Here is a 57,671-nt window from a genome sequence, read left to right on the forward strand (position 1 = left end):
ATGGTTTAAAAGTGTCTTTTACGTCTTTAATTAATAATCCACAGCCTGATACGAAAGTGGTTTTACGAAACGATGTTCAAGTATTATCAGAAGACAATGGGAGATATAAAGTGTATCCTTCTTTTCCTTTTCAAGATGATAGGAACTTTGAAATCTATACGGTTGAAATTGAAACGGAAGGAAAATTAAGTTCGGAAGGCCATAAAGAAGGGACCGAAGAATTTATAACGGTGTTTGAGGGAGAATTGACAATTGAAATAAATAATTGTCAATATACATTAAATAGCGGAGATTCAATTCGCTTTAAGGCGGATAGACCGCACTCTTATCATAATTCCGGACGAACGCTAACTCGGTTAAGTATGACCATTTATTATCCAGCTTCATAAACTTGCTATTTTATTTAGAATATAAAGAGATATGTTTTGATAAAACCATCTATAAGAGATGGTTTTATTTATTACAATTTTAAAAAAAAGACACTCATTTGAGTGTCAACACAGTATTGCTCTCGCGTATAGGATTGGAGAATATTTCTCAAATACGTATTGAGATGGTTCGTAAAGGAGAAACTGTCTTCATAAATAACTTAACATTGATAGCGTATAGAGTAAATTGATAATGTTTATCCGGAATATTTAGTATAGATAGTTTCTACTATCTATATAGGGGAATGGCATTTAAAGCTAAGAAGAAAAAATGAATCATTTATTAATCAACTCGTATAATTGTTAGAGAGGCGCCAGTTGATCCACCACCGATTAAATTGACAATTGATAAGAGACCGAATAATTGAAGAGAAATAGTATTACCTGCATTTAATATTGTAATTAAATTATTATTATAACTTGAAGTAGATAGGGCAGGAGATAGAATTGAGCTCAGAAGTGATGTAGATCCGTTTAAAAGTAGTCTTGAACCCGCAAGAAGTGCAATTGTAGTATTAATTTGATAAGAAAGATAATAACGTCCCGTTACAGGGACTGTAAATAAATCATTTGCACTATTGACTGCAAAGCTATCAAGGCTTTGATTGTTTGAGAGTAGTATGTTAGTACCACCCTAGTACAACTGAAACTGTTCCATCCACTGTATTATTTGCAAACATAGAATTTGTTGTAACGTTTATGCCGGTACTACCCGTGGGTCCGGTATTACTCATGGGTCCAGTACTACCAGTAGGACTAGTTAGTCTATAAGGAAGGATAATTGTATGTCATTATTTTGGGGATTTTCTCTATCTTTATTTTTAATTAAAATCACCTCATTTTTATGATAAAGGAGATACTTTTCATATATTCTATTAATAATATTTTTTATAGTAACGGCATGCTGTTTAAAATACATTCATTTTTAGTAAATTACATTAAATTTGATTTTGTACAAAGATTTTAATCGAGAGATTAATAGTATTTTTTTAGATAATTCTTTTAACATTTCGGAACATCTAACATTTAATAAATACTATAGAAGGGAGATGCAAATTTGAATCGATATGACAAATTACCAATGTCTAAGGAAGTTATGGATTCTAAAAATATTGGTCCTACATTTCCACCTCTTCCGTCTATTAATTTTCCAACCGGAGCGACAGGAGCAACAGGAGCAACCGGAGCAACCGGAGCAACCGGAGCAACCGGAGCAACCGGAGCAACCGGAGCAACCGGAGCAACCGGAGCAACCGGAGCAACCGGAGCAACCGGAGAAACAGGAGAAACAGGAGCAACCGGAGAAACAGGAGAAACAGGAGCAACCGGAGAAACAGGAGAAACAGGAGAAACAGGAGAAACAGGAGAAACAGGAGAAACAGGAGAAACAGGAGAAACAGGGGCAACAGGAGAAACCGGAGCAACCGGAGAAACAGGGGCAACCGGAGAAACAGGAATAACAGGAGAAACAGGAATAACGGGAGTAGCAGGAGCAACCGGAGCAACCGGAGAAACAGGAGAAACAGGGGCAACCGGAGAAACAGGAGAAACAGGAGAAACAGGGGCAACAGGAGAAACAGGAGCAACCGGAGAAACAGGAGAAACAGGGGCAACCGGAGAAACAGGAATAACAGGAGAAACAGGAATAACGGGAGTAGCAGGAGCAACCGGAGAAACAGGGGCAGCAGGAGAAACAGGCCCAACCGGAGCAACAGGAGCAATAGGAGCAACCGGAGAAACGGGAGAAACAGGAATAACAGGAGTAACCGGCCCAACAGGAGAAACAGGGGCAACCGGAGAAACAGGGGCAGCAGGAGAAACAGGAATAACCGGCCCAACGGGAATACCGGGAATAATCCCAACAACAAACCTATTATATTTTACTTTTTCAGATGGGGAAAAACTTATATATACTAATGCAGATGGTATAGCACAATACGGTACAACACAAATCTTATCACCAAGTGAAGTTTCTTATATTAATCTATTTATAAATGGAATTCTTCAACCACAACCTTTTTATGAAGTTACAGCTGGTCAGTTAACTTTATTAGATGATGAACCACCCTCACAAGGATCTTCAATTATCCTACAATTTATTATTATTAATTAAAAAAGACAGATTCTTAATGGAAAAAGGAATCTGTCTTTTTTTGTTCTAAATTACATTAGTTAAAATTAAGTGACGATAAATTCAATTGTTATTGGGATTCCACCGTCTAATACATCTCCGCCAGGAATTGTAATAGCACCAGTAGGACCTGTGGTGACACTGGAGTTCACGCTAGGTTGAATTATCCCGTTTACATAGAGGTTGTAATACGTAAAAGTCGGAAAGGCAGTTGCAGTAGTACCGGCATCGTTTAAACAAGCTGTTGCAGCAATTGCAAAAGCTGCACCTGTTCCTGTTCCAGCTCCTAGTGTAGATGTAAATCTTCTAGAAGCGATAAATGGTTGAATAATTGGCAATTAAATTTCACTCCTTTAATTATTTTTTGAACGAAGTATAGAATAACTTGTCCACTATATTGTATGAAAGTTTTTTATAATAGAAACGGCTTCATGATTATAGAAGGAACACAATATTAGTAAAGGTATCATTTTTAATTAGTTGAAAGAATGATGTTGTTACTTGTAGAATATATGCTAATGATTTATTTATGTTTTAATTTTTAAATGAAAATGTGCTTTTGGACCTAATAGATAAACGTGGAAAAATAAAATAAACTCTTAAGTTTAGGTGTTTAATCTAAGCAGTCAATTATTAAAAACATATAATTAATATGTGAGTCATGAACATAATTAAATTACGTTTTCAAGTTTGATTATAATTCATGTTTCCTATTTTAAGAGAAACATATAACTCAACTACTTTTTACAATCGCATCTTTTATAGTTCTTAGAATAGGAAAACACTCAACTATAAGAAAAGTAAGGAGGAAATAAATGTCAAATAATAATTGTTTTGGTCATAATAACTGCAATCCAATTGTTTTTTCAGCAGATTGTTGTAAAAATCCACAGTCAGTTCCTATTACTAGGGAACAATTAAGTCAATTAATTACTTTACTAAACTCATTAGTATCAGCTATTTCAGCATTTTTTGCAAATCCAAGTAATGCAAACAGATTAGCGTTACTCGATTTATTTAATCAATTTTTAATTTTCTTAAATTCCTTATTACCTTCTCCAGAAGTTAATTTTTTGAAACAATTAACTCAAAGTATTATAGTTTTATTACAATCTCCAGCACCTAATTTAGGACAATTGTCAACATTATTGCAACAATTTTATAGCGCCCTTGCACAATTCTTCTTCGCTTTAGATCTTATCCCTATATCCTGCAACTCAAATGTTGATTCTGCAACTTTACAACTTCTTTTTAATTTATTAATTCAATTAATCAATGCTACTCCAGGGGCGACAGGTCCAACAGGTCCAACAGGTCCAACAGGTCCAACAGGAGGCGGAGCGACAGGAGCAACAGGAGCAACAGGAGCAACAGGAGCAACAGGAGCGACAGGAGCGACAGGAGCAACAGGAGCAACAGGAGCGACAGGAGCGACAGGAGCAACAGGAGCAACAGGAGCAACAGGAGCAACAGGAGCGACAGGAGCAACAGGAGCGACAGGAGCGACAGGAGCAACAGGAGCGACAGGAGCGACAGGAGCAACAGGAGCGACAGGAGCAACAGGAGCAACAGGAGCAACAGGAGCGACAGGAGCAACTGGTGGCGGAGCTATTATTCCGTTTGCTTCAGGTACAACACCATCTGCGTTAGTTAACGCGATAATAGCTAATACAGGAACTCTTCTTGGATTTGGATTTAGTCAGCCTGGAGTTGCTTTAACGGGTGGAACAAGTATCACATTAGCGTTAGGGATAGGTGATTATGCATTTGTAGCACCACGCGCAGGGGTTATTACGTCATTAGCAGGTTTCTTTAGTGCAACAGCTGCATTAGCTCCATTAACACCTGTTCAAGTGCAGATACAAATATTAACTGCACCAGCAGCAAGTAATACGTTTACAGTACAAGGCGCACCTCTTTTATTAACACCAGCATTTGCCGCAATAGCGATTGGTTCTACAGCATCAGGAATCATAGCTGAAGCTATTCCAGTAGCGGCTGGGGATAAAGTATTATTATATGTTTCATTAACAGCAGCAAGTCCAATAGCTGCAGTTGCTGGATTTGTAAGTGCAGGTATTAATATCGTCTAACTTGTTACAATGTTTGTTTGAAATTTAAACAGGCATTTGTATATAGCCCCACCTAATTTTATTAGGTGGGGCTATATTTTTTGTGGGAAATTAGAAATAAATCAATTGAAAAGTTACTCTTTGTTAAGTTGGTATATAAGAAAAATCAAAATTTATGATTTACACTTTATTGTTTATGGAATAAGTTATATGGTTTGAAAAATTACATATAAACAAAAAAGATGAATTCTATTAAAAACAGAATTCATCCATTAAATAAACTATATACTAGTGGGTTAAATTGTTAATCATGAGCGGTGAAATGTCATTGCTCAAATTAGTAATAAACTATTTATTTTTATTACAGTTACATCCTTTTTTCTTTACATAGCCTTGCTCGGCTAAATCTCTTTGTGACTGGGAATCGGAAGATTGAGAGTTCGAAGATTGAGAGGATGCTGAAGAGCTACTATTTTTATTATTAGAGTAGTTTTTTCGATAGTTATAATTACTCATAGTACTATCACCTCCAACTTAAATATATAAATATTATATGTATGTACTCTATTAATTGTTACGATAAAAAATCTCCTCGATATTTTCCGAGGAGATAAATGGTGGTTCTATTAAAATGATACTAATTAATACCCCCAGTATAGAGGGAAGTAATAAGAATCTTGGTAATATAGATTTTGTTGTTGAGTAGGGGGCTGAGTTGACTGATTTATCATGTCGCGGTTTTGATTACAGTTTCCGGGAGGACCAATTACCGTAGTGGATTGAATTGGGGATACGGCTTGTTTCCATTGTTGTTCATTGAGGCAATAAGTATGAGCCATCATATTAGCGGGAGTTAATCTTAAAATATCAGAACCAAAAATAACTTCTGGGGTTGGGGCGTCGAATATAGCTAATAAATGAGTATTATCTGCTGAAGCAATTTCATAATGCCACCACGCTTGTGGAATGTTGGCAACTTGCCCTGGCTTTATCGGTAAGTTTAATATTTGATTCGTAAATGGATTAAGTAAAGAAACAACAGCAGATCCTGAAATACAGTAAACGAGTTCAGCTGCATTTTGATGGATATGTGGTTCTACAACATTACCTGTACTTAAATATATATCTAATAAAGAAGTGTTTTCTAATGTGTTTAATTGTTTAATGCAAGTACGTTTATATAATTTTTGGCATCTTTCTTAAAAAAATTACTTTTATTTAAATCATGGGTGAAATTGGTTGAGGGGGAAGTGTAGTCGATATTAGAAGTCAATTGTATTACCCGCCTTTCCTATGTTTTAATGCAATCTGAAATTAGGGTATGAGTCTAGTTATTGAAATGTGAAAGTGAGGATGGTTTTAGTTCGTTAAATAATAAAGTTGCAAGTACATATGCAGTATGATTGAATTTCGATGAAATAGTATAAAATAAGTTTGGTTGCGAGAAAAAGCTCCTTTAATTACAATTAATGTAATTAAAGGAGCTTTTTTATTAGTTAATAAAAAGGGAGTGTGGGAAATGAATAATCTAATTATAAAAGAGTTAGAAGTTGAATTGAAAAATCACTTTAAACCATTTTTGAATGCACCTGCAACAATAGAAGAAATTCAATATGTCGAAAGCGAAATGGGAATTTCGTTTCCAGATGAATTACGTATGCTTTATCTCACGCATAACGGTGAAGTTAAATCGGGACCAGGATTGTTTTTTGGTTTGCCATTTCTCTCTTTAGATGAAGTTTTGAATGAGTGGAGAGTATGGAAAAGAATTGAAGAAGAGGAGTTTTTAAATTTTGATGCATTTTCAATACCAGCAAAATGTATTAAGGAAACATATGTGAATTACAAATGGATACCTATTAGTAAGGATTATGGCGGTAACAATATAGGAATAGATGTTGATCCGGATGAAAAGGGGGAAATGGGACAAGTTATTAATTTTGGACGAGATGAAGAAGTAAAATATGTAATGGCAAATAGAATTTCAGATTTTTTACTATTTATTTTACAAACGCTAAAAGATAAAAATTTCACCATTCACCAAGAGGAAGACTATTTATATTGGAGTTATGGTGCTAACAACAATATACATTTTTTAGACGCATTATTTAATATTGAATTACCTGTTTTACATCCTCAATTTATATTTCAGTCTGAAAATAATGTTAAAGATTGGTACGATAGTTTAGATGGAGAATGGAAAAACATTGTGGGTTCTTCTGAACGTGCGGATAAATTTATTAGAGAGAAGAGACTATATTTAGGTGGAAAGGGATTAGTAGATATTAGTCCATTACATATATGTACGGAAGTAAGGGAACTAATTTTATCTGGGAATGAAATTAAAGATTTAACAGGATTAGAACGAATGAATTCTTTAAAGAAGTTATATTTAGTTAATAATCCGGTGCAAGATTTAACGCCAATCATACATTTACAGCACTTACAAGAAATGAATATAAAGAATACGAGGATAAATAATCTATCGGCACTTGTAGAAATATCATCATTAAAAAAATTAGATTTTTCACAGACTAATATTCAAGATTTTTCGTTACTATCGCAGTTTCAAAAGTTAGAATCGCTTACTGTACATATTTCAAATCGCGAGCAGCTCTATGCAATTTCAAAAGTAGATACTTTAAAGCATTTGTATATTTTAGGTTTAGAGAATGTTAGTGGATTGGATTTACTTGTTTTACAAAATTTAAATGACTTAATAACAATTGAATTTGAAAATAGTACCATTGATAATTTAAATTGCTTTCAACATAATACGTCAATTCAAAATATAAAGTTGAAAGATACAAAGGTAAAGGATGGATCGGCATTAGGTAGAATGAGAGGACTAAAGGAATTAGAATTAGATGGAGCAACAATTGAAAATATTGAAATGGTTTGTTGTTCTAAGTCATTAGAAACATTTACAGGCTCGTTTGAACAATTTCATATGTTAAAAGACTCATTTGATAGAAAAATAGATTTTTCAAAAATAATAGGAGAAATGAGTGAAGAAGAAAGTGAAGTTTGGTACCAGCATTTAAGTGATTAGAAAATAATATTATTATGTAAACAAGATTGTTTGTAGAAGTTGTCACTGTTACTATTTTGAAAATGTTCACCAACACTTTCTGGAATATAAATTAGTTTTAAGCCACTGTTTGACAGTTGATTCTGCAATGGAGTGGTTAGGAGAAATAAATTATGTGTAACTGAATGTCACATCCCTCCTAATTCGTTCGTCTTGTATGTAGAACGATAAGGAGGGATTTTATTATGAAAAAGTTTGATGTAGCAATTGTTGGCGGGGGGCTTGCAGGGTTAACAGCATCTATATATTTAGCGAAAGAAGGAAGGAAAGTTGTTGTATTAGAAAAATCAAGCCGTTTTGGTGGCAGAGCGATGACAATAAATAAAAATGGCATATATATGAACCTTGGAGCACACGCTTTATACCGCGGAGGAGAAGCGTTCTTAACATTTAACGAGCTTGGTATGAATCTTACGGGAGGAATGCCGTCCACGAAAGCACACGGAATATGGAAAGATGACGTATATACTATCCCAACGGATTTTCGCTCCATTTTATCAACGCCGTTACTTTCATGGTCAGCTAAAATACAATTTTCTCGCCTTATGATTCATTTAGGGAAATTGGATATAAATATGATTCCAAAAATGAGTCTTTCTGTATGGGCAGAAAAAGAAATACAGGATCCTATGGTACGAAATATGTTTTATGCGTTATGCCGAACAACGACATACACATATGCTCCTACAATGCAATTAGCATCATCAGTACTAAAGCAAATTCAGCTTTCTATGAAAGAAGGAGTATTTTATGTAGATGGTGGCTGGGAGACGATAATAACAAAATTAAGAGATATAGCTAATAATGTTGGTGTGCAATTTCTGGCTAGTAAGCATGTTTTGGAAGTAGAATATTGTGAAGGTGTACAAAAAATTCGATGTTTGGATGATGAAGTATTTGAAGTTGATGCAGTCGTCGTGACGATTCCACCTAAAGAAGCTTGTAAAATAATAAAAGGTGCAGAAGGAACAAGTTTGTATAGATGGAGTGAACAATCGGTACCGGTTACCGTCGCTGCATTAGATATTGGTTTAAGACGCTTAACCAACCCTACACATCAATTTGCATTAGGGTTAGATCAACCTATATTTTTCACGAATCAATCAAGAGCAGCCAAATTAAGTGAAGATGGAGCAATTGTAGTGAGTTTAATTAAGTACCATAATCCTATGCTAGAGATAAATCATTTTCATGATGATCAAGAACAGTTAGAAAATACGATGGAGTTGCTACATCCTAATTGGAAAAGAGAAGTTGTTGCAAAGCAATATTTACCGAAAATAACGGTAGTACATGATTTTCCTCATATTGACCGTGTTGAAAAACCGGGCCCTAATATACCTGAAATGCCAGGTGTTTACGTTGCAGGAGATTGGGCTGGGCATGATGAAATATTAGCTGATGCTGCGGTAGCAAGCGGGAAACGTGCAGCGTTACACATTTTAAAGCAATTAGAAAGTGAGGCAGTTCATCATGGAAACGGAGCAGTTATATGAAGCGTATCAACCATTATTATTTTCGTTAGCATATAGAATCCTTGGGAGTGTTATGGATGCTGAAGATATCGTCCATGACGTATTTATATCGTTTAATAATATGGAGGACGTTCAATCTATAGAAAATATGAGAGCCTATTTATGTAAAATGGTAACAAATCGCTCAATTGACAAATTACGTTCGGCAGCACATAAACGTAACGTATATGTCGGAATGTGGTTGCCAGAGCCATTTGTGGAAGAGATTGATGATCCATCAGAGTCATTTGTAATGAAAGAATCAATTTCTACGGCATATTTATTACTTTTACAACAACTGACTGAGGTAGAGAGGGTTGTTTTCATATTAAGAGAGGTTTTTAGTTATGACTACGAAGAAATCGCTTCGATTGTAGAAAAGAGTAGTGTGAACTGCCGAAAAATCTTTCAACGTGCACGAAAAAGTATTTTGGATAAGCCGAAGCAGTCAACATTAAGTACGAAGAAGATGGCTGCTTACGTGGAGAAATTTGTATCATCATTGCAGTGTGGGGATGCGCAAGGCATGTTAGAAGTATTAAAAACAGATGCGATATTGAAAGCTGATGGTGGTGGTAAAGTTACAACTGCAATTCATCCAATTTATTCTGCAGATAGAATTATAAGTTTATTCTTTGGAATTGGGAAGAAGTCCCCGGTAGAATACGTTGTTGATTTTAAGATGGTAAATGGTGCCCCAGGCGTTATTGTTAATGTAAATAATAAAGTGACTTATGTACTTTCATTTACATTTGAGAATGAGAAAATCTCAAACATTTATATGATGGTTAATCCTGAAAAACTTATGCACTTAAATGTAACAGTATAAAAAAAGACGCATTTCTTTAGAAGTGCGTCTTTTTTTTATTTTTCTAACATTTCAAGAGGTACATCTTTTTCGCCGGCTACCTCGAATTTAATTTCCCCGTCTTCTTCATAAATGCGTTTAATAATCGGTATAGTTATCATTAGTTTTTTATGCTGTTTACGTCTTCTAGCAGCATCTAAGTTAATCACGTTCATGTGTAAGCATCCTTTCTTACAGAAATATATAAACAAAAGAAAATGCGTCCGAAAAGGGCGCTTAGTTGAATTAGAAATACCGATTCATTTAAATGGGGTTTAGATTATCTTATAATTGAAAACTGATTGTAAAATAATGTGAATTAAATGATTGCACGTAGAAATTAACTTTACCAAAAAACGAAACAATATGCTATAAAAAATTTTAATTCTTTGTCGTATAACAGGAAAAAGGTGTGCATTTCGCATATAATGAAAAGTAGACGGGCATCATGTACTTTTTCATCATATTGCTTGGAAAGGCGATGGAGAAAATGAATACTCTAGATTCATTATTATTGCAACTTGAACAATATGGAGAAGAGCATGATCGACATAAAGAAAAAAGAGAAGAAAAATTAAGAAATATTTCTCGTGAAATGGGGCAGTTTTTATCAGTATTAGTAAAGGGGTGCAATGCGAAAAAAATTTTAGAAATTGGAACTTCAAATGGCTATTCTACATTGTGGCTAGCAAATGCGGTAGAAGAAACAAATGGAAATGTTATAACTGTAGAACTTTCTTCAGAACGGGTTGGAGAGGCACTTGGAAATTTTGAAAGGGCAAATCTTACACAGAGAATCGATATTCATAATCAAGAGGCTGGGGCATTTTTAGATTCGCAAGTAGATCGTTCATTTGATTTTATTTTCCTAGATTCAGAGCGCACGCAATACATGTGGTGGTGGGAACATATAAAACGTATTTTAGAGCCAAAAGGTTTTCTGGTAATTGATAATGCAACTTCTCATGCGGGGGAATTAGCTGGATTTATAAAGATGATTGAAGAAGACGTTACGTTTGAAACCGTGTTATTAGCTTTTCAAAAGGGAGCATTTGTTGCGCGGAAGAATAATTAGAAGTGGACCTAATATAATTATCACATTGAAAGATAGTATATGTCAAAAGATAGAGCATTGTATGAATTTAAGAAGGTAACTAAATGGAATTTCAAATTAATAGTCAGTGGTGATAAGTAAGGTAAGCTGTGAAGAATCCGTCTTCAGCATGTTGTTCTCTAGGTCTTAAGTCTGAGGAAAATAATGACGAGAACAGGTATACTTATACTATGAAACAGGGAATGACTGCATAAGCAGGTATTTCTTGAAAAATCGATTTCAAGCAAGCAAAAATGTATATGAAATACGATATATTAGATGAAATATAGTGCACATAAATTCGCACATATAAATAAAGGAGCGATTTTGTTGACTGAACTCGAGAAAAAAGAACCTGTATCGATTGTGAAAGATAATAATGTAGAAGTAGTAGTGGATACAGTAATAAAAGATGCAGAGCTTGAAGAACTGAATAAAGAAGCAGATCTTTATGTACAAAAGTTAAATAGCGAGCAAAATACAGATTTATCAAAAGTATTGTCGCAGCTAGGAGACTTAGGGGATAAAGAGCAGCAAGCGGCAGGACAAACGCTATCAGCTTTAAAACGTCCTGTGACAGCGATGATGAATGGAAAGAATGAAGAAATTCCAAATACATTGTTAGAATTACGAAAAGTGGTATCAGAACTTGATCCAAACTCATTAAAAGCAACTGGTATGAAGAAACTTATGTTTAAAGTGTTTAAGAAAAATCCGCTTGAAAATTACGTGCATAAATATCAATCTATAGATAAGCAAATCGAGGAGATTATAAGATCACTTCTCATTGGCCGTGATAACTTGCAAGAGGATACGGTTGGTCTTGAAATGTTAAAAGAGCAATCACACGATAAAATTCACGCTCTTGATAAACAAGTATACTTAGGAAGAAAACTTGCTGGTATGCTTGAAGCTGAGAAACAAAATCCAGAACGTCAAAGGGATATTCCGTTAATAAATGATGCATTAGAAAAGATACTTGTGCGTACTCGTAATATGCAACAAGCAAAAAGTGTATTATTACAATCTATCGCATCTGTAGACATCATTAAGAAAAATAATGAAAAGCTATCAGAGGCAATTCGTAATGCAATTACGATGACGCAAAACGTTATAACGGTTTCAGCTGCAATTCAGCTCGCATTAACAAATCAACGTAAAACAATTGATGCTGTTAATGCAACAAATGAAGCGATTGAATCAATGGTATTAAGCAATTCACAAGCATTAAAACAAAATACAGAAGAAACAACAAAACTCCTTGAAAATCCTGCAATTAGCATGGATAAATTACGTGAATCATTCCAAAATGTATTTGCCGCTATTGAAGCATCTGAGAAATCGTCAGAACGTATTATTGAGTCTAGTAAGAAATTTGTAATTGAACTAGATACATTTAATGATGAGATGAAGCAGAAACTCATTCAGCGTCCAAGGAAATAACAGACTTTTAGAGGAGGTGAAAAAATGAGTTTCATTCAAGGAGTATTATTACTATTAGGATCATTACTTTTAATCGCATTTACTGTCGTTGTTTTAGTTGTATACTTCGGACGTAAACTTTATTTTTCATGGACGAAACCATATAAGAGAGCACAAGATTCCATTGAGAAATTATCAAACAAATCGACACCGTTTTTACAAGAGTTTACGCAACATCCACTCTTTTATCGCTGGATTCGTACGGAAGGAAAGAAAGAACAACATACATTGAATACTCTTTTCTGTACATCAGGTCAACGTACGAGAGAACAAGTATTTTCAATGTTACCGAAAGAAAAACAGAAAAAAGTGCATGTAATGGCAAAAACAACGAAAAAGCTTACAAATGAAGATATCGATGTGGCCGCGATGAAAGTGAAAGATTTCTTAAGACAAGAAACGCAGAAAACTGTAAAACCGACAGACTTATCGTTTTATAAATTGTATTTCTATGATCGATATCCAGATGCATTAAATACAATTCAAGCATATAAACGCTCGATTAATCCTTCACTACAAAGAACGGTTGATGACATTACAATTTCAGTATTAAATGCATTGCCGTACTATCAAGAACAACGCATGTTTGAACAACAACATAAACTTGAAACGTTTTTAATGAAAGATTTAACTGCGATGTTATCTTTAGTGGTGCAATTACCTCCATCACAACGACCAGAAAAAGAAGAAGAGTTAAAAGTCTACTTGCAAAATTTCCAAAAAGAAATGGAAGTAGTAGAGCGTGATATTCGCGACTCCATTGATCACGATTTGAATGTGAAGATGAGAGCAGCGACAGAGAAGTTTAAGAATAAATAAAAAAGGCGCCTTAAAAGCTAAGTATTTCTCAGCTTTAAGGCGTTTTTTTTTTTTTTGAGATTTTATTTTGCCTTAACGGTAGTAAAACTAGAAGGAATGCTTTCATTATGCAATCGATCAACTGCAGTTACTACATACGTATACGTTTCTCCAGAAATAGCCGTTTTATCTACGTAAATTTCTCCAAGTTTTGTTTTTCTTACAGTAGTAAGTAAATGTTTTGGGTTTTGTATATCCACTTCATTTTTTCCATTCACACGGTAAATGGCGTAATAAGAAGAGTCATTATCTCTATTATCAATTATTCCCACGGCAATACCTTCATCTCTTGGAATGGCACCTTTTAAAGTAGGTTGTTTTGGTGGATCATGATCAAGCCAAGGCATAGGTGGAATTAATGCAGGGTGTTTATATATGTCTTTTGAGAGTCTATCTTTAATTCCAAGTGGATTGTTATTTATATCTTTTAAACTGAAATGCATACTACCTTTTATTTCAGGATATTGACGATTTAATGCGATTTGTTTTGGATATTCTTCTGGCTCAGACCAAGCAGGCACAGAGTTGTTATTTATTTTATAAGCCGCTTGACCGATGTATAGGTGAATCGGTTTGTTATTTGTTTCTTTTACCCACCATTCTACTAATATATCATATGCAGCAGGTGTGAAACCTATATTCCAATATATTTGAGGTGTAATGTAGTCAATGTACCCTTTTTGTATCCACTCACGTGTGTCAGCATAAAGGTCATCGTAGTTTCTTTGACCTGCGGTTGTGTTAGAGCCAGTTGGATCGTCAGCTATATTTCGCCATACGCCAAATGGACTAATGCCAAATTTTACGTATGATTTTTCTTGTTTTATAGCAGTATTTAAACCTTTTACGAGTTCATTTACATTATTGCGACGCCAATCTTCGATAGTTGAAAAATTCTCATTATTATATGATTCAAATGTTTTTTGATCAGGAAATTCTTCGCCAACTACTTTATAAGGATAAAAATAATCGTCCATATGAATTGCATCAACATCATAATTTTTTACGATTTCTAAAGCGCCTTCCGTTATAAAGTTTTTCACATCTGGAATACCAGGGTTGTAATATAGCTTCCCGCCGTAAGGTACAACCCAATCGGGATGTTGTCTTGCAGGGTGATTATTTGATAATCGATTTATATCAGTGTGATTCATCGTTATTCGGTATGGATTAATCCATGCGTGGAATTCTATATTTCTTTTATGTGCTTCTTCAATCATAAATGCGAGCGGGTCGTATCCAGGGTCTTTTCCTTGTGTACCCGTAATGTATTCAGACCAAGGACCGTAATTTGAAGGATAGAAAGCATCAGCAGTCGGTTTAATTTGTACAACGACTGCATTCATACCAGTGTTTTTTACATCGTCTAATAGTCTTATAAATTCTTGTTTCTGCTTTTCAATAGGTAAGCCAGTTTTTGAAGGCCAATCAATATTGAGAACAGATGCTAGCCATACAGCGCGTAATTCATGTTTTTTGTAAGTAGTATTTACTTCAGCATAAGTAGAGTGAGGGGAAATGAAAGAGAAAGGAGTAAACAATATGACGATACAGCACATCATTACTAAACGTTTCATAATCATTTATACGCCTCCCTATTATACGATTATTTAAAATAATATATGATGTTAGGTTGGCCCTGCAATTGAGAAAAATAAATATTGAAACATTAATTTAATAGGAAAAATATTTTTAGTGAAATTTACTTTCAGTATAACTAAATCGTTTCATTTCTTCATATGCTTGTTAGTAAAGTGAAACTTTCTTTCATTTGAAAGAAACAATTTATAAGTATAGGGGGATTCAATAATGAAAGTTTTATTCGTTTGTTCTGGAGGAATGTCCAGCGCAATTGTTGTAAACGCTTTAAAAAAAGAAGCAGAGAAAAAAGGTATGAACATGGAAGTGCATGCTATTGGAACAAGTGAGGTGGAGGAAGAAGTAAAGAATGGTTGGGATGTTGTAATGGTTGCACCTCAAGTTAGACATCGATTTGACGCTGTAAAAAAACTTACAGAACAAGAATCTATTCCGTGCGGTATTATTCCGCCGCAAGCATACACGCCGCTTGGTGGACCGACTTTATTAAAAACTGTAAATGAATTAATTAGTTAGGGGGAAGCGTTATGAATAAGTTTGTCACGTTTCTTGATAAAAACTTATCTGGACCGATGGCAAGGCTTTCTGAACAGAGGCATTTACAAGCAATCCGTGATGGAGTTATTTCGGCGTTACCATTTATTATCGTAGGGAGTTTCTTTTTAATAGTAGCATTTCCACCATTACCGAAAGATAGTTTCATATCAGTTTGGGCATTGAAAAATCAAACAAGTATATTAATACCATATCGTTTAACGATGTTTATTATGTCTTTATATATAGCATTTGGTATAGGATACAATTTAGCGAAAAGTTATAAGTTAGATGCTTTATCAGGGGCACAGTTAGCAGTATGCTCACTACTTTTAACATTGACGCCCGAATTAATCGATAAAAAAGGATTTATGCTTCCGATGACAAATCTCGGGGGGCATGGATTATTCGTAACGATGATCGTATCTATTTTATCAGTAGAGATTTTAAGATTTTGTAAGACGAAAAATGTAATGATTAAAATGCCAGAACAAGTACCGCCGTCTGTTTCACGTTCGTTTGAAGCACTTATACCTGCTGCATTCGTAATTATTTTAATGAGTTTAGTAACTGTCGTTTTTAGTATTGATTTACACCATGTTGTTGATAAATTAGCAGCACCGTTAGTAAAAGCTGGTGATAGTTATTTCGGTGTAATCATTCCAGTGTTTTTAATTACATTTTTTTGGTCATTCGGAATCCATGGTGTGTCGGTTGTTGGAACTGTTGCTCGGCCATTATGGGAAGTATACTTAGGGAAAAATGGTGAAGCAGTTGCTAGTGGAGCAGATCAGTTGCCATTCATATCACCAGAGCCGTTATACCAATGGTTTATATGGATTGGCGGTTCTGGTGCGACGTTAGGGCTTGTATTAGCTATGATTGTATTTGGTCGATCAAAATATTCGAAAGCATTATCAAGAACTTGTATTGTTCCTGGTATTTTTAATATTAATGAACCTGTTATTTTCGGATTACCGATTGTACTAAATCCAATTTTAATTATCCCGTTTATCATTACACCACTCGTAACAGCAACTGTTGCATATTCAGCAACTGCGATGGGATTTGTAACGCCAACACATATTATGCCGCCGTGGACATTACCAGCTCCAATTGGCGCGTATTTAGCCACAGGTGGAGATTGGCGTGCAGTAGTATTAGTTTTTATAAATATAGCAATATCATTCCTTATTTACCTACCATTCTTTAAAATGTACGACAAAAACATGCTTGAAATTGAGAAAAATGGTGATGGGGAATCTGTTAATCCGTAAGTTTTATATTTTATTTTTGAGTGATAGGCATTTTGTCTATCACTTCTTTCACATTAAGTCCAGAGAGGGTGAAATAGAATGAATATAAAATTTAGCTATAAAGGTGTATTTTTATTGTTATTTGGAGTGATATGTGCAAATTTACTTTTCGTACCTTTATTAAGAATGCTAAATCTATCACAAATGCATAGTATATGGCTCGTTACAAGCTTTGCGGCAAGTATTTTGCTTACGGTAGTTGTTTCTTTCATTGATGGATCGTTTGCATCGAAAGCACAGTTGTTTTTTAGATTTATATTGTTTTCTGTAGGTTGTACGTTGTTTACTTACATAATTGTTTTTTAGTGAATAGGGGGCATGCATATTATGTATATTGCAGGGATAATGTCCGGTACATCGTTAGAAGGAATAGATGTAGCGCTCGTTCATATAGAAGGAAACGGTGTAGATTCTAAAGTCGAACTCATTCATTTTACTACTGTTCCATTTTGCAATGATATAAAAAATGAGATACTGCAGGCTTTATCAATTGATACATCTAATGTTCAATTGATATGCAGTTTGAACTTTAAGCTTGGTTTATGTTTTGCCAATGCTGTGGAGGAAGTTTGTAAAAAGGCTGATTTGTCATTGGAACAATTAGATTTAATAGGTTCTCACGGACAAACGATTTATCATCAGCCAAAGCAAGAAGGCAATAGTATTTCTTCGACATTGCAAATTGGAGAACCAGCAGTTATTGCGTATGAAACGAATACAACGGTTATCTCTAACTTTCGAACGATGGATATGGCAGCAGGGGGACAAGGTGCACCACTTGTACCATATTCAGAGATCATTTTGTATCGCCATCAAACTAAAAATAGATTACTACAAAATATTGGCGGGATTGGTAATGTTACAGTGATTCCAAGTAAACGAAGTAATAAGAGTGTAATTGCTCTTGATACCGGCCCAGGGAACATGGTAATCGATGGTGTATGTCAAAGATTATTTCAGTTGCCATATGATCAAAATGGTAGGATTGCAAAACAAGGAGTAGTTGTAGATGAAATTTTGACATATTGTATGAATCATCCATTTTTGAAAATGAATCCACCGAAATCAACTGGTAGAGAACAGTTTGGAGAAGAGTTTGTAAGTGAATTATTGAAGCGGTTTGAAAAGCATGGTAAAGAAAATCTTTTGACGACTGTCACGATGTTTACAGCAAGTTCAATTGTTCATCATTATAAGGAGTTTATTCTGCCGTATTATGAAATCGATGAAGTAATTTTAGGTGGTGGGGGCAGTTATAATCGTACACTTGTTGAAATGATACGAAATGGATTGAAGGAAGAAAAGTGCGCGATATTCATTCAAGAAGATATAGGCTATTCTTCAGAGGCGAAAGAAGCAATTGCCTTTGCGATATTAGCAAACGAAACGCATCATCGTAATCCGAGTAATGTGCCAAGCGCAACAGGTGCAAAGCGATCTGTAGTTTTAGGGAATATAACATTCCCTCCAATAAGATGATGAAAATGAGGCGAACATATGAAGTATATGATTGGAGTAGATGGTGGGGGCACGAAGACAGAAGCAATTGCATTTGATCAAGACGGAAACGAAGTTGTAAGAGGTACGAGTGGGTTTGGAAATATATTAATAGATTATGAAAAAGCAGTTTCGCATATTATGGAGGCGATCGATCAATGCAAGAAAGCTTTAATAGATGGGCACTGCGTTTGTATTTGTTTAGGATTAGCGGGTATAAGTGGAGCGAATACAAATGAATTAACATTACGATTAATAAAGAAATATGAAACGAAAATTGAAGTTTTTAATGACGCAATGATTGCACATGCAGCTGCTTTAAAAGGTAAGAATGGAATATTAACTATAGGTGGTACAGGTGCAATTTGTATAGGAAAGAAAGACGAAGTGTACGAGTATAGCGGTGGATGGGGACATATTTTAGGGGATGAGGGAAGCGGTTATTGGATTGCGTTACAAGGTTTAAAGAGAATGGCAAATCAATTTGATCAAGGAGTTAGACTTTGTCCATTAAGCTTAAGGATTCAAGACGAGTTTCGACTTTTAACATCATCTCATATAAAAAGACTAGTATATAGTTCTTCAAAAGATAAAGTTGCAGCAATTGCACCATTAATTATAGAGGAAGCGAGGAATGGGAATGATGATGCACATAAAATTATTCTGCAAGCGGCTAAGGAATTAACGATAATTACGGTGAATATTTACAACAAGATGCAGTTTGATTTATCACCTTTAATTGCAGTTAGTGGTAGTATATTGTGTTCAGTACCTGAAATATATGCTGAATTTAAGAAATGCTGTGAGAAAAGTATGGGAGAAGTTATATTCGTATCACCATCAAAAATGGCAGTGAAAGGAACATATCATTTAATGAAGGGTGTATTTTTTATAAAATAGAAGTATGAGAATTTTTGTATGATTTGTAAAAATATGATGTTAAAATATACAAAGGGATGTAAAGCAAGAAAACGTACAATATACATAGTCATTGAATATTGTATAAGTACTCCCATGTAGAAAGTGAATGATTACATGATTAATAGTATGCAATTTTTGTATTTGGTGGCTTCTTATTTATTTGGAAACATATTGACCGCTTATATAGTAACGAAATGGAAACATAATGTTGATATTCGTGAAGAAGGAAGTGGTAATCCTGGCGCAAGAAATATGGGGCGCGTATATGGAAAAGGGTCTTTCGTCGCTACATTTTTAGGTGATGCGATCAAAGGGGCAATCGTAGTTTCTATTGCAAAATACCTTTTCGAAGATTCTACATTTGTAATGTTAGCTTTACTGGCTGTTATACTTGGACATATTTACCCAATTTTATTTAAAGGCAAGGGCGGAAAAGGCATTTCAACATTTATTGGAGGTTTAATTGCATTTGATTATTTGATAGCGCTTACTCTTATTGCTGTTTTCATTATATTTTATTTAATCTTTAAAGGATTTACTAAGCCCGGACTAATTACAATCGCTTGTTTACCAGTTTGCATGATTTTGTATTCTTACTCTATTGTTACGACTATTTTAAGTGCACTTATCATTGTACTTATTTTATATGTAAATCGAGAATGAAATGAACTTTTAATAAGTGGAGTTAATCTCCACTTATAATTTTTATTAAATACATAAAGGAGATACAACATGGGGTTAATTTATAAAGTTGCTGATCAAGCTTGGGAAGTTGAAAGTATACATAAATTGAATTATAAAACATTTGTAGAAGAAATTCCGCAACATGAAGAAACGAAAGATCGTGTTCGTATAGATCGTTTCCATGAAGAAAATGCATATTTAATTTGTTTAGATGACGATAAGTTAGTAGGTATGGTTGCATTGCGAGGAAAACGACCATTCTCGTTAGATTATAAAATTCCAAATCTAGATTTTTATTTGCAAGAACATGGAGAAAATGTATATGAAATTCGTTTGCTTTCAGTAGAACGTGAATATCGAAATGGAAGAGCATTGTTAGGTTTAATTCGCTTTTTACATCGTTATTTGCTTCTAAATGGATATGAATTGGCACTCATTTCTGCTACAACACGTGAACTACCTTTATATGAGCAAATGGGATTCAAATCTTTCCATATGTTAGTTGGTACTGAAGAAGCAGCCTTCCAGCCAATGTATGTTACCCCAGCTATGTTTGAAGAGTCGAGTGTTGGGGGTATTATGACGAAAGAATATACGTTTTTACCTGGTCCAGTGGATATTGAAGAAAATGTTCGAAAGGCATTTTCTACTAAGCCTATTTCGCATCGTTCTAAGTCATTTCAAGTGATAATGGAAAATGTAAAAAAACGTTTACTGCAAATGACAAAAGCAAAACGTGTGCAAATAATGTTAGGAACAGGGACGTTAGCGAATGATGCCATTGCTTTACAGTTGAATTCTTTAAAAGGGAAAGGACTAGTTTTAACAAATGGGGAATTTGGAAATAGGTTAGTGGGACATGCAACACGTGCGCAATTACATTATGATACGCATAAAAAAGAAATGGCAGAGCCGTTTCTTTATACAGAATTAGAAAAAATAATGGCAACTGGAAATTATGAATGGCTTTGGTTTGTTCACCATGAAACATCAACTGGAATGTTAAATAATTTAGAAGAACTAAACATTCTTTGTAAAAAATATCAAATGAAACTATGTGTAGATTGTATAAGCTCAATTGGAGCAATACCAATAAATTTGAAGGATGTATATTTTGCAAGTGATGTTAGCGGAAAAGCGATTAAATCATATACAGGATTATCTTTCGTTTTTCATAACCACATTGTAAAAGTAAACGAGGCAGTACCTGCTTATATGGACATTGGTATGTACGAAGAAAATGAAAGTATCCCATACTCCCATTCATGGAATTTAATTTATGCATTGCAAGAAGCATTGAAGCGACTTGAAGATGAAGAGGCATTTGAAAAAATAAAAGAGGCGTATGCTTATATTGAACAAGCTATTAATACTATGGGTTTAAAGCTTGTTTCACCTAAAGATCATGCCGCTCAAATTGTTCTTACCATTCAATTAAACGAAGGGCAGTGTTCTAAGGCAGTAGGTGATGCATTAGCATTACAAGGATATATTGTTCATTATGAATCAGCATATTTACAAAAGAATAACTGGATTCAAATAGCATGTCTGAATCACTATAAAGAACGTGATATGAAGAGGATGTTAAATTGTTTGCAGATGTGTGTGTTAAAGAAAGTTCTTTTAACGTAAATGCTTGTATATTTATTATATAATTTCTACAAGGCTATGAGTCACACTTGCTAAGTGTATAGAAGTGCATTTTTTGACAAGAGTTTAAAAGAGAGCGAAAGCTCTCTTTTAAACTTACTTAAATGAATTACCCACAGATTGGAATACCGAGAACTCTCAAAGCTAGTGCTACTTGAAGAGTAATTTCCAATCTAGCAATTTCGATGCCAGCAACTGTGAGTACTAAAAAAGGTTGGCCGTTTACGAACACAATACAACTTTCCATATATACGCCTCCTTTCTAGTAATCTACTACAGTATATGAATGAAACTATAATACGTTATAGTCGGATTTATGAATTTTGTAAAAATAATAGATTTACCCTATGTTTACGAAACAAATGGAGTTTCATAGTGTTAATAATTTAATTGTTAGACAAGGAAGCATCTATAATAAGATGTTTTTTATTATATTTACGTTTCAGCGTGACAATAAATAAAGTTAATCAATGACGAATTGAGAGGGAAATATATTGATAAATATTTGTATGAGGTAAACTAAGAAGGTTTTAGAAAAACGAAAAGGAATTTTTATACTTGTAACATAAAAATTCTAGGGGGATGTTAATATGGAAAAAACTATGATGGTAGAAACAACAAACATGATGATGTCTATGGAAAAAATGATGTGTGAAATGAAGTGTATGAAAATGATGATGAATAACATGATGCAAATGGATGTAGAAATGGATAAGGCAATGATGGTGAAAATGAATGAATGTGATGAAATGATGAAGACTACTATGTCTATGATGAAAGCGATGAAAGAGAAATGTTGTTGAAGTAGCAAAGTATAGCGTAAAATGATGATGATCTTGTAAATTTAAATTAGTAAAGAGCCTGTTTTAGTTGGTAAATTAAAATAGGCTCTTTTAACTATTGTTCAAAAATAAATTGAGTTGACAAAAAAGAACTAAAAGATTATTTTAGTTCTTTTTTCTGTAGTAACACTGTTCAAATCATTTGTTTAAAAGCTATAGATGATGGTTAGGCAGTGAGAAAAGACAAGTAAGAGCCTATCTTTCTTCGTTAAATGTGTGCTGAAGTAAATAATGATTCCATTTTTACTTTGCTCTTTTCTCGAATTTCACTGTCCGCATGGCGCATTACAAATTTATGCGCTATAGCGATTGCTAAAACATCATCTAATAAGCCGATCCCAATAATAGCAGCTATATCTGGAATGAAGTCGATTGCTAATACGTAATAAGATAAAGCAGCTAATATTATGAATTTTGCTTTAGTAGGTAACCCTTTTTTTCTCATTGTGTAGTATAAAATAATACTTTCATATACGCTTGATTTCCCGAGGTTTGCTGAGCTTTTTTTGAATTTTTTCCAAAGTGTCTGTTTCTCCATATAAACACTCCTTTTACAAAAACATAGATTTTTTAAAAGGATGGACAAAGAAGCGAAAGAATAATCAATTTTATTGTTTTTTCTTATTGTATATTTCGATATTTATAAGCGAATACCTGTTCAAAATAAAACAATGCTTGTTAAGCGGATACGATTATGGAGATGGATGAAGAGAAAATCTGTTTTGGAAAGCAAATAAGTTTCCGATAGAGGTTTCAATGAATTATTTGCGTTCTGCAACGAAGGCAGAAAAAACTTTTGATTTCTTAATACCAGCTATCTTGACAATAATTATTAGATTGTTTATAGCGTATATGAATCCGAATACAACAATAATATTGAAAGGAATTAAGGATATAAATAATCAATCACTTACATTCATTCCAATTTTAGCTGGTTTTAATATAGCTAATTACCTTGTTCCTTATGATTCTAGTACTTGCTGGTTCATTTGCTACAAGTATTTTTGCTGATAGAACGTTTTTTATCCCTAATTTACCAAAACAACCATATCGTTTTGGCGTAGGTGTTTATGAGGGCGTAGTAGCTCATAGTACAGCGACTTCTGAAATATTCAAAAGTATGAATCTCGTACATGAAGAAACGCATTTGTTCAATATGCTGTTGATTGAGATGAAACAATCCAAATCGCTAATATAAAATACATTGCATATGGCGGTGGACCTGCTGCTAATAAACGATTTGTACATGTAGAGTTATGTGAAACAGCAGACCATACAAAACTCGAGCGTTCATATGAAAAATACGTAAAACTTTTAGCGGAAATCTTAAAAGATAACAAGTTATCTGTAGGAAAAGGATTGTGGATTCACTACGATGTGATTAAATACCTTGGCGGTACAGATCATGAAGATCAACTTGATTATTTAAAATCTCATGGGGGATCAGGAGCTCAATCCCGTGCTGATGTACAACGCGCATACAATAATTCTAGTGTGGATGTTTCTGTACCTGAAAGCCACCTAAACCAACAGAAGTACCAACAGCTGTAACCGATGGTATAGCTTATATTGAAGGCTACAACGTTAATTTACGTAAAGGACCAAGACACAAGCTATTCTAAGATTCGTCAACTAAATAAATCAGAAGCTTATGTTGAATGGGGCGAAAAGCCTGGTTGGTTAAACCTTGGTGGAGAGCAATGGATTAAGAACAATCCATCCTATGTGAAGTTTAGTAAGAAAAGTACAGTAGATTCTTCTATTGTAGGAAAGCGTGTTGTTTCTAAAGTTAACATTCTACGTTTCTATGATGCTCGATCTTGGCAGGATAAAGACGTGGATGGTTTTGTAGATGTAGGTGAGGTATTTACAATTTTTAGGAAGTTAAATATGGAATGTTCAGTACAATTTAAGGTGCACAATAGTATAGGGAAAACATATTATATTACGATCAATGAAGTTTATGTATTTGTAACTGTATTACTACAGTATAGTACACTCATAGGAGGTAGTTATGTGTTTGATAAAAATGAAATACAAAAGATAAATGGGATACTTCAAGCTAATGCATTAAATCCAAATTTAATTGGCCCTACACTTCCCCCAATCCCACCATTTACTTTACCCACAGGTCCAACAGGAGGGACAGGCCCAACGGGAGTAACGGGTCCAACAGGAGTAACGGGTCCAACGGGGGTAACGGGTCCAACAGGAGTAACGGGTCCAACGGGAGTAACGGGTCCAACGGGGGTAACGGGTCCAACAGGAGTAACGGGTCCAACAGGAGTAACGGGTCCAACGGGAATAACGGGTCCAACGGGGGTAACGGGTCCAACAGGAGTAACGGGTCCAACAGGAGAGACAGGCCCAACAGGAGGAACTGAAGGTTGTCTTTGTGATTGCTGTGTTTTACCTATGCAAAGCGTTTTACAACAACTTATTGGAGAAACTGTTATTCTTGGCACTATTGCAGACACACCCAACACGCCCCCGCTTTTCTTTCTATTTACTATCACTTCCGTGAATGATTTTTTAGTTACAGTTACAGATGGCACCACAACCTTTGTGGTCAATATATCTGATGTAACAGGGGTAGGTTTTTTACCACCAGGACCACCTATTACATTACTTCCACCTACCGATGTAGGATGCGAGTGTGAATGTCGTGAACGACCAATTAGACAATTACTGGATGCGTTTATCGGATCTACAGTAAGTCTTTTAGCAAGTAATGGTTCTATTGCAGCAGATTTTAGCGTGGAACAAACAGGACTTGGGATAGTACTAGGGACATTACCTATAAATCCAACTACAACCGTTAGGTTTGCAATTTCAACTTGTAAAATTACAGCTGTGAATATAACCCCTATTACGATGTAGTCTATTTCTTTCAGAAGTATCTGTTGCTACTCGATAAGAAAAGCACAGTTTATTTGTCCACCTTTCTAGGATGCTCCATCTTGGAAATATAAAGATGGAGCTGGTTCTGTAGATGCAGGGATTTATGATTGATGCAAAAGTGAGTGTCAATGGTTCGCCACAGTACAAAGCACACAGCAGTAAAGGGAAAACATACTATGTTATTGCAAATGAAGCCTATTTATTCATCTAACGCACTATACCTTCATGAGTAATTAACCATGCCCCCTTACTCTTTCTATATCCTTCATTTGTAAATTTCTTACTACTATATTATTGGCGTACAATATATGGCTAAATGTATCTAAATGGTTTTCTAAACGCACAAAATCCCCAAATTGATATGGTAAGGCTATAAAAATTATAATGAAAAATAATAAATATCTCTAATGCACTATTAGGATTTTTCCATTTTATATTGCAAACCATCTTTCTGAAAGATAAGCTCATATGCTAAATCAAAATGAAGGTTATATAATGCTTTCGTATTACATATTAAATTGTAGAACTTAGTTCCTTGATGTACATATTGGTGTAATTTATTTTGAATTGGTGAAACAATGATTTTTAAAATTACGTTAATATCTTCATTAAAGAAGTTATAGGAGGGAATAACTTGGGCTCATTATTTGATGTAATAGCAGATTTTATTTTATTTTATCCTCAAAATGACATGAAATTAAAACATTATATCGCAAAATTAAGTGAATTAGAGTGGTTTCGAAATCTACATGAAGATCCGAAGTATACAAGTTTAATTTGGAGTAATAGAAAAATTAAAAAGTATATTTTGACTTCTGCAAATATGGAAGCATTAATAAAATCCGAGAAAAAACAAAAAGAATTTGTTCATCTAGTACAGGATGAATATAAAAAAAGAAGATAAGAATTTTTTTATTTTTCATATTTGGCGAAACAAATGGTACAATGAAAGCTAATGTGAAAAATAAGGAAAAGAAGTGGTCTATTTGAAAAACTTTTTAGAATTAGGAATTAGTGAAACTTTTAATCATACATTACGTGAAAATGGAATTACAGAAGCAACACCGATTCAGGAGAAGGCAATTCCTGTTATTATGTCAGGTAAAGATATTATTGGGCAGGCGAAAACAGGAACGGGTAAAACGTTAGCATTCGTGTTACCGATTTTAGAAAAAATCGATCCAGAGTCTAGTGATGTTCAGGCTTTAATTGTTGCACCAACAAGGGAACTAGCACTGCAAATTACAACTGAAATTAAAAAAATGCTTGTTCAAAGAGAAGATATTAATGTACTAGCGATATATGGCGGACAAGATGTAGCACAACAATTGAGAAAATTAAAAGGTAATACACATATTGTTGTAGCGACACCAGGACGATTATTAGATCATATACGACGTGAAACAATTGATTTAAGTAATCTTTCAACGATTGTACTAGATGAAGCAGATCAAATGCTTTATTTCGGATTCTTATATGATATTGAAGATATTTTAGATGAGACACCTGATAGTAAACAAACGATGTTATTCTCAGCAACGATGCCAAAAGATATTAAAAAATTGGCGAAACGTTATATGGAAGAGCCGCAAATGATTCAAGTACAAAGTGAAGAAGTAACGGTAGATACAATTGAGCAGCGTGTCATTGAGACGACAGATCGTGCAAAGCCAGATGCACTTCGTTTTGTTATGGATCGTGATCAGCCATTTTTAGCAGTTATTTTCTGTCGTACAAAGGTTAGAGCAAGTAAGCTTTATGATGATTTAAAGGGACTTGGTTATAATTGTGCTGAACTTCATGGTGATATACCTCAAGCGAAACGTGAAAGAGTTATGAAGAGTTTCCGCGAAGCTAAAATTCAGTACTTAATCGCAACGGATGTAGCAGCTCGTGGACTTGATGTAGATGGTGTAACGCACGTATTTAACTTTGATATCCCTGAAGATGTAGAAAGTTATATTCACCGCATTGGCCGAACAGGACGTGCAGGTGGATCAGGTCTTGCAATTACGTTCGTTGCAGCGAAAGATGAAAAACATTTAGAAGAAATTGAAAAAACGCTTGGTGCACCAATACAAAGACAAATAATCGAACAACCGATGATAAAAAATGTAGATGAAAATGGAAAACCGGTACAAAAGCCGGCTCCAAAGAAATCAGGTCAATATCGTCAAAGAGATAGCCGTGAAGGTTCAAGAAGTGGTTCAAAAGGTGGACCAAGAAACGATTCAAGAAATAGTTCTAGAAATGATAACAATCGATCATTTAATAAGCCAAGTAATAAGAAAAGTAGTGCAAAACAAGGTCAGCAAAGACGTGGCCGTTAAATAGTTATTATTCAAAAAGAGTCGCAAAGTGTTGCGGCTCTTTTTTGTTTTTATACAACGAAGTCGATATAAGTACAAGGGTGATTGCATAGAAACAACCTTTAAAATTTCATTCACCGTATTAAAAATAAATTTTAAAATTCATAAAGGAAATATAAAGTAGGTTGTTGTATATGTACGATAACAGGAAACTTTTCACATACTAAACATATACTTTAAATAAACCGACAGTCGGTCCGTAGGAAGGAGTACATGAATGAGGATCGTGAAAGAATATGGGGAACGTAGAAATGAAATTTTAGAAACTGCTGAACGTTTGTTTGTTACAAAAGGGTATACGAAAACTACAGTAAATGACATTTTAAAAGAGATTGGTATAGCAAAGGGGACGTTTTATCATTATTTTAAGTCGAAAGAAGAAGTAATGGATGAAATTATTATGAGGATTATTAAAGCGGATGTTGCTAAAGCGAAAGCAATTGTCTCTAACCCTAATATCCCAGTTTTGGATAAGTTATTTCGAGTTTTAATGGAACAATCACCAAAATCAGGAGATGTAAAAGATAAAATGATTGAACAATTTCATCAGCCAAATAATGCGGAAATGCATCAAAAAAGTATAGTACAATCAATTATTCATTTATCTCCTGTTTTAGCAGAGATTTTAGAACAAGGAATCGCTGAAGGCATATTTTCTACTCCATACCCACAAGAAACGATTGAATTATTACTCTCTTCAGCACAAGTCATATTTGATGAGGGTTTATTCCAGTGGAAGCCGGAAGAAATGATGAGGAGGGCTAAAGCTTATATCAAAATGATGGAAGCATCTGTTGGAGCGAAAGAGGGAGCCTTTGATTATATGGTGGAGGTTTTAATCAAACAGAAATAGTAATTTTCTGTTTGGATATTATCGACCGACAGTCGGTCTGGATCGAATGAAAGGTGTGCTAAGGATGTAAGCTAGTATAAGGTCTTCGATGAAAGATTTTCACTTAATGGTGAGTGGACAAATTATTACTATTTTAGGTTCAACACTTTTACGTTTTGCCCTGTCATTATATGTGCTAGATATAACAGGGCGTGCTGATATATTCGCAGGATTATATGCGGTAACGAGTATTCCGTTTTTACTAGCTCCTCTCGGCGGAGCGATAGCAGATCGTTTCAATCGCCGTGATTTAATGGTTATTTTTGACTTTATCAACGCTGCGATTGTATTAAGCTTTATAGTTTTGTTATTTACTGGACCTGTATCTATTATATTGATTGGAACAATTATGTTTTTACTAGCAGTCGTTAGTGCAATGTATTCACCTGTTGTAATGGCGAGTATTCCGCAATTAGTTCCAGAGAATAAGTTAGAGCAAGCGAACGGTATCGTAAATGGTGTGCAAGCATTGTCAAATATAGTTGCTCCTGTATTTGGAGGAATATTGTACGGCATAATTGGTTTGAAAATGCTCGTAATAATAAGTTGTCTTGCTTTCTTTTTATCTGCGATTTTAGAAATGTTTATTAAAATACCTTTTATAAAAAGAGCACGAGAAAGCCATATAATACCGACAATTGTAAAGGATATGAAAGAAGGATTTATATATGTTTTAAAACAACCATTTATTTTGAAATCTATGCTTTTAGCTGCATTACTAAATTTAATACTTACACCGCTATTTGTTGTTGGCGCTCCAATTATTATACGAGTAACAATGGAAAGTAGCGACACGTTATACGGAATTGGAATGGGATTGATCGATTTTGCTACTATTTTAGGTGCATTATCGATAGGTTTTTTTGCGAAAAAGCTACAGATGAAAACATTGTATTACTGGATGCTTTTAATAGCTTTATTAGTACTACCAATGGCACTATCAGTTACGCCAGTTATTCTTAATTTAGGATACTATCCACCATTTATCCTCTTTATACTTTATTCTATTCTAATTGCAATGATCGTGACAATTGTATCCATCTATGTGATTACTGTAGTCAAAAAGAAAACACCAAATGAAAACCTAGGAAAAGTAATGGCAATTATAACAGCGGTATCTCAATGTATGGCACCAATTGGGCAAGTCATTTATGGTTTTATGTTTGAAGGATTCAGTATGAAAATTTATTTACCTATATTAGTTATTAGTTTCATAATGATAATAATAGCGATAGTGACGAAGAAAATATTATGGAATGAAGGGAACTAGCTCCATATGATTAGGAGAATGTTAAAAAGAGATTTCACTCAAAATAAAATGATAATTACCATTCTATTTATGTTTATCATGTTATCAAGTCTTTTAATCGCAAGTGCTTCAAGTAACGTTATAAATCTATTGAACTCAACGGATCAATTGTTTAAAGTATCAAACGCACCGCACTTCGTACAAATGCATGCCGGAGAAATAAACCAAAAGTCAATTGATTCATTTGTAGCGCAAACTCCTTTTGTAAAAAAACAACAAACAGCAGAGATGGTTCAAATAGGCGGATCTAACATTTTTATAAAGAAGAAAAATCAAGCGGAACATAATAGTGTAATGGACATTAGCTTCGTTAAGCAAAATACTGTTTTTGACTTTTTATTAGATTTAAATAACGAATTGATCGATGTTAGGAAAGGGGAAATAGGTGTACCAATTTATTATATGCAAAAATATAATTTGCGTATTGGAGATAAAATTTGGGTTGTTAAAAATAATAATGAGCTAGAATTTACTATTTCGGCATTTGTTCGTGATGTTCAAATGAACCCATCACTTGTTAGTTCAAAACGATTTGTAATAAGCGATGAAGACTTCGAAAGAATAAAGGGGAATTTTGGAGAAAGTGAATATCTTATTGAATTCCAGCTAACAGATTTAAATAAAATAAATGAATTTGAAACTTTATACCAGTCATCAAACTTACCTCAAAAAGGTCCCTCTATTACGTATTCACTCTTTAAAACACTCAATTCATTAACAGATGGAATAATAGCTGCAGTACTTATCATAATAAGTGCATTATTAATGCTAATCGCGATTTTATGTATTAGATTTACGATTATGACTTCAATGGAAGAAGATTATCGGGAAATTGGTGTTATGAAAGCTATCGGCATTCAAAGTAAAGATATTCAAAAACTATATGTAACAAAATATGTTGTTATTTCCGCTATCGGATGTATATGTGGATATATCCTTTCGTTATTTGTTACAAAAATATTTACCTCTAACATCGCACTTTATATGGGGACAGCTAATAAAAGTATTTTATATTATGTTGTGCCATTGATAGTCACAACATTGTTATTTCTAGCCGTTATCCTTTTTTGCCGCATCATTTTGCGGAATTTCAGGAGAATTACAGCAATAGACGCTTTACGATCAAGAGATAAACTAGGAAAAAGAAAGATTAGAAGATTTTTTTCTCTCTATCAAACTAAAATTACAAATGTAAATACATTTATTGGTATACAAGATGTAGTGAAACGATTTAAGTTATATCGAGTATTAAGTATCGTTTTAATTATTGCAGTGTTCATGATTGTTGTACCAGTTAACTTTTTGTACACGATTCAGTCACCGCAATTTGTTAATTATATGGGAACAGGAAGGAGTGATATACGAATAGATTTACAGCAATCTGAAAATATAGAAAAACGGTTTAATGACGTTATATCGTATGTCGGAAACGATGAAGAGGTAGAAAAATATGCAGCATTTGTAACGAGTACATTTAAAATGGTGAAAGCTGATGGTACACATGAAAACTTAAATGTAGAAGTGGGAGATTTCGCCCAATTTCCAATAGAATATGTTAAAGGTATGGCACCAAAAAATGAAAATGAGATCGCTCTCTCTTATATGAACGCAAATGAATTAAAAAAGAATATAGGGGATGAAATCGTTTTATTTGTAGAAGGAAAAGAGAAAATGCTAACTATTAGTGGTATATATCAAGATGTAACGAATGGAGGAAAAACAGCTAAAGCGAGTTTTTCTTATAATAAAGAAAATATATTATGGTACGTAGTAAATGTAGATATGAAACCCAAAGTGAATCTACAAGAAAAAGTGAAGGAGTATAAACAAAATTTTAATTCTGCAAAAATAACAGATACGGATAATTATTTATCTCAAACTTTAGGAGAGACAATTAAACAATTAAGACTCGTGACACAAGTGGCAATTTTGATTGCTATATTGATATCGGTTTTAATAACTGCGATGTTTTTTAAAATGTTATTGGTAAAAGATTCTTCGCAAATATTAATTATGAAAAGTATCGGCTTTTCCTACAAAGATATTCGTATACAATATGTTACTCGTTCTATTTCTATAGTATTAGTAGGTATTTTAACAGGGACATTTATAGCTGCTACGTTTGGAGAAACACTAATAAGCTGGTTAGGTTCATTTATGGGAGCAGCTCACATAAAGTTTGTTGTTAATCCGATCATTTCTTATGTAATATGTCCAGCTATTTTATTTATATCTGTGACCGTAGCAACACTTTTCAGTAGTTTTACAGTGAAACAAACAAATGATTTAAAGCTAAATGGGGAATAGGAGGTGTGTAATTTGAAAAAAATTTTAGAAGTAAAACAATTAAATAAAAAATACGCAATGGATGGAAATAAAACTTACCATATGTTAAAAAATATAAATTTAGAGATTTATGAGGGAGAGTTTATATCGGTCATGGGACCTTCTGGTTCAGGGAAATCGACGTTACTATATAATATTAGCGGAATGGATCAAATGTCATCAGGAAGTGTGAAAGTTGATAGTAAAGAAATAACATGTATGAAAGAAGAGGTGTTAGCAAAATTACGACTCAGCGAAATGGGATTTATTTTTCAACAGAGCAATCTTCTTAGAAATTTGAATCTTTTTGATAATATAGTTTTGCCTGCGTATTTAGCAAAATTTGAGAGCAGGAAAATAATAAATAAAAGTGCACTTGAATTGATGAAAAAAATGGGAATTAGTCAAATTGCAACTAATAATATAACTGAAGCATCAGGAGGAGAATTACAAAGGGTATCTATTTGTAGAGCACTCATAAATAAACCTAATATTATTTTTGCTGACGAACCAACGGGTGCTTTGAATTTAAAAGCGACAGAAGAGGTAATGGATATTTTAGCAAATATAAACCGTATGGGAACTACAATTTTGCTAGTTACTCATGACGTAAAGGTAGCAGCTAAAACAGAAAGAGTTCTTTTTATGGTGGACGGAGAAATTGTTAGCGAAATACAGATGGGTAAGTATAGAAACGATGATTTGAAGGTGCGAGAAGAGCAGTTGTTAAAATGGTTAACTGTACTTGGATTTTAAAGAGATAATATTTTTGACTCCTATTGAATATAGGAGTTTTTTCTTTGTTTGAAAGTTTAAAAAGAGATATAATAATTTTCTGACTATTGATTATGGAGGGGTATAAATGAAAAGTGAAACGTTACACACTCAAGAAGATATATTAAAAATGCTTGATTCAATATTAAGACCTGCAGAACCGTTTTGGAATGAATTTTATGCGGATAGAGAAAAAGATGTTCCGTTTTTTGAAAATGTTCCAGATGAGAACCTAGTTTCGTATATACAAAAAGAATGGGTTTCCAAAGGGAAAGTGTTGGAGCTTGGATGTGGTCCAGGAAGAAATGCAATTTATTTAGCGACTGAAGGATTTGATGTTACAGCAGTGGATTTATCTATAGAGGGCATTAATTGGGCGAAAGAGAGGACGTTGGCAAAAGGAATAAAAATTCACTTTATTTGTGATTCGATTTTTAATTTAGAGGGTCAAAATGAATTTGATTTTGTATACGATTCGGGCTGTTTGCATCACATTCCACCGCATAGAAGAATAAATTATTTGGATTTAATTAAAAACTCATTGAAATCTGGTGGTTATTTCGGATTAACATGTTTTGCAGCTGGCGATTTAGATGAGCGAAACGGATCAGAAATAACAGATTGGGACGTATATAGAGGATGGAGTCTACAAGGTGGTCTTGCATATTCTGAAGAAAAATTAAGAGAGATATTTAAAGAATTTGAAGTAATTGAAATTAGAAAAATGAAGCAAATTGAGCAACCAAATAATATGTTTGGAGAATCATTTCTTTGGACAGCATTATTTAAGAAGAAATAAAACATAGATAATTGACAAACTCATCGTTTTTATAGACAATACACTTATAGGAATATACGTTCGATTTTATTGTCCGATGTATGTTTTGCATAAATACATAACAAGGGGATGTCTCTAAATGGGTAACACAAATCAAAAAATCACTACGTTTTTAATGTTTGAGGGCAAAGCTGAGGAAGCGATGAATTTTTACACATCGCTATTTAATCAATCAGAAATTGTAAGTATTTCTCGTTATGATGAGAATGGACCAGGTAAAGAGGGAACTGTAATTCATGCAACTTTTACGCTAAATGGACAAGAGTTCATGTGTATTGATAGTTATGTAAAACATGATTTTACATTCACTCCAGCTATGTCTCTTTATGTAACTTGTGATACGGAAGAGGAAATTGAAACAGTTTTTAATAAACTAGCACAAGATGGAAAAGTTCTTATGCCTTTAGGTTCATATCCGTTTAGTAAAAAGTTTGGCTGGTTAAATGATAAGTATGGTGTATCTTGGCAGTTAACTCTTGCTGGAGATGAATAATTAAAATAATATGGTGATATTAATGTTATAAAAAATAAAAGGGATGATACAAGATAAATATGTATCATCCCTTTTATTTTTTGTTTTACAACCGTCATCGGTTGTATTTATAACGACTTTAGGGGTGCTTTTTAAGTTTTTTATATAATATAAAACTGCTAATTTAATTTTTCAGCTTATCTAGTAATTGAATTCATTAACTGGAAGAAGTATTCAGGCTTATAAGTCTTATTTAGGTTATACCATGAATGTAACGTATCTGGTGCAAATACATCAATTTTTTTCAATACTTCCATTGCAAATTCCAGAGGAGCTACTCCTGATGCAGTAATCAAATTTTCATCACATACTGCAGGTTCCATCTTATAAAGTTGTTCTCCTTTATAATTAGGACAAACCATTTTAATATATTCTAAATCATTGCTTGTATGTTTTCTAGAATCTAGGTATCCAAAATTCGCTAACCCCTCAGTTGCACCACAAATGGCAGCAACAATAGTGCCGAGTTTTAACGCTTCACCAATTTTTTTTAAGATAGGGTGATGAATGCTTTCCCCCCAAGTAGTCCCTCCAGGTAAAACTAAAAGATCGTTACTCTCAAGAGTACATTCATCCAGGGAAATATCTGGCTTTATGCTCAGTCCTCCCATCGTAGTAATAATTTCATTATTAGCTCCTACTGTAACTACCTTTAAAGGGGCTAACTCTTTTTTGAAATATCTTCCTGAGTTTAGTTCTGCAATTAAATGTCCATATTCCCAGTCTGACATCGTATTAAATACATAAAGATAAACTTTTTTTGTTTGCATACAATAACACTCCAATCACAATTGAGTTTTTTAAAAAAATATTAATAAATAAATTTTACAATATTTATCATTTGAATTTAACCTATTTCCTTAAGAATTCTTTAAAAAATAATTTGGATACTTTATTTGAAGGTATGGTTTACGAATTAAACAACCTTCAAAAAATATAATAGTTGAAATTTGTTGGTTTTAGAATGAAGAAATTAGGCTCAATATACCAACTTAATTATTCATAATTGAGTTGTGGTATAATTTACATACAGGGGGAAAGTAGATGACACAACATAAAGAAGAGCAAATGAATGAGGCATTAGCATTATTTTACTTTGCATATAAAACTTTTACAGAAAAACCAGATGAAATAATAAAAGAGTATAGTATACAGCGTGTACATCATAGAATTCTGTTTTTTATCGCTCGTTTTCCAGGGCTTAGTGTAAATGAACTGCTATCACTTTTAGAAATAAGTAAACAAGCTCTTCACGGACCGTTGCGCCAACTGTTAGATAAAGGACTTATTGAGAGTAATGAAGCTGCACATGATCGTCGTGTGAAACAGCTGTCTTTAACAGAAGAAGGAACAGACTTAGAGAAAAAACTGAGCGATGTTCAAAGAGAACAAATGGGAGCTATTTTCTCACAGTTTGGCGAATCCTGTGAAGAAAATTGGCATCAAGTTATGAATGAAATGGCAAATAGCCGTTCAGGATTTGATGCATGGACGTCTAAGCGTGAAATACCAGTAGAATAAAAGATAGAAACAGTATCTTGTTTTGTAGTTTGGAAAATCATAAATTTTTATCTGTATATTTGGCAACTATGGATAAAAAATTCACATTGCCAAAAACTTTATATGTGTACGTATTGAAATTTTAAAATTCATATTTCCGAGAGGGGAATTATAATGATAAAACTTGTACTCATTCGTCACGGACAAAGTTTGTGGAATCTTGAAAATCGATTTACAGGATGGACAGATGTGGATTTATCAAAGAATGGATTAAGTGAAGCGAGAGAAGCAGGAACAATATTAAAAAAGAATGGATATACATTTGATGTTGCGTATACCTCGGTACTAAAACGAGCAATTCGTACATTATGGATTGTACTGCATGAAATGGATCTCACTTGGGTCCCTATACATAACTCATGGAAGTTGAATGAACGCCACTATGGTGCACTACAAGGATTGAATAAAGACGAAACTGCAAAAAAATATGGAGATGAACAAGTTCATATTTGGAGAAGAAGTATAGATGTGAGACCGCCTGCACTTACTGAAGATGATCCTCGATATGAGGCGAACAATCCAAGATATAAAACGTTAAAAAAAGATGAATTCCCATTGACTGAATGTTTAGAGGATACGGAGAAAAGAGTAGTTGATTATTGGCATTCAGAAATTGCACCGTCATTAAAAAGTGGTGAGAAAGTAATTATTTCATCGCACGGTAATACAATTCGTTCGCTAGTGAAATACTTAGACAACCTTTCAAGTGATGGTGTGGTTTCATTAAATATTCCAACTAGCATTCCGCTTGTTTATGAGTTAGATGAAAAATTACGTCCGATTCGTCATTATTACTTAAGTATGGATGGAGAAGTACCTGAAGGGGAAATTCCGAAACATATTTCTTTTTAACATGAAAATTTGAAACGCATGCTTGTCTACATATACAATGTAGATTCATGATAAAGTGAAACTTTAATCAGTGGAGGGTGTTCATCCCGCACTGATTATTAGCCTTCACCAATCGGGCTTTTATGGGCAGTTGATCCCTCACCTAACGTCTTTGCTTTCGCTGAATTTTGAGGTGGGGGGGCTTACTGCCCGTTAATGCGGGATAAAAGACGTGGCCTGCTTCTAATGTATATGCGATGTTGCTAACTTTAGAAGGTTGTCCACGTCTTTTGTCATAAAGAGAGCTGTTTGTGCATGTAATGGTATCGTGAGTAGTTTTGGAATGGAGGGTGATGTGATTGACGATCTCTAACATTCGAATTGGCTTATTTATTTTAGCAATCGTCTTTATTGTTCTTGTTTTCTTTTATTGGAGAAATGAAGAGTTGTACGAGGAGAAGAAACAACGAATTCGAAAAACGTGGTACGGTTTGTTCATAACATCAGTCACAGTTTATTTCACGATAAAAGGAATAGATTTAACCCTCTGGAAAAATCTTTTAATGTTTACTGCGATGGTAATTTTCGTTGATATTGCATTCATTTTGACACCAAATATTTCAGAAATATGGGGCGCAAAATTCAGCGATATTGGAAAGACGGTCCAATCAATTAAAAGGTCATTAATTGCTTCAAAAGCAAGAGGAGAAATATATACGACAATTATTCAAAATGTGAATCCAACAGCCTTTGGGACAATGGAATGGCATACGGAAGAGGAATATACAAAAAGCTTAAACACATTTTTAGATTCATATGGGGAAAAGATTGGTGCGAAAATTGTTGTATTTGAAGCGGTGAAGGAATTAAATACAAACTTTCGTGGTATCCGCTCTCAATTTAGTATTATTGTTCCATTAGAACACATCGAGCAATTGAATGAGCAGAAAGCGGTGCAAGTAGAAAATGTCGGAATTATACCAGCAAAAATAGTTAGTGATGTTTTCATTGTTATTGATGGGAAGAAAAATAACCTTCAAGATCGAGATTTTGAAAATGTATATAATTTAACAATTCATCATAGTTATTTTAGTAAATAAGGACAGAATCTTTTTCTGTCCTTTTCACCTATACATAAAGGGAGAACAAATTCAGACAAGCTTGTATAAAATTGGACAATCATTCCTACACTAGCACGTAGAGGTGATTGTAGTGATAAAAGATTATGACAATGATTTTTTTAAAGAAGATAATGAAGATACAACAGATTTCTCTTTAATAAAAGGAGATACTTTGCAGCAAGTAGAAGAGTTAGAAGAAGAATTAAAAAGAAAATGATACGTGTACACTCTGTCTGCATTTGCTATATAATATAAATAAAAGGTTGTATCTTTTTGAAAAGGGGGAGAAGAGATGGCTGAAATAAATGTACAAAATTCTTCGTTTTTTAAAGAAAAAAAAGAAGAAGCAAATACAGATTTCTCTCTTGTGAAGGGTGCATTGACTCAAGATGTGAATCGATTAGAAAAATTTATGGAGGACACCCCATATAAGTATATAAAAGAAGATAATTTAAAAGAGAATGCGTAAAAGCATTCTCTTTTAAATTATCTTTTTATGATTTGTTTATGCACTATTTCTTTTTTTGTTTAAAAATGATTTTATACATATAATACCCAAGAGCTGCAAAAATAAATCCGACAGTAGCACCAACTACTTCTTTCATAAACAATAAGTATAACGAAGCAATAATTAGGGCAAATAATATTAAAAGTAGTATATACTTTGAAATAAATTCTAATCCTTTGTACACTAGTAGAATTACACCTGAAAGAACAGTGATGATAGGTAATATCCTATTTTCAAAAAGGCTTTCCTTTTTTTTATTAGAATTCTGTTGTTTATTCAATATAAATATACTCCCGTCTTAAAGGATTAATGTTTTATTAGTTTTTCTATTTCATTTTCGAAAAGATTTTTGGTTAAATAAGTTATATCAAAGGAATCATTTATTATATTTCGAGTTAATAGCCATTGAGTGTTTGGTGATTCAATAACAAAGAATCCATTATCAGAAATAACTTCATCCTTTTCTGTTGTATCTAGACGCATAATAGTATAGATAGACTGCGTTGTTTTTAAATCCTTTATAAAATTCTCAGCATATAAGGAATTAAAGCCATTCTCTATTAACATTGTTTTCCCTTCTTGAATAGACAGTGGGAATAATTCTTCGATATTTTGTACCAGACGGTTTGGGAGAGTTCCTACAATTTTGCTTTCTTTTTCCCCTTCTTGAAATACTATCTGCAATAAATTTTTAGATTCTAAAAATAAACTATCGTCTGAAATTGCTTCAATTTTATGTGCAATACCATCTAAGCTCTGATATGTAACGTTTGAAGTGTTATCAATATATATGTTAGCAGTAATAGTTGTTTCGTTTATAAAATCGACTTTTTGAAGCAATAATGAAAGATGTGGGTTACACATAGTGTTGAATAATTTTTCTATCCCCGGTTGTAATTGTAATTCTTTTGTTTGTTGATTGAAGTTTAACAATCCTCTAGCAAATAGGGAATGCGCCGCAGTCAATAATATTTTTTCGACATCTGCTTTGTCTAGTTCATCATAAATAAGACTTAGTAATTCTTTTGCATAAGCTTGATTTTCTTTAGAATTCATTAGAAATGCTAATTCCTCTATAGAAACAATTTGTTTTTTATCCATAGCTCTTAAAAAGTCTAATTAGAGACTTTTTTTACCTCATTTCTTCAATTTATTTTATAAAATTAGTGAAGCTATCTGTAAAACTTGAAATACTTTCTTTAAACTTTTGACGAGGTACAAATTTATCTGCGAATTCATTGAATGCCGTTCCACCTACAGTAGAACCAATAATGCCACCTGCAATTGCACCAACAGCTGTACCAACTGGAGGGAAAATTAATGAGCCAGCTAATGCACCGGCTTCAGCCCCCGCTACTCCACCTGCATAAGTTGAAGCTAAATTTCCAACTACCTTCCCCGTAGAATAAACTGTATCCATAGCAATATTAACACCAGCTTGAGAGCCATCATATTTTTTATAATATGCTTAGAAATATTAGATTCTTTAATACTATTTTTAGGAAGAGACTTATCTAATTTTCCTAATGATGCAGCAGTTTTTTCTAATGTTGAAAAGTTTTTTAAGGGAACTAATTTATTCCATACGTCTCCTGCCTTACCATGAACCCATTTACGAGTTACGATATCTACTAAATCATTTCTTTTTTTGTTTGGAATAACATTTAATATACCCGCCATCAAACCTAATTTAGCGGTGGGAGATAATGCGGTCATAAATCCCTTTTTGAGAGAATCGAGCAAACTTCCTTCATTTGTAGATAACTCAGCCCCTGTTTCATTATCTACTTTTCTGAATTTTTCAGCTACTTTTTTTAGTTGTGTTTCAATCTGCTGAAGGGAATGAATATATTTATTCATTACTTGGCTAGATTGTTGAAAATCAAAATAAAACTTTTCTTTGGTAGAACCATACCAAAGTGATTCAAGACGTGAGATATTTTGTCGAAGATTGGTAAATTGTGATTGTGCTTGTTCTTGAGCACTTTTAAACTTGTTAGCAGTAGCTTCTAATAATTCTGGAGTCACGATAATATTCAATATGGTTAACCTCCTTATATGAGAAATTATTTTAATCAAAAATATATTAGGTGATAATCCCATTAAAATCTACTTTTATATAATATCTAATATTATTATTAAATAGTAGATTAATATTGGTAATTTTATGATAATTAACAAAAATACAAAAGATAGAATGCCAGGTAGAAGTTGAAGATACAAGAGATTTCTCTTTAATAAAAGGAGATACTATGCAGCAAGTAGAAGAATTAAAAAGAAAATGATACATGTACACTCTGTTTGCATTTGCTATATAATATAAATAAAAGGTTGTATTTTTTTATAAAAGGGGGAGAAGAGATGGCAGAAATAAATGTACAAAAATCTTCGTTTTTTAAAGAAAAAAAGGAAGAATCGAATACAGATTTCTCTCTTGTGAAAGGTGCATTAACGGAAAATATAAATCGGTTAGAAAAGCTTATGAATCGTAATAGTTCGAAATATATAAAAGAGAAAAAAATAAAAGAAAATGCATAGGCATTTTCTTTTATTTTTTATTCCGTTATTTGCGGATTAATAATTAGTAGGGATGAAACTAATTAAAGTTATAAATTAGTTAACATTAAACTTCTTTTTTACTTTTTCAGGTAAATCTGCTTTCTGAATTTCTTCATAGGATTTCACTTCAATAGATGAAATTTCATTTTTATCTTTATCATCTTGATCTACATAAAGGCTTAAAAACGCGTTTTCATTTAATTTATGGTCGTTTTCTTTTTTAGCACTTCTAAATGTAATTTGTTTTTTTGCTCCGTCTTCATCATATGCGGGTAACGTGTAGTTCCGTAAGCTTCTACCTTCTACTTTTTCAATAACGCTTTCGCCTTTTACATGTACGTAATATACATCCTTACCAATTCTATGTAGTGATGCTCTCTCGCAGCCAATAGTAAAATAATAAACATAGTGTAATAACAGCAAAAAGCTTTTTCATATTCCTTATCTCCTTCAATTTGTTTCTTTAAAAAGTATACGACTATTTTTATATTAGAAAAATTGTTTTTAATTATAACACCCTTACAATCTTGTAAGAGTAAAGGTTATTTACGTTAAATGGAACTATAGAAGGATAAAATGAATGGTTTATATTAAATATTTAGAACGTTAGAAGAAAGGTAAAATAATGAATCATGGTATAATAATAAAGGACGTACATATTATTTTGTCAATTGGAGAGGAGCTTAAAAATGTATTCTACTTTAGAACAATTAACAAAGCACCCTGTATTTTATCATTTTGCAGAAATTTCAAAGATTCCTAGAGGATCAGGTAATGAAAAAGAAATTAGTGATTACTTAGTGAGTTTCGCAAAGGAACGTAATTTAGAAGTTATTCAAGACGAAGCATTAAATGTAATTATAAAAAAAGAAGCTACTTCTGGTTATGAGAATGTTCCAGCTATTATCATTCAGGGGCACTCTGATATGGTGTGTGAAAAAAACCAAGCGACAGTTCATGATTTTGAGAAAGATCCAATTGAATTAAGAATTATTGGAGATATGTTATATGCAAACGAAACTACTTTAGGTGCTGATAATGGTATTGCCGTTGCATATGCATTAGCATTATTAGATTCAACAGACATCCCGCATCCAGCTTTAGAAGTTGTTATTACAACTGAAGAAGAAACGACAATGGGCGGTGCATTCGCTGTTGATTCAAATCATTTTGACGGAAAAATATTTATTAATATTGATTCTGAAGAAGATCATAAATTACTAGTGAGTAGCGCAGGTGGTGCGAAAGCAGTTGAAACGATTTCAGTGATTTGGGATGAAGCGTCAGTAGATATGGACACATACCGACTATATGTTGGGGGACTTAAAGGTGGACATTCTGGTTTGGAAATTGATAAACAACGCGGTAATGCGAATAAAGTATTAGGACGAGTTTTACGTGATTTATCACTTCACATTCAGTTTAATATGAGTGAAGTTCATGGCGGCTTAAAAACAAATGCAATTCCGCGTGAAAGTGTAGCTACAATTTTATTACGTGCAGAAGATGTACAGCAAGTAGAAGAAAAACTAAAATCATGGACACGTATGTTACAAGAAGAGCTACGTGCTGTTGATCCGGATGTTCATGTTTCACTTACAAAAGTAGAAGAAAAGGCGGAAAAAGTCTTTTCTAAAGAAACACAAAAACAGCTTATTTCTTCATTATTCTTAATTCCAAATGGTATACAAAGTATGAGCATGGATATTAAAGGTCTTGTAGAAAGCTCAACTAATTTAGGAGTTATTCAAACACTGCAAGATGAGATTAAATTACGAAGCGAAGTGAGAAGTTCTGTAAGTAGCTTAAAACAACATATTGTAGATGAAATTAAGTATATTGCGGAATTAGTAGGGGCAACATTTGAAAAAGAGTCTGAATATCCAGAGTGGCCATATAATCCTAATTCGCCTATCCGTAATCTATTCGAAAAAGTGCACCAAGAAAAATACAGCAAAGATGCTGAAATCTTTGCAGTACATGCAGGAATTGAGTGCAGTGTATTTGTTCAAAAAATGCCTGAGTTAGATGCTATTTCATTCGGTCCAGATATCTTTAATGTTCACACTCCAGATGAACATATTAGTATTTCTTCTGTTGTGAATAATTGGGGATTTTTCGTTGATGTAATGCAGGGAACGAAAGAATTAGCTAAGTAATAAAAGACGGAATAAAAAGCAGCCTAAATTTATAGGTTGCTTTTTTGTATAGAATTTTATGTGAAGCAAAATAATGGCCAAGAAATTTACCTATTGTTGATTTAAAATAAAGTTTGATAAAAAGATCTATTTTGCAGAGTATCTCTTTCTTCAACAATCGGGCCATTTAATTGAATAAGACTACACAAAAAGTCGCTTTCCCGTACCTAAGGAAAACGACTTTTTAGATTGGTTTTTCCCTTATTATCAAGCTTTTTACTTTAAGTTCCTTTGACTAATAAGGTTTACTTCAGTAAAATAAGGTATATTATATTTGTTGAATAGATTCTCTTTAAAGACAAGAAAAGTAGGTGAACAAAGTGGGGAAATATCAATTGGATTACAAAGGTCAGGCAGCTGTGGCAAAGTTTCATGAAAAACAGACGCCTGCCAAATTTGATAAAAAGCAGCAACTTGAAAAATTGCGTGCGGAGTATTTGAAAAAGAAGCAAAAACAAACAGATAAATAATACGTTATGTTTTTCTGAATTTTCTTTATGTAATGCATACAAACACAAGAAAATAGGTAAGTTATTCATCGTTCAAATATATACAGGCTATTTTTTCAAACCTCTTACTTAATGAACTAAAAAGTCGATTCCTTGAGATGGGAATCGGCTTTTTTAATAAGTGACATTTCCTTAGCGTTGTAAATCCGCATTTTCCTGATACTACCCCAAGAAGTAATTGAGGATAATGTATCTACCACAGTCGGGCGCTTTAATTGAGTAAGGTTCACAAAAATTATCAAACTTTTTTATAAAAGGATGATTCAATTGAATATAGAAAAAGCGTGTTTTGATCAATCTTTTTTTCAAAACACGCTTTTTCTATTCGCTCTTTTATCAAGGTTTATTAAGTTAATTTAATCAAACTTTATTCAAAAGCTACACCTATGTAAAGTTCTACTGTAATATTATACCCCCCCTTGATAAGGAGAAAGTATTACTACACAAGTGTCATGTGAATTTCATGTACCGTAATTTAAATAAAAAAATAAAGAGTTTCAAAAAAATATAAAATGGTTTTCTTGTCCGCACTCTCGGATTTATTATAACTTGGTTAATTTGACTTGTGTAATTTATTACGTTATGATTTTTCATTATAACTGAAAGGCTTGAAGATAATGATTCGTCGTTTGAAAAAGTTTAAAAATGTCGCTGTCGTATTAAGCTTCTAAGTAAATTGCAAAAATCTACAATACTTAGAAGCGAGGAATATAGTTATGAAGCATCCATTATTTAATCATTGGTCTGAAACAAAGTATTTAAAAGATATAGTAACAAATCCACTCATTGAAGTAGGAGAGTACTCCTATTATTCAGGGTATTATGGAAATCAAAATTTTGAAGATGGTTGTGTAAGGTATTTATGGGGCGATGCTAAGTCCCAAGCACTTTTCAATCCAATTGAACAGATGGGTTGGCATCTTGATAAACTTATTATTGGAAATTATGTTTGTATTGCAAGTGGCGTTATCATTTTAATGGGTGGTAATCATAATCATCACTCAGAATGGATTACAGTGTATCCATTCGCTGAGCAAATAGAACATTCATATGAACCGAAGGGCGATACAATCATTAAAAGTGATGCCTGGATTGGAATGAATGCTATTATAATGCCAGGCGTTACAATCGGTGAAGGTGCTATCGTTGCAGCAGGATCTGTCGTAAGTAAAGATGTTCCGCCATATACGATAGTGGGCGGTAATCCTGCTAAGGAAATAAAGAAACGGTTCACTGATACAGAAATGAATATGCTAATGGAAATGCGTTGGTATGATTGGGATAGAGAGTTGATTGAGAAGGCAATTCCTCTTTTATCTAGTCCAGCCATTGAACCATTATTTGCTTTTTATAAAAATGAAGTAAAAAATAAATAAATCAGCTAGAAAAACTACATTCAATATAGGATGTAGTTTTTTTATTATTTGTACTAGAAACAATTATGAAATAATCTCCCCATTATGGTTTAGTTTTTATAAATTATCTTAAGAAAAATTAAGAAATATAACCAGTAGTTCTTAATATGTTTTATTTATAATTCAAATGATTACACAAAATTGTTTCTTCATTTTCCCTTCAAGGTGTTCCATCACGAATTACTCGCCCGGAGGTAGAAAAGGTAGCTTATATGTTAGAAGTTTCAGCGATACTCCAAAAGCATCCACCTGAAGTATCTAGTGGGCAGCAACATGTATACTTGTGCATGAGCCAGCCATTATAAAGTTTATAAAGGCTGCAGCAATGATTCTTTTTTGTGAGATGGCGAAAAGGGATTTTTTATGTGCAATTCATTGTGTTTTCTTAACAAAACACCTAGTGCTTTCTTATCTTAAAGGGGAACATATTTATTACTTAGATTGTCTATTACGTGTATTACTAAAAATGGATATTCAAATTAAATACAATAAATCCCGTTTGATACCTATTTTTATGTATTACAAAAGTATGAAAGGACTTATTATTTTGAAAAATAAAAGGATGTGTATTGGTGGTGGACAAGTTTAATACTTTTACAGATGAAGCATTGCAAGTGGAAACGAAAAAGACATAACTCAAACAGTAGCTTATCAATCATACAAACGTAGGAGGATATATATGACGAAACCAGCTGTAGACGTAAAAAACGTTCAAAAAGTGTACGGTAAAAAAGCTGAGAATCAATCACACGCATTAAAAGGTGTTTCATTCTCGATTCAAGAGGGGGAGTTTGTCGGTATTATGGGGCCATCTGGTTCTGGCAAAACAACATTATTAAATGTAATTTCGACACTTGATAAAGCGGCAGGTGGTGTTATTGAAATTGCAGGAACGGATATTACGAAAATGAAACAAGGTGAGCTTTCAGATTTCCGTTCACAAAAATTAGGGTTCATTTTCCAAGATTTTAACTTATTAGAGAACTTATCTATTTATGAAAACATTGCACTTCCACTTTCCCTTCAAGGTGTTCCATCACGAAATATTGGGCCGAAAGTAGAAAGGGTAGCTGATATGTTAGGAATTTCAGCAATACTTCAAAAGTATCCATCTGAAGTATCTGGTGGACAGAAACAGCGTTCAGCAGCAGCACGTGCACTTGTGCATGAGCCGGCAATTATTTTAGGGGACGAGCCAACAGGAGCTCTTGATTCTAAAAATGCAACAAGTTTACTTGATGCAATGACAAACTTAAATAAAGAACAAGGTGTATCTATTATGATGGTTACACATGATCCATACAGTGCAAGTTACTGTCAGCGTATTTTATTCATTCAAGATGGTGAGTTATATAAAGAAATTCACCGTAATGGTACACGTGAAGAGTTTTACAAAGAAATTTTAGACGTGCTTGCAGACTTAGGCACACAAAAAGCATAAGAAAGGAGGTTTGGGCATGTTATTTAAACTTTCCATGTCAGGGCTAAAAAGTAAGTTACAAGATTATATTGTATTACTTATTGGTCTAATTGTATCTATTTCAACTTTCTATATGTTTCAAACGCTATCACTAAATAAAACGTTCCTTGAATCTAATGCAAACGTTGGTCCTATTGTATTAATATTCCAAATAGGTTCCTTTTTATTAGCGATTGTAACATTTTTTTACATTATGTATGCAAACTCTTTCTTATTATCTCTTCGCCAAAAAGAGTTTGGTATGTATATGATGTTAGGAGCAAAAAAGTATAAAGTTACATTACTGATGTTCCTTGAAACAATTGTATTAGGTGCGGCATCACTTGTAATTGGGATCACAATTGGTGTAGGACTTGCAGAAGGTATCGGACAGTTATTAATGAAACAATTGGAGTTAACTGGAGAAGGTTACAAAGCTTTGTACATTCCATCTATGGTTGCTACTTGCATCTTCTTCTTTGCATTATTTGTACTATCAGCAAGTATGAATAGTATTAAATTATCACGTATTTCTGTATTACAACTTGTACATGCAGATGCACAAACAGAGCGTGTCGCGGTAAAAGGAAAAATGACAGTTGTAGTTGCATTCCTTGGTCTGATTTTGTTAGGTATTGGTTATGCATCACTGCTCTATATACCACAGGCAAAAAATCTAGGAACCGTTCCTACATTAATGGCTCTTGGATTAATCGCAGCAACTGTTAGTACTTACATGTTGTTTGGATCACTTCTCCCAGTTATGATTAAAAAATTAAAAAGTAATAAAAAGCGTAGTGAAAAAAGGCTTAATGCTTTTACCTTTGCTCAATTAAACTTCCGCATTAATGGCCTAACAAATGTGCTTGCGACGGTAGCGATCTTAGTAGCCCTTGGAGCAGGTGGAATTGCGTGTGGTATGGCATTTAAAAATGACGTTTTAAAGCAGACTGATAAAGGAACAATTTACGATTCGGTAGTTCATAATCCAACAGCAGAAGAAAAGAACATTTTGAGTAGTATTTTATTTCAAGAGAAACTTGAATATCGTTACAAAGTAGATGATAAGTATGTTTATTATATAAAAGAAGAGCTAGAGAACAATCGTCCTTTAGTAAAAGATAGAAAAAATGAGAAGATAATGAAAGTTTCAGAAGAGATTCCCATGGATGCATTTGCATTGTCAAGACAATGGGGTAAAGAGGATGCGGAATCAAAACAATGGAGAGAAGCTTTCGAAACAATTCAGCCAAATTATATACATCCTGATCATAAAATAAAAATTGTAGATCAAAACATATACGATAGTATGAAAGATACAGAAAATACGGTGTTTATTGGGAAAACAGATGTTTTTGGAGCATACGTAAAAGAATGGAAAAAAATTGATGAATTGCAGGTAGTTAAATATAAAAATGTGAAAGTGGAAGAACTGGATAGTAAGTATCAAACATATAAGGCGAATCAAAGTTTTTCCAGCGGACTAATGTTTATGGGGTTCTTCGTTGGAATTGCGTTTTTAGCAATGATGGCAAGTTGCTTAATGTTTAAAATTCTATCTGGCGCATCTAAAGATAGTATACGTTATCAAATGCTTCGTAAAATTGGTGTTCGCCGGGAATTATTAACACAATCGATTTATAAGGAGTTATCCTTCGTATTCTTAGTCCCAGCAATTATCGGTATTGTTCACATATTAGTTGGTATGAATATGTTTGGCCCTCTTTTAATCGATCCGTATTTTCGAATTTGGTTACCAATTGTTATTTTCATAGTGATTTACTCGATTTACTACTGGATTACAGTTCAATTGTATAAAAGAATTGTACTTCCGAAAGAAGGTTAATGTAATAATGTTATGTATACTAAGTATCATCATAATTGGCCCCCGTTATGATGAAGGGAAAGGAAGTGGGAAAATAGTATCGTTCCTACATTGAGTACTACTTTAACCTTATTTGTAGGAACTCTTGCACTATCCCCTTACAATAAAATTGAATAATCATCCCATATTAATTGTTAACTATAACCGGAATTTTGACAGGATGGAACAATTATCAAAATAATATCTTGTATAAATTGTGTCTATTATAGCTATTATTTAAAATTGGGTCTGCACCAAAAGAGTGTAAATAAACATAAAACTTGTAAACCTTATTCATCATAAGGATTATCGTTTTAGAAAAGGAGTGTGTGTTGAAAAAATTTTTAAAGGTAATTTTAATCTTATTAGTAATATTTATAGGAATTATGTTGGGAAGCATAATTTTAAATAAAACATATCATACAGAGTTTAAGTCTTTAGATAACACGGATCAAAAGATGTTAAAAGAATTAGCTACTATTTATAAGAGCTTTGAAGAATCGAGTGATAAACTTTGGAATGAAGATTATCGCTTCGAAAAAATGCCATTGGTTCTGATACGTAGTAATAAAGACGGGGGATTCTTTAGACAAGAAGCTTATGCAGTTAATGTAACGGGATTAGAAAATAGTATTTTTGCAAAGGAAATAAAAGTCTCAAATTCTCTGCATCTACCTAAAGTCTATCGCTTAACTCGTTTTGATTTTAGAACTATTTCTACCTGGTTTCCTTGGAACTTTGGGACAATAAATATTAATGATATGGATGTATTTTATTTAAAATATCATCCTAAAATGTTTAGTAATCCAGATTTATATTTTGATTTTTCATCTTTCTTATTACATGAAGGTTTTCATGCTTATAAACAAAAAGATTGGACATATGATGCAAATGGTGGAGAGTTTATTCACGAATATCCGATTAATAAAGAAAATTACGCGCTAATGGGATTAGAATTTAAGCTATTAGATAAAGCAATGATTGATACAAGCCCAGAAAGTATTAATCAGGCATTATATGATTGGACAATTGTACGTAACTATCGCTATAAAAAATGGCCTCAATTAATTGGAGAAACAAAAACTGAAGCAATAGAAGGTTCAGCACGATACTTAGAGTATCGTTATAGTAAGTTAACTGGTGGAAATCTTATGGTACTTGCAAAGAAACAGAAGCCATATCATGTTACTTTTATGGAGGCGTTCAACTTCGTTGCTAATGGACAGGCAGAATCTCCAAAGTTTTTAGAGCGGAATATGAGATATGAGACTGGTTCAGCCCTTGAATTAAGCATGGACAAAGCAAATATTCCATGGAAAGAAGCTATTGAAGATAGTGCAACCAAACAAGGAAAGACACCATATGAAGTATTAAATACGTACTTTAATATAAATAATACGCCCACAATTGAAAATAAAATCAAAGAAATTAAAGAGAACAATGACTATGAAACACTTTTAGAACAAGGAGAAAAACTGGTTAAAATAAGTAACGAGTAAAGAAAATAAGATTTGAAAAAGAATTTCCTTTAATGAGCGTATTGAAGAGGATTCTTTTTTCATTTTATAAGTTATATAAACTACAGGTGTAATCAAAAAAGTTTAATTAAAAGAAGGAATCTCAAAATAATTATTTTTTATTAAAAGCTAAATTTAATGAAGAAGAAAACTTATTAATTGTAAATGGATCTAAAGAAAATTTCGAACAATATTTAAGACATTATCTTTTATACCGATTATGTTATTTTGGCGCTTTTAATTGCAAGTATATACTAAAGAGAGGATAGAAATGTACCACCTGCTTTTGCCTTTAGTTGTTCAATACGAGAAAAATGTGGAGGAATATGATGGAGTCAAAAATTCTTATTGTTGATGATGATAAAGAGATTAGAAATCTTATCTCTGTTTATTTGGAAAATGAAGGTCTGAAAACTCAAAAGGCAGAAGATGCTATTGAAGCTTTAAAATTGTTAGAAGAAAAGAAGTTCGATCTTATTATTTTGGATATTATGATGCCTAATATGGATGGTATTGAAGCATGTATGAAAATTAGGGAAGAACGAAATATGCCTATTATCATGCTATCTGCAAAATCAGAGGATATAGACAAAATTCAGGGGCTAGCGTCTGGTGCCGATGATTATTTATCAAAACCGTTTAACCCGTTGGAGTTAATCGCTAGAGTAAAATCCCAATTAAGAAGGTTTAAAAAATACAATACGCATACAGATAATAATAAAAGCATCTTAGAAATTGGTGATTTAACCGTGAATACAGATACACGTCAAGTATGGGTAAGAGGAACGGAAGTAAGGCTAACTCCAAAAGAGTTCGATATACTCAAACTACTTGCTCGTAACAAAGGAATTGTTCTCAGTGTTGCAAAAATATATGAAGCAGTTTGGAAAGATGCTTTTTATAAATCGGATAATACTGTCATGGTGCATATTACAAAAATAAGAGACAAAATTGAAGAGGATTCTAAACATCCAATTTATATTAAAACTGTTTGGGGAATTGGGTACAAAATATGAAGAAGGTTAGTTTTAGAAATAAGATAATTATAAAACTTCTTGGTGCTGTTGCAGTTAGTTTTTTTGTTTCGCTTGGTTTAACAATCCTCACTTTTCTATATGTCATAATACCATTAAATCTAAATCACTATCTTGATGATCTTAGTACATTTGAAAATAATATGCTTACATTTCTTATATTCGCGTTAGCAATCTTTACTTTTATAATCATTTTTTTGATATTGGTTCGAAAGAAAATAATATATTTAAAGCTCATTTCTGATAGTGTTAATGATATTGCCAATGGAAAGCTGGGTTTGACAATTGGGATTGAGGGAAAGGATGAATTGACTCATCTTGCTCAAAATATTAATTATATGTCCAAGGAATTGGAGAATACATTTGAACAAGAAAGACAATTGGAACGTACAAAAAATGAACTCATAACCAACGTATCTCATGACTTACGCACACCGTTGACATCTATTATCGGCTATGTAGATTTATTAAAAAGAGGGCAATACGACAGTAAAGCACAATTACAGGAGTATCTCGAAACCACTTATTTAAAATCACAGAGATTGAAATATCTAATTGATGAACTATTTGAGTACACCCGTTTATCAGACATCGATGCTAAGTTAAACATTAACGAAGTTGATTTATCAGGCTTGTTGGAGCAAATAGTTGGAGAATATATTCCTATATTTGAAAAGGCAGGTTTAAGTGTTCAAAAATCAATAACGGAAGAAACAATACCTATTTTCATGGATGTAGAAAAAATGGTACGTGTTTATGAAAATCTGTTTATGAATGCGATAAAGTACAGCATGAAACCATCCGAATTATCAATATGTCTTGAACTAATAGGTAACAAAGCAATTTTGAAAGTATCAAATAAAGTCGAGAAGCCGCCTGTTAGCGATCCTAATAAATTATTTGAAAGGTTTTTCAGGGGTGATAAGGCCAGAAAAGATGATCAAGGAAATGGACTGGGACTCGCTATTTCAAAAAGAATTGTTGAACTTCATAATGGTAATATACATGCAGAATATAAAGTAGGCTGGATGTCCTTTATTGTTGAACATCCAATTAAATAGAATGGCTTATGGAATGAAAGGTTCCATAAGCTTTTTTTTAAAACTTAAGAAACTTCTTAAGTTAATAATTCAAGTAGGCCATTCATAGTAGACATGATACTGATAAGTTAATTTGATTTATTATTATAAAGTGATTAATCGAATAAAGGGGAAGTTCATTGATATGAATAATGTAAGAGACGATAGTAAATTTAGCAACCAGTGTGTTTTGGTATTCAACCGGGGCACACTGGTTTTATTTTTTTATAAATGTGGAACAAATGTATTACTTAGATTGTCTATTAAGTGTAATCCTAAAAGATATGAAAGTACAGATCATTTCGAAAAATACAAGGGTATTAAAAAGAGGGATATGTGTGGGAACACTAAGTGTCAGTGTGCCTAAAAGGGTGGGATGAGATGGTCTATATGAAAGTGGTTCTAATGTCTTATATGTATATAGAATTTGATAACGCTGTCTATTTTTTGGAGGATTATGTTAAAATAACGTTTTTTTGAGTACAAAGATATTGGAGGTAACAGAAGTGAAAAGTATGTTTTGCAAGAGATTTATTACAATAGTAACAGTGCTTACACTATTTTGTAGCATGGCCGTTCCATTTGGAAGAGCATCAGCGGAAACAGTTCCTGCTATAGACGTAGAAGCAGGATCAGCAATTTTAGTAGAAGCAAATTCCGGGAAAATTTTATATCAAAAAAATGCAGATGAATCATTAGCAATTGCTAGTATGACAAAAATGATGAGTGAATACTTAGTTCATGAAGCGGTGGATAAAGGAAAACTTAAATGGGATCAAAAAGTTAAAATTTCTGAATATGCATATAAGATTTCGCAAGATCGCTCATTATCAAACGTTCCATTAGAAAATGGTGGCTCTTATACGGTCAAAGAGTTATATGAGGCAATGGTAATCTACTCTGCAAACGGTGCAACAATTGCTTTAGCTGAAGAGATTGCTGGAAAAGAAGTCAATTTCGTGAAAATGATGAACGATAAATCAAAAGAGTTTGGAATGAAAAATTATAAATTTGTAAACTCTACAGGTTTAACAAACCATGATTTAAAAGGACATCACCCAGAAGGGACAACTCCAGACGAGAAAAATAAAATGTCCGCAAGAGATTGTGCGATTTTAGCACAACGTCTTATTCAAGATTTCCCGAAAATATTAGATACAGCAAAAATCCCTAAAAAAACATTCCAAAAGGGTGGCAAGTATCCGATTGATATGACGAACTTTAACTGGATGTTAAAAGGCTTAATTAAGCAATACGAAGGTGTAGATGGGTTAAAAACAGGAACTACTCCAGAAGCCGGAGATTGTTTTACTGGTACAGTAGAAAAAAACGGTATGCGTCTAATCTCTGTAGTTATAAAAGCAAACTCTCATACAGCACGTTTTGATGAAACAAAGAAATTATATGATTATGGATTTGCAAATTTTGAAGTGAAGAAGGTCTATGGAAAAGATTCAGTAGTAAAAGGTCATGAAACAGTGCGAGTAGCAAATGCAAAGGACAAAGATGTAGTTGTTCAAACGAAGCAAGCTGTTTCACTTCCAATGCCAAAGGGCAACAAAGACGTTTATAAAAAAGAATTTAAAGTATCGAATAAAGAACAAGAAGCGCCTATTAAAAAAGATGTAACAATTAGTAAAATGACTATATCACCTAAAGATAGTACAGATCCTGGATTTTTATCAGGTAAATCATTACAAGTAGACCTTGTAACAAAATCTGAAGTAGAACAAGCAAATTGGTTTACACGTTTAATGCGCGAAATAGGATCTTTCTTTAGCGGTATGTGGAATAGTGCGGTTGATATAGTAAAAGGCTAACTTTGTAGGATAAAACTAAATATTAGCCTGAAATAAAAGGTTTCAAAGTATTATAGATTCTTATGTGGATGGCTTGGAATGGAAGATTGCATTAATTCTCAAATCTGGTTCTTCGGAACTTTCGGTATTGCAATCAAGCTAAGATAAATTTGTATCCATATAATCAAAAAACGCTATTCTTTTTGTAGAAATATACAGAAAGGATGGCGTTTATTATGAATTGTTCGATTCAAAGGGTTCTGGTGCAAGGTTAGTTTAATAAAGTTACATGATGAAAAAACATTCATTATTCCATCAAGTGACAATTAAAATCGATACCTGGTACTTATTTCTGTTATTAATTTTTATAAAAATTTAATAAAATCTTTTCTTTCTATTAAATATTTTGTTTTAAATTATTTATATAAAGAAATGGAGGCCAGAAAATGAATTTTTTAAAGAAATTTAAGTATCTCTTTATAGCGTGTATCCCTATGTATATAGTTATTCTTTAATTTCAATCGAATAAAAAAGCAAGGTATTCGAGAAAAAAGTACGGTACCATACAGAGAAAACGCTCTCCCATACAAAAGTAAATTGTACCGAAAGTGATAAAAGCGAATGTTATATGGAGGGAACCCCCTAATAATTTCACCTGAAAATCGGTAATTAATGAAACAAACAATAACAAAATGATACATGATTACGAGTTAATATCCCCAAAAGATAGGATTACTAGTGACAATCTTTGATACTGACAAGTGAGGTGACGTCGATGAGAGGGACATTAATAAAAAGTGGAGTATTTATTTTGGTTTTAACAGTAGGGCTATATCTTGCAAAATATGCATATGACCATCATACTAACCGAGTTAAAGTAAGAGACACGATTCAACAAATATCAATAGAGCATGATATACCGCCATGGATTCCTTTATCTATTGCATTCCATGAAAGTAAGTTTGATCGAAACGCAGTCGGAGATCAGGGCACATCATTTGGACTGTTTCAGCTTCATCGAGGTGGACTAGCACCTAAAGATTTAACGAACGAAGATTTGAAAAATATAGAAACGAATACCCGAATTGCAATATCTAATATGATAAATGCATATAACCGTGGTTTACAGCAAAATTTAAAAGGACCAGAGCTATTAAAATATGTTGCTAATACCTCAGGGTGGCCTGGGAATAAGGGTGTTCAATGGACAAATAAGCAGACAGACTATAACGAGGGTTTAGAAAACAGTTTTAAAATGTTTTCTAAACGACAATACGATTTTATAGAATGAAATTTCTTTTTTCTTTCTATTATTATATAACTTATGCCTAAATACGAAAGTTCCCTAAAACAGATACATAGATTGACTTTGTACTGCTTATATTAGGAATTTAAAGAAACAATATGTATAATTCTCCCACTACAATAGTATAGTGGCCTTTATTAACAGCAAAATCTACAATTTACAAGGAGAACATTTTATGAGTAAGAGAATAAAAGAATTAGATTCCATGCGAGGGTTAGCAGCACTTACAGTGGTATTTGGACATTTTTGTTTAATGCTACCATCGTTGCCTAATTCTATTAAATTTTCCCCGCTTAGGTTTTTATGGGCTGGCGGGGAAGCTGTAATCGTTTTTTATATACTCAGTGGTTTTGTGTTATCTATGGCACTTTATCATTCAAAAACAAATTATTGGGGATATTTAATTAAGCGATTTGTACGAATCTATATCCCTTATTATTTTTGGATAATCATTACCTTTGCTTTATTTATTTTGTTCTCGCCGTATGAAGTGGCTGGACTACGGGATTGGTTCTATGATAGGTGGCAAGGGTCTATAACAAAAATAGATATTATAAACCATTTTGTGCTTCTTAATAACTTTTTTACGGAAAATTATAATCCAGTTATCTGGTCATTGGCTCAAGAAATGCGTATATCTATTGTGTTTCCTTTGTTATTCCTTCTTTTTTATAAACTGAGTTGGAAGAAAACGATACTATTTGCTTTGAGCTTTTCTTTAATTAGTGTTTTCCTTAATATGTTGCATATAGGGAAAGCAGAGGGATTTTATAATGGTTATGCCGATACACTGCATTTCACATCGATGTTTATGGTAGGAATGTTACTTTTTAAGCATCAGGAAAAGCTTATCTACTTATATAGGAATATGAAAAAATTTAATAAAGGATTTCTTATTGCATTAGGAATTATTCTATATTTATACTCCATTTTAATTTATGGTTTTTCCCGTAATGATACTACTTTCTTATTAAAAGATTGGGGTGTCGTAATCGGTGTTAGTATATTTATGATAATGGCCATGAGTAACCTAAAAGTGAAAGCATTTTTAAATAAGAGTGTATTTGTATACTTAGGAGAAATTTCATACAGTATCTATTTGTGTCATTTTCCAATCATGATGGTACTATTTAAACTTTTGTATACAAAGATACCTATCTTTTTCCTTCTTGCTTTGTGTATTTCAATGACAATACTTTTTTCTATAGTTTCGTATCATTTAATTGAAAAGAAATGTATCAACTGGGCAAAACAAAGAACAACAAATTTTCGAAAAAAAGTGTAATGCTTGAAGGAATTTTATTTCTTTAGTAAATATACGAATATGACCGATTCCTAAGTATATTAGGAATCGGTCAATTACGGATTCTATATAAATATACTAAAATTGAACAAATTTTTAATTTTATACTTAACTCCAAAAATCCTCTTACTAAAGAGAATCTTCGTAATGTTTTTCCAGACATAGCCGAAAGTACAATTAGTAAAACGCTAGTTTCCTTGTAGCTGCTTGGTCAAATGAAGCTGGTTTCAAGAGGAAGAAATGCTCAATGTATACAGGTTTAATTCTGTATTAATAATTATTAGGGGTAACAACACATCGCTATCTATATCTAAAATGTTATATAAAACTATTGAATATTTTATTCGTAAAAACAGAGGTGTAAAATGAATTTTATTTCCGAACTACTTGTTACCTTTGCAATTCCTACAATACAACTCACATTCTTGTTACTACTCATTTTTGTTTTTAGCTACTTTGTAGTATACAAAAAGGTATGTAAAGGAGGGGGGGAATTTACCGTACAACAAGTTATATTGTTTATATTGATAATAGGATATTATTCCCTTGTATTATCAGCTACTTCATTTGGTCGTCCAGATGATATAACTTCTGCAAGAACAATTGACTTTGATGTACTTAGTGTTTATAAAAAAGCATGGAATACCTTTTCATTTTCTTCTTTTTTCCATATCATTGTGAATATAGGTATGCTTTTTCCGTTAGGAATTTTATTACCTTTATTTAGTAATGTTTTTCAAAAAACAAAATGGATGTTAATCAGCTCAATTATAGCAAGTTTATTGATTGAAATCCTTGAATTTATAATGCAACGTGGAAGTATGGAACTAGCCGATTTACTTCATAATACTTTAGGAATGATGCTAGGATATTCTATGTTAAATATAGTTCTTATATTGTTGAAGAAAAAAGAAACAGATACACAAATGACCAAATATTTATTTCTTCCGATTACAGTAAGTTTTGTTGCACTTGGAATAATGATTTCGTATCAAATGAAGGAATTTGGGAATATGCCTTTAGATCCCATTACAAAAACAGACATGACTGATGTCACTATAAAAACATCAATAGAGTTAAAAGACGAAGGTAATAAAATGCCTGTTTACA

Annotated in this window: 55 protein-coding genes and 7 pseudogenes (2 of these 62 running past the window's edge); 48 read left to right on the top strand and 14 right to left on the bottom strand. The window is 33.1% G+C overall.

Annotation, left to right across the window (positions count from 1 at the left end; all coding sequences use genetic code 11):
• Positions 1 to 389: the 3' portion of a helix-turn-helix domain-containing protein gene (locus tag QCI77_RS12180; protein ID WP_002031987.1), read on the top strand. 169 nt of this gene lie to the left of the window's left edge; the window shows 389 of its 558 coding nt (coding positions 170-558); the start codon falls outside the window, past its left edge; its stop codon occupies positions 387 to 389.
• A 322-nt stretch (positions 390 to 711) separates the two neighbouring features.
• Here the strand turns inward: QCI77_RS12180 and QCI77_RS12185 are convergent.
• A pseudogene (locus tag QCI77_RS12185) lies at positions 712 to 1,162 on the bottom strand (BclA C-terminal domain-containing protein).
• A gap of 347 nt (positions 1,163 to 1,509) precedes the next feature.
• Here QCI77_RS12185 and QCI77_RS12190 point away from each other — a divergent pair.
• The gene (locus QCI77_RS12190) at positions 1,510 to 2,541 is read left to right on the top strand and encodes a DUF4183 domain-containing protein (protein ID WP_483298978.1); all 1,032 of its coding nucleotides are present in this window, start codon (positions 1,510 to 1,512) and stop codon (positions 2,539 to 2,541) included.
• 65 nt (positions 2,542 to 2,606) lie between these two features.
• On the opposite strand, the gene QCI77_RS12195 is transcribed toward QCI77_RS12190, so the two are convergent.
• Positions 2,607 to 2,897 (bottom strand): DUF4183 domain-containing protein, encoded by a 291-nt coding sequence (locus tag QCI77_RS12195; protein ID WP_002031992.1) that lies wholly within the window; start codon positions 2,895 to 2,897, stop codon positions 2,607 to 2,609.
• Between the two features lie 477 nt (positions 2,898 to 3,374).
• Here QCI77_RS12195 and QCI77_RS12200 point away from each other — a divergent pair, with 477 nt between their 5' ends.
• Positions 3,375 to 4,652: an exosporium glycoprotein BclB-related protein gene (locus tag QCI77_RS12200; RefSeq protein WP_353824952.1), complete on the top strand. Its 1,278-nt coding sequence runs from the start codon at positions 3,375 to 3,377 to the stop codon at positions 4,650 to 4,652.
• A 620-nt stretch (positions 4,653 to 5,272) separates the two neighbouring features.
• On the opposite strand, the pseudogene QCI77_RS12205 reads toward QCI77_RS12200, so the two are convergent.
• Positions 5,273 to 5,904 (bottom strand): annotated as a pseudogene (locus QCI77_RS12205) (cupin domain-containing protein).
• Positions 5,905 to 6,150: 246 nt separating this feature from the next.
• On the opposite strand from QCI77_RS12205, the gene QCI77_RS12210 reads away from it, so the two are divergent.
• The 3 genes from QCI77_RS12210 to QCI77_RS12220 all read left to right on the top strand — a co-directional run bounded on the left by QCI77_RS12210 (position 6,151) and on the right by QCI77_RS12220 (position 10,065).
• Positions 6,151 to 7,683, top strand: coding sequence for an SMI1/KNR4 family protein (locus tag QCI77_RS12210; protein WP_016120195.1), 1,533 nt, complete (start codon positions 6,151 to 6,153; stop codon positions 7,681 to 7,683).
• A gap of 224 nt (positions 7,684 to 7,907) precedes the next feature.
• On the top strand, positions 7,908 to 9,218 hold the full coding sequence (locus QCI77_RS12215) for a phytoene desaturase family protein (RefSeq protein WP_113769411.1): 1,311 nt from the start codon (positions 7,908 to 7,910) through the stop codon (positions 9,216 to 9,218).
• A complete protein-coding gene (locus QCI77_RS12220; RefSeq protein WP_033734526.1) occupies positions 9,196 to 10,065 on the top strand; it encodes a sigma-70 family RNA polymerase sigma factor in 870 nt (289 codons plus the stop codon). The genes QCI77_RS12215 and QCI77_RS12220 overlap by 23 nt, the downstream gene beginning before the upstream one ends.
• Before the next feature lie 35 nt (positions 10,066 to 10,100).
• Here the strand turns inward: QCI77_RS12220 and QCI77_RS12225 are convergent, their stop codons facing one another.
• On the bottom strand, positions 10,101 to 10,259 hold the full coding sequence (locus QCI77_RS12225) for a hypothetical protein (RefSeq protein ID WP_002085567.1): 159 nt from the start codon (positions 10,257 to 10,259) through the stop codon (positions 10,101 to 10,103).
• 305 nt (positions 10,260 to 10,564) lie between these two features.
• Between QCI77_RS12225 and QCI77_RS12230 the strand changes: the two genes are divergently transcribed.
• From QCI77_RS12230 to QCI77_RS12240, 3 genes are all read left to right on the top strand, one after another.
• Positions 10,565 to 11,158, top strand: a complete 594-nt coding sequence (locus QCI77_RS12230) for an O-methyltransferase (protein ID WP_002085565.1) — start codon at positions 10,565 to 10,567, stop codon at positions 11,156 to 11,158.
• A gap of 348 nt (positions 11,159 to 11,506) precedes the next feature.
• Positions 11,507 to 12,619: a toxic anion resistance protein gene (locus tag QCI77_RS12235; RefSeq protein WP_002085564.1), complete on the top strand. Its 1,113-nt coding sequence runs from the start codon at positions 11,507 to 11,509 to the stop codon at positions 12,617 to 12,619.
• A gap of 24 nt (positions 12,620 to 12,643) precedes the next feature.
• A complete protein-coding gene (locus tag QCI77_RS12240; RefSeq protein WP_113769412.1) occupies positions 12,644 to 13,477 on the top strand; it encodes a DUF3974 domain-containing protein in 834 nt (277 codons plus the stop codon).
• Between the two features lie 62 nt (positions 13,478 to 13,539).
• Here the strand turns inward: QCI77_RS12240 and QCI77_RS12245 are convergent, their stop codons facing one another.
• Positions 13,540 to 15,099 (bottom strand): glycoside hydrolase family 10-like protein, encoded by a 1,560-nt coding sequence (locus QCI77_RS12245; RefSeq protein ID WP_113769413.1) that lies wholly within the window; start codon positions 15,097 to 15,099, stop codon positions 13,540 to 13,542.
• A gap of 226 nt (positions 15,100 to 15,325) precedes the next feature.
• Here QCI77_RS12245 and QCI77_RS12250 point away from each other — a divergent pair, with 226 nt between their 5' ends.
• From QCI77_RS12250 to QCI77_RS12280, 7 genes are all read left to right on the top strand, one after another.
• Complete coding sequence (locus QCI77_RS12250) at positions 15,326 to 15,631, top strand: PTS sugar transporter subunit IIB (protein ID WP_000865888.1); 306 nt, start codon at positions 15,326 to 15,328, stop codon at positions 15,629 to 15,631.
• 11 nt (positions 15,632 to 15,642) lie between these two features.
• Positions 15,643 to 16,926, top strand: coding sequence for a PTS sugar transporter subunit IIC (locus QCI77_RS12255; RefSeq protein ID WP_061689421.1), 1,284 nt, complete (start codon positions 15,643 to 15,645; stop codon positions 16,924 to 16,926).
• Between the two features lie 78 nt (positions 16,927 to 17,004).
• Positions 17,005 to 17,271 carry a hypothetical protein gene (locus QCI77_RS12260; RefSeq protein ID WP_002136308.1) on the top strand — a complete coding sequence of 89 codons (267 nt, stop codon included), beginning with the start codon at positions 17,005 to 17,007 and terminating at the stop codon, positions 17,269 to 17,271.
• Between the two features lie 21 nt (positions 17,272 to 17,292).
• Positions 17,293 to 18,444: an anhydro-N-acetylmuramic acid kinase AnmK gene (gene anmK / locus QCI77_RS12265; RefSeq protein WP_353824953.1), complete on the top strand. Its 1,152-nt coding sequence runs from the start codon at positions 17,293 to 17,295 to the stop codon at positions 18,442 to 18,444.
• An 18-nt stretch (positions 18,445 to 18,462) separates the two neighbouring features.
• Positions 18,463 to 19,362, top strand: a complete 900-nt coding sequence (locus tag QCI77_RS12270; RefSeq protein ID WP_113769415.1) for a BadF/BadG/BcrA/BcrD ATPase family protein — start codon at positions 18,463 to 18,465, stop codon at positions 19,360 to 19,362.
• Positions 19,363 to 19,497: 135 nt separating this feature from the next.
• Positions 19,498 to 20,046 carry a glycerol-3-phosphate 1-O-acyltransferase PlsY gene (gene plsY / locus QCI77_RS12275; protein WP_002127407.1) on the top strand — a complete coding sequence of 183 codons (549 nt, stop codon included), beginning with the start codon at positions 19,498 to 19,500 and terminating at the stop codon, positions 20,044 to 20,046.
• 69 nt (positions 20,047 to 20,115) lie between these two features.
• Positions 20,116 to 21,699 carry an aminotransferase class V-fold PLP-dependent enzyme gene (locus QCI77_RS12280; protein ID WP_353824954.1) on the top strand — a complete coding sequence of 528 codons (1,584 nt, stop codon included), beginning with the start codon at positions 20,116 to 20,118 and terminating at the stop codon, positions 21,697 to 21,699.
• Positions 21,700 to 21,826: 127 nt separating this feature from the next.
• Here the strand turns inward: QCI77_RS12280 and QCI77_RS12285 are convergent, their stop codons facing one another.
• Complete coding sequence (locus tag QCI77_RS12285; RefSeq protein ID WP_002127410.1) at positions 21,827 to 21,964, bottom strand: DUF3956 domain-containing protein; 138 nt, start codon at positions 21,962 to 21,964, stop codon at positions 21,827 to 21,829.
• A gap of 343 nt (positions 21,965 to 22,307) precedes the next feature.
• Here QCI77_RS12285 and QCI77_RS12290 point away from each other — a divergent pair, with 343 nt between their 5' ends.
• Positions 22,308 to 22,520 (top strand): hypothetical protein, encoded by a 213-nt coding sequence (locus tag QCI77_RS12290; RefSeq protein WP_000416118.1) that lies wholly within the window; start codon positions 22,308 to 22,310, stop codon positions 22,518 to 22,520.
• 247 nt (positions 22,521 to 22,767) lie between these two features.
• Here the strand turns inward: QCI77_RS12290 and QCI77_RS12295 are convergent, their stop codons facing one another.
• A complete protein-coding gene (locus QCI77_RS12295; RefSeq protein ID WP_061689425.1) occupies positions 22,768 to 23,097 on the bottom strand; it encodes a YkvA family protein in 330 nt (109 codons plus the stop codon).
• Positions 23,098 to 23,315: 218 nt separating this feature from the next.
• Here QCI77_RS12295 and QCI77_RS12300 point away from each other — a divergent pair, with 218 nt between their 5' ends.
• From QCI77_RS12300 to QCI77_RS12315, 4 genes and pseudogenes are all read left to right on the top strand, one after another.
• Positions 23,316 to 23,570 carry a hypothetical protein gene (locus tag QCI77_RS12300; protein ID WP_002085542.1) on the top strand — a complete coding sequence of 85 codons (255 nt, stop codon included), beginning with the start codon at positions 23,316 to 23,318 and terminating at the stop codon, positions 23,568 to 23,570.
• Positions 23,524 to 24,533: pseudogene (locus tag QCI77_RS12305) on the top strand (N-acetylmuramoyl-L-alanine amidase); the annotation flags it as partial. The gene QCI77_RS12300 and the pseudogene QCI77_RS12305, both read left to right, overlap by 47 nt.
• Before the next feature lie 42 nt (positions 24,534 to 24,575).
• The gene (locus QCI77_RS12310; protein ID WP_353825768.1) at positions 24,576 to 25,439 is read left to right on the top strand and encodes an exosporium leader peptide-containing protein; all 864 of its coding nucleotides are present in this window, start codon (positions 24,576 to 24,578) and stop codon (positions 25,437 to 25,439) included.
• Between the two features lie 69 nt (positions 25,440 to 25,508).
• Positions 25,509 to 25,671 (top strand): annotated as a pseudogene (locus QCI77_RS12315) (N-acetylmuramoyl-L-alanine amidase); the annotation flags it as partial.
• 216 nt (positions 25,672 to 25,887) lie between these two features.
• On the opposite strand, the pseudogene QCI77_RS12320 reads toward QCI77_RS12315, so the two are convergent.
• Positions 25,888 to 26,076, bottom strand: a pseudogene (locus QCI77_RS12320) (hypothetical protein); the annotation flags it as partial.
• Positions 26,077 to 26,094: 18 nt separating this feature from the next.
• On the opposite strand from QCI77_RS12320, the gene QCI77_RS12325 reads away from it, so the two are divergent.
• From QCI77_RS12325 to QCI77_RS12360, 8 genes are all read left to right on the top strand, one after another.
• A complete protein-coding gene (locus tag QCI77_RS12325; protein WP_113769418.1) occupies positions 26,095 to 26,364 on the top strand; it encodes a hypothetical protein in 270 nt (89 codons plus the stop codon).
• 73 nt (positions 26,365 to 26,437) lie between these two features.
• Positions 26,438 to 27,790, top strand: a complete 1,353-nt coding sequence (locus QCI77_RS12330) for a DEAD/DEAH box helicase (RefSeq protein WP_113769419.1) — start codon at positions 26,438 to 26,440, stop codon at positions 27,788 to 27,790.
• Between the two features lie 256 nt (positions 27,791 to 28,046).
• Complete coding sequence (locus tag QCI77_RS12335) at positions 28,047 to 28,682, top strand: TetR/AcrR family transcriptional regulator (protein ID WP_002069302.1); 636 nt, start codon at positions 28,047 to 28,049, stop codon at positions 28,680 to 28,682.
• 88 nt (positions 28,683 to 28,770) lie between these two features.
• The gene (locus QCI77_RS12340; RefSeq protein WP_353824955.1) at positions 28,771 to 29,991 is read left to right on the top strand and encodes an MFS transporter; all 1,221 of its coding nucleotides are present in this window, start codon (positions 28,771 to 28,773) and stop codon (positions 29,989 to 29,991) included.
• 6 nt (positions 29,992 to 29,997) lie between these two features.
• A complete protein-coding gene (locus QCI77_RS12345) occupies positions 29,998 to 32,337 on the top strand; it encodes an ABC transporter permease (RefSeq protein WP_353824956.1) in 2,340 nt (779 codons plus the stop codon).
• A gap of 12 nt (positions 32,338 to 32,349) precedes the next feature.
• Positions 32,350 to 33,111 carry an ABC transporter ATP-binding protein gene (locus tag QCI77_RS12350; protein ID WP_113769421.1) on the top strand — a complete coding sequence of 254 codons (762 nt, stop codon included), beginning with the start codon at positions 32,350 to 32,352 and terminating at the stop codon, positions 33,109 to 33,111.
• Between the two features lie 106 nt (positions 33,112 to 33,217).
• On the top strand, positions 33,218 to 33,928 hold the full coding sequence (locus QCI77_RS12355; protein WP_113769422.1) for a class I SAM-dependent methyltransferase: 711 nt from the start codon (positions 33,218 to 33,220) through the stop codon (positions 33,926 to 33,928).
• 118 nt (positions 33,929 to 34,046) lie between these two features.
• Complete coding sequence (locus QCI77_RS12360; protein WP_002012925.1) at positions 34,047 to 34,460, top strand: VOC family protein; 414 nt, start codon at positions 34,047 to 34,049, stop codon at positions 34,458 to 34,460.
• A 176-nt stretch (positions 34,461 to 34,636) separates the two neighbouring features.
• On the opposite strand, the gene QCI77_RS12365 is transcribed toward QCI77_RS12360, so the two are convergent.
• Positions 34,637 to 35,269 carry a type 1 glutamine amidotransferase family protein gene (locus QCI77_RS12365; protein WP_002017047.1) on the bottom strand — a complete coding sequence of 211 codons (633 nt, stop codon included), beginning with the start codon at positions 35,267 to 35,269 and terminating at the stop codon, positions 34,637 to 34,639.
• Between the two features lie 274 nt (positions 35,270 to 35,543).
• Between QCI77_RS12365 and QCI77_RS12370 the strand changes: the two genes are divergently transcribed.
• From QCI77_RS12370 to spoIISB (QCI77_RS12390), 5 genes are all read left to right on the top strand, one after another.
• Positions 35,544 to 36,020: a MarR family winged helix-turn-helix transcriptional regulator gene (locus tag QCI77_RS12370; RefSeq protein WP_002017049.1), complete on the top strand. Its 477-nt coding sequence runs from the start codon at positions 35,544 to 35,546 to the stop codon at positions 36,018 to 36,020.
• A 153-nt stretch (positions 36,021 to 36,173) separates the two neighbouring features.
• A complete protein-coding gene (gpmA, locus tag QCI77_RS12375) occupies positions 36,174 to 36,911 on the top strand; it encodes a 2,3-diphosphoglycerate-dependent phosphoglycerate mutase (RefSeq protein ID WP_002032137.1) in 738 nt (245 codons plus the stop codon).
• Positions 36,912 to 37,249: 338 nt separating this feature from the next.
• On the top strand, positions 37,250 to 37,990 hold the full coding sequence (locus tag QCI77_RS12380) for a type II toxin-antitoxin system SpoIISA family toxin (RefSeq protein WP_002032139.1): 741 nt from the start codon (positions 37,250 to 37,252) through the stop codon (positions 37,988 to 37,990).
• A 112-nt stretch (positions 37,991 to 38,102) separates the two neighbouring features.
• Positions 38,103 to 38,228, top strand: coding sequence for a hypothetical protein (locus QCI77_RS12385; RefSeq protein WP_000588712.1), 126 nt, complete (start codon positions 38,103 to 38,105; stop codon positions 38,226 to 38,228).
• 75 nt (positions 38,229 to 38,303) lie between these two features.
• Entirely contained in the window at positions 38,304 to 38,480 is a 177-nt protein-coding gene (gene spoIISB, locus QCI77_RS12390; protein ID WP_002141782.1) for a stage II sporulation protein SB, read from the top strand.
• 43 nt (positions 38,481 to 38,523) lie between these two features.
• On the opposite strand, the gene QCI77_RS12395 is transcribed toward spoIISB (QCI77_RS12390), so the two are convergent.
• From QCI77_RS12395 to QCI77_RS12410, 4 genes are read right to left on the bottom strand one after another with little or no spacing between them, the layout of a single operon-like run.
• Entirely contained in the window at positions 38,524 to 38,799 is a 276-nt protein-coding gene (locus QCI77_RS12395; protein ID WP_002141783.1) for a hypothetical protein, read from the bottom strand.
• Positions 38,800 to 38,825: 26 nt separating this feature from the next.
• Positions 38,826 to 39,620, bottom strand: a complete 795-nt coding sequence (locus QCI77_RS12400) for a hypothetical protein (protein WP_242473753.1) — start codon at positions 39,618 to 39,620, stop codon at positions 38,826 to 38,828.
• 49 nt (positions 39,621 to 39,669) lie between these two features.
• A complete protein-coding gene (locus tag QCI77_RS12405; RefSeq protein ID WP_353824958.1) occupies positions 39,670 to 39,939 on the bottom strand; it encodes a hypothetical protein in 270 nt (89 codons plus the stop codon).
• Positions 39,909 to 40,559 carry a WXG100 family type VII secretion target gene (locus QCI77_RS12410; RefSeq protein WP_353824959.1) on the bottom strand — a complete coding sequence of 217 codons (651 nt, stop codon included), beginning with the start codon at positions 40,557 to 40,559 and terminating at the stop codon, positions 39,909 to 39,911. Before QCI77_RS12410 ends, QCI77_RS12405 begins: the two co-directional genes overlap by 31 nt.
• Positions 40,560 to 40,880: 321 nt before the next feature.
• Between QCI77_RS12410 and spoIISB (QCI77_RS12415) the strand changes: the two genes are divergently transcribed.
• Positions 40,881 to 41,057 carry a stage II sporulation protein SB gene (gene spoIISB, locus QCI77_RS12415; RefSeq protein WP_002141786.1) on the top strand — a complete coding sequence of 59 codons (177 nt, stop codon included), beginning with the start codon at positions 40,881 to 40,883 and terminating at the stop codon, positions 41,055 to 41,057.
• Positions 41,058 to 41,132: 75 nt separating this feature from the next.
• On the opposite strand, the pseudogene QCI77_RS12420 reads toward spoIISB (QCI77_RS12415), so the two are convergent.
• A pseudogene (locus QCI77_RS12420) lies at positions 41,133 to 41,514 on the bottom strand (YxeA family protein).
• A gap of 253 nt (positions 41,515 to 41,767) precedes the next feature.
• On the opposite strand from QCI77_RS12420, the gene QCI77_RS12425 reads away from it, so the two are divergent.
• The 13 genes and pseudogenes from QCI77_RS12425 to QCI77_RS12490 form a co-directional block, all read left to right on the top strand.
• Positions 41,768 to 43,237, top strand: coding sequence for an aminoacyl-histidine dipeptidase (locus QCI77_RS12425; RefSeq protein WP_016102002.1), 1,470 nt, complete (start codon positions 41,768 to 41,770; stop codon positions 43,235 to 43,237).
• A gap of 359 nt (positions 43,238 to 43,596) precedes the next feature.
• Positions 43,597 to 43,746: a hypothetical protein gene (locus tag QCI77_RS12430; RefSeq protein WP_002069316.1), complete on the top strand. Its 150-nt coding sequence runs from the start codon at positions 43,597 to 43,599 to the stop codon at positions 43,744 to 43,746.
• Between the two features lie 755 nt (positions 43,747 to 44,501).
• Positions 44,502 to 45,161 carry a CatB-related O-acetyltransferase gene (locus QCI77_RS12435; protein ID WP_061675943.1) on the top strand — a complete coding sequence of 220 codons (660 nt, stop codon included), beginning with the start codon at positions 44,502 to 44,504 and terminating at the stop codon, positions 45,159 to 45,161.
• A 718-nt stretch (positions 45,162 to 45,879) separates the two neighbouring features.
• On the top strand, positions 45,880 to 46,641 hold the full coding sequence (locus QCI77_RS12445) for an ABC transporter ATP-binding protein (RefSeq protein WP_353824960.1): 762 nt from the start codon (positions 45,880 to 45,882) through the stop codon (positions 46,639 to 46,641).
• Positions 46,642 to 46,657: 16 nt separating this feature from the next.
• Entirely contained in the window at positions 46,658 to 48,505 is a 1,848-nt protein-coding gene (locus QCI77_RS12450; RefSeq protein ID WP_113769426.1) for an FtsX-like permease family protein, read from the top strand.
• Positions 48,506 to 48,855: 350 nt separating this feature from the next.
• On the top strand, positions 48,856 to 50,022 hold the full coding sequence (locus QCI77_RS12455; RefSeq protein ID WP_012260947.1) for a hypothetical protein: 1,167 nt from the start codon (positions 48,856 to 48,858) through the stop codon (positions 50,020 to 50,022).
• Positions 50,023 to 50,369: 347 nt separating this feature from the next.
• Positions 50,370 to 51,056, top strand: coding sequence for a response regulator transcription factor (locus QCI77_RS12460; protein WP_002085507.1), 687 nt, complete (start codon positions 50,370 to 50,372; stop codon positions 51,054 to 51,056).
• Positions 51,053 to 52,135, top strand: coding sequence for a sensor histidine kinase (locus QCI77_RS12465; protein WP_113769427.1), 1,083 nt, complete (start codon positions 51,053 to 51,055; stop codon positions 52,133 to 52,135). Before QCI77_RS12460 ends, QCI77_RS12465 begins: the two co-directional genes overlap by 4 nt.
• A gap of 524 nt (positions 52,136 to 52,659) precedes the next feature.
• Complete coding sequence (locus tag QCI77_RS12470) at positions 52,660 to 53,973, top strand: D-alanyl-D-alanine carboxypeptidase family protein (protein ID WP_113769428.1); 1,314 nt, start codon at positions 52,660 to 52,662, stop codon at positions 53,971 to 53,973.
• Positions 53,974 to 54,727: 754 nt separating this feature from the next.
• Positions 54,728 to 55,243, top strand: coding sequence for a transglycosylase SLT domain-containing protein (locus tag QCI77_RS12475; protein ID WP_353824961.1), 516 nt, complete (start codon positions 54,728 to 54,730; stop codon positions 55,241 to 55,243).
• Positions 55,244 to 55,385: 142 nt separating this feature from the next.
• The gene (locus tag QCI77_RS12480; RefSeq protein WP_353824962.1) at positions 55,386 to 56,543 is read left to right on the top strand and encodes an acyltransferase family protein; all 1,158 of its coding nucleotides are present in this window, start codon (positions 55,386 to 55,388) and stop codon (positions 56,541 to 56,543) included.
• An 89-nt stretch (positions 56,544 to 56,632) separates the two neighbouring features.
• Positions 56,633 to 56,764, top strand: a pseudogene (locus tag QCI77_RS12485) (Fic family protein); the annotation flags it as partial.
• A gap of 162 nt (positions 56,765 to 56,926) precedes the next feature.
• Positions 56,927 to 57,671, top strand: partial view of a VanZ family protein gene (locus QCI77_RS12490; protein ID WP_113769431.1) — the 5' portion only. 287 nt of this gene lie beyond the right edge of the window; only the first 745 of its 1,032 coding nucleotides appear in the window; it begins with the start codon at positions 56,927 to 56,929; its stop codon lies off the right edge, out of view.

Origin of the sequence: Bacillus cereus group sp. MG9 (genome assembly GCF_040459995.1) — a bacterium.
Lineage (GTDB): Bacteria > Bacillota > Bacilli > Bacillales > Bacillaceae_G > Bacillus_A > Bacillus_A mycoides.

Coding starts and splice junctions, on each gene's coding strand:
- QCI77_RS12190 (WP_483298978.1), top strand. CDS start 1,510: ATGTCTAAGGAAGTTATGGATTCTAAAAATATTGGTCCTACATTTCCA.
- QCI77_RS12200 (WP_353824952.1), top strand. CDS start 3,375: ATGTCAAATAATAATTGTTTTGGTCATAATAACTGCAATCCAATTGTT.
- QCI77_RS12210 (WP_016120195.1), top strand. CDS start 6,151: ATGAATAATCTAATTATAAAAGAGTTAGAAGTTGAATTGAAAAATCAC.
- QCI77_RS12215 (WP_113769411.1), top strand. CDS start 7,908: ATGAAAAAGTTTGATGTAGCAATTGTTGGCGGGGGGCTTGCAGGGTTA.
- QCI77_RS12220 (WP_033734526.1), top strand. CDS start 9,196: ATGGAAACGGAGCAGTTATATGAAGCGTATCAACCATTATTATTTTCG.
- QCI77_RS12225 (WP_002085567.1), bottom strand. CDS start 10,259: ATGAACGTGATTAACTTAGATGCTGCTAGAAGACGTAAACAGCATAAA.
- QCI77_RS12230 (WP_002085565.1), top strand. CDS start 10,565: ATGGAGAAAATGAATACTCTAGATTCATTATTATTGCAACTTGAACAA.
- QCI77_RS12240 (WP_113769412.1), top strand. CDS start 12,644: ATGAGTTTCATTCAAGGAGTATTATTACTATTAGGATCATTACTTTTA.
- QCI77_RS12245 (WP_113769413.1), bottom strand. CDS start 15,099: ATGATTATGAAACGTTTAGTAATGATGTGCTGTATCGTCATATTGTTT.
- QCI77_RS12250 (WP_000865888.1), top strand. CDS start 15,326: ATGAAAGTTTTATTCGTTTGTTCTGGAGGAATGTCCAGCGCAATTGTT.
- QCI77_RS12255 (WP_061689421.1), top strand. CDS start 15,643: ATGAATAAGTTTGTCACGTTTCTTGATAAAAACTTATCTGGACCGATG.
- QCI77_RS12260 (WP_002136308.1), top strand. CDS start 17,005: ATGAATATAAAATTTAGCTATAAAGGTGTATTTTTATTGTTATTTGGA.
- anmK (WP_353824953.1), top strand. CDS start 17,293: ATGTATATTGCAGGGATAATGTCCGGTACATCGTTAGAAGGAATAGAT.
- QCI77_RS12270 (WP_113769415.1), top strand. CDS start 18,463: ATGAAGTATATGATTGGAGTAGATGGTGGGGGCACGAAGACAGAAGCA.
- plsY (WP_002127407.1), top strand. CDS start 19,498: ATGATTAATAGTATGCAATTTTTGTATTTGGTGGCTTCTTATTTATTT.
- QCI77_RS12280 (WP_353824954.1), top strand. CDS start 20,116: ATGGGGTTAATTTATAAAGTTGCTGATCAAGCTTGGGAAGTTGAAAGT.
- QCI77_RS12285 (WP_002127410.1), bottom strand. CDS start 21,964: ATGGAAAGTTGTATTGTGTTCGTAAACGGCCAACCTTTTTTAGTACTC.
- QCI77_RS12290 (WP_000416118.1), top strand. CDS start 22,308: ATGGAAAAAACTATGATGGTAGAAACAACAAACATGATGATGTCTATG.
- QCI77_RS12295 (WP_061689425.1), bottom strand. CDS start 23,097: ATGGAGAAACAGACACTTTGGAAAAAATTCAAAAAAAGCTCAGCAAAC.
- QCI77_RS12300 (WP_002085542.1), top strand. CDS start 23,316: ATGAATTATTTGCGTTCTGCAACGAAGGCAGAAAAAACTTTTGATTTC.
- QCI77_RS12335 (WP_002069302.1), top strand. CDS start 28,047: ATGAGGATCGTGAAAGAATATGGGGAACGTAGAAATGAAATTTTAGAA.
- QCI77_RS12340 (WP_353824955.1), top strand. CDS start 28,771: ATGAAAGATTTTCACTTAATGGTGAGTGGACAAATTATTACTATTTTA.
- QCI77_RS12345 (WP_353824956.1), top strand. CDS start 29,998: ATGATTAGGAGAATGTTAAAAAGAGATTTCACTCAAAATAAAATGATA.
- QCI77_RS12355 (WP_113769422.1), top strand. CDS start 33,218: ATGAAAAGTGAAACGTTACACACTCAAGAAGATATATTAAAAATGCTT.
- QCI77_RS12360 (WP_002012925.1), top strand. CDS start 34,047: ATGGGTAACACAAATCAAAAAATCACTACGTTTTTAATGTTTGAGGGC.
- QCI77_RS12365 (WP_002017047.1), bottom strand. CDS start 35,269: ATGCAAACAAAAAAAGTTTATCTTTATGTATTTAATACGATGTCAGAC.
- QCI77_RS12370 (WP_002017049.1), top strand. CDS start 35,544: ATGACACAACATAAAGAAGAGCAAATGAATGAGGCATTAGCATTATTT.
- gpmA (WP_002032137.1), top strand. CDS start 36,174: ATGATAAAACTTGTACTCATTCGTCACGGACAAAGTTTGTGGAATCTT.
- spoIISB (WP_002141782.1), top strand. CDS start 38,304: ATGGCTGAAATAAATGTACAAAATTCTTCGTTTTTTAAAGAAAAAAAA.
- QCI77_RS12400 (WP_242473753.1), bottom strand. CDS start 39,620: ATGGATAAAAAACAAATTGTTTCTATAGAGGAATTAGCATTTCTAATG.
- QCI77_RS12405 (WP_353824958.1), bottom strand. CDS start 39,939: ATGGATACAGTTTATTCTACGGGGAAGGTAGTTGGAAATTTAGCTTCA.
- spoIISB (WP_002141786.1), top strand. CDS start 40,881: ATGGCAGAAATAAATGTACAAAAATCTTCGTTTTTTAAAGAAAAAAAG.
- QCI77_RS12425 (WP_016102002.1), top strand. CDS start 41,768: ATGTATTCTACTTTAGAACAATTAACAAAGCACCCTGTATTTTATCAT.
- QCI77_RS12435 (WP_061675943.1), top strand. CDS start 44,502: ATGAAGCATCCATTATTTAATCATTGGTCTGAAACAAAGTATTTAAAA.
- QCI77_RS12445 (WP_353824960.1), top strand. CDS start 45,880: ATGACGAAACCAGCTGTAGACGTAAAAAACGTTCAAAAAGTGTACGGT.
- QCI77_RS12450 (WP_113769426.1), top strand. CDS start 46,658: ATGTTATTTAAACTTTCCATGTCAGGGCTAAAAAGTAAGTTACAAGAT.
- QCI77_RS12460 (WP_002085507.1), top strand. CDS start 50,370: ATGGAGTCAAAAATTCTTATTGTTGATGATGATAAAGAGATTAGAAAT.
- QCI77_RS12465 (WP_113769427.1), top strand. CDS start 51,053: ATGAAGAAGGTTAGTTTTAGAAATAAGATAATTATAAAACTTCTTGGT.
- QCI77_RS12475 (WP_353824961.1), top strand. CDS start 54,728: ATGAGAGGGACATTAATAAAAAGTGGAGTATTTATTTTGGTTTTAACA.